General features: G+C 49.2%; 37 protein-coding genes and 1 tRNA gene. 5 read left to right on the forward strand and 33 right to left on the reverse strand.

Annotation, left to right across the window (positions count from 1 at the left end; genetic code table 11):
* Nucleotides 1-425 (reverse strand): hypothetical protein (locus tag GF404_06600; GenBank protein MBD3381849.1); only part of this gene is annotated, 425 nt, incomplete at its 3' end.
* Nucleotides 426-848: 423 nt separating this feature from the next.
* On the opposite strand from GF404_06600, the gene GF404_06605 reads away from it, so the two are divergent.
* Nucleotides 849-1,355, forward strand: a complete 507-nt coding sequence (locus tag GF404_06605; protein MBD3381850.1) for a hypothetical protein — start codon at nt 849-851, stop codon at nt 1,353-1,355.
* A gap of 59 nt (nt 1,356-1,414) precedes the next feature.
* On the opposite strand, the gene nifU is transcribed toward GF404_06605, so the two are convergent.
* A complete protein-coding gene (gene nifU / locus GF404_06610) occupies nt 1,415-1,819 on the reverse strand; it encodes a Fe-S cluster assembly scaffold protein NifU (GenBank protein ID MBD3381851.1) in 405 nt (134 codons plus the stop codon).
* A gap of 144 nt (nt 1,820-1,963) precedes the next feature.
* Nucleotides 1,964-3,187: an aminotransferase class V-fold PLP-dependent enzyme gene (locus GF404_06615; GenBank protein ID MBD3381852.1), complete on the reverse strand. Its 1,224-nt coding sequence runs from the start codon at nt 3,185-3,187 to the stop codon at nt 1,964-1,966.
* Between the two features lie 147 nt (nt 3,188-3,334).
* Between GF404_06615 and GF404_06620 the strand changes: the two genes are divergently transcribed.
* Together GF404_06620 and GF404_06625 are read left to right on the forward strand one after the other, a co-directional pair.
* Entirely contained in the window at nt 3,335-4,690 is a 1,356-nt protein-coding gene (locus tag GF404_06620) for a hypothetical protein (protein MBD3381853.1), read from the forward strand.
* A gap of 123 nt (nt 4,691-4,813) precedes the next feature.
* Complete coding sequence (locus GF404_06625; GenBank protein MBD3381854.1) at nt 4,814-6,214, forward strand: hypothetical protein; 1,401 nt, start codon at nt 4,814-4,816, stop codon at nt 6,212-6,214.
* A gap of 11 nt (nt 6,215-6,225) precedes the next feature.
* Here GF404_06625 and pdxT read toward each other — a convergent pair whose 3' ends face one another.
* The 5 genes from pdxT to GF404_06650 form a co-directional block, all read right to left on the reverse strand.
* On the reverse strand, nt 6,226-6,846 hold the full coding sequence (gene pdxT, locus GF404_06630; GenBank protein MBD3381855.1) for a pyridoxal 5'-phosphate synthase glutaminase subunit PdxT: 621 nt from the start codon (nt 6,844-6,846) through the stop codon (nt 6,226-6,228).
* Between the two features lie 72 nt (nt 6,847-6,918).
* Nucleotides 6,919-7,803: a pyridoxal 5'-phosphate synthase lyase subunit PdxS gene (pdxS, locus tag GF404_06635; GenBank protein ID MBD3381856.1), complete on the reverse strand. Its 885-nt coding sequence runs from the start codon at nt 7,801-7,803 to the stop codon at nt 6,919-6,921.
* 139 nt (nt 7,804-7,942) lie between these two features.
* The gene (locus tag GF404_06640) at nt 7,943-8,428 is read right to left on the reverse strand and encodes a redoxin domain-containing protein (GenBank protein MBD3381857.1); all 486 of its coding nucleotides are present in this window, start codon (nt 8,426-8,428) and stop codon (nt 7,943-7,945) included.
* 5 nt (nt 8,429-8,433) lie between these two features.
* On the reverse strand, nt 8,434-9,762 hold the full coding sequence (locus tag GF404_06645) for an ABC transporter permease subunit (protein MBD3381858.1): 1,329 nt from the start codon (nt 9,760-9,762) through the stop codon (nt 8,434-8,436).
* Complete coding sequence (locus GF404_06650) at nt 9,701-10,624, reverse strand: ATP-binding cassette domain-containing protein (GenBank protein MBD3381859.1); 924 nt, start codon at nt 10,622-10,624, stop codon at nt 9,701-9,703. Before GF404_06650 ends, GF404_06645 begins: the two co-directional genes overlap by 62 nt.
* Nucleotides 10,625-10,912: 288 nt before the next feature.
* Between GF404_06650 and GF404_06655 the strand changes: the two genes are divergently transcribed.
* On the forward strand, nt 10,913-11,644 hold the full coding sequence (locus tag GF404_06655) for a hypothetical protein (protein MBD3381860.1): 732 nt from the start codon (nt 10,913-10,915) through the stop codon (nt 11,642-11,644).
* Here the strand turns inward: GF404_06655 and GF404_06660 are convergent.
* The 5 genes from GF404_06660 to GF404_06680 all read right to left on the reverse strand — a co-directional run bounded on the left by GF404_06660 (nt 11,641) and on the right by GF404_06680 (nt 18,907).
* Nucleotides 11,641-13,935: a hypothetical protein gene (locus GF404_06660; GenBank protein ID MBD3381861.1), complete on the reverse strand. Its 2,295-nt coding sequence runs from the start codon at nt 13,933-13,935 to the stop codon at nt 11,641-11,643. The genes GF404_06655 and GF404_06660 overlap by 4 nt on opposite strands.
* Entirely contained in the window at nt 13,907-15,502 is a 1,596-nt protein-coding gene (locus GF404_06665) for an amidohydrolase family protein (GenBank protein ID MBD3381862.1), read from the reverse strand. The genes GF404_06660 and GF404_06665 overlap by 29 nt, the downstream gene beginning before the upstream one ends.
* Before the next feature lie 6 nt (nt 15,503-15,508).
* Nucleotides 15,509-17,380: a selenocysteine-specific translation elongation factor gene (gene selB / locus GF404_06670; GenBank protein MBD3381863.1), complete on the reverse strand. Its 1,872-nt coding sequence runs from the start codon at nt 17,378-17,380 to the stop codon at nt 15,509-15,511.
* A 1-nt stretch (nt 17,381) separates the two neighbouring features.
* Nucleotides 17,382-18,758 carry an L-seryl-tRNA(Sec) selenium transferase gene (locus GF404_06675; GenBank protein ID MBD3381864.1) on the reverse strand — a complete coding sequence of 459 codons (1,377 nt, stop codon included), beginning with the start codon at nt 18,756-18,758 and terminating at the stop codon, nt 17,382-17,384.
* Nucleotides 18,759-18,817: 59 nt separating this feature from the next.
* Nucleotides 18,818-18,907 (reverse strand) — tRNA-Sec (locus tag GF404_06680).
* 281 nt (nt 18,908-19,188) lie between these two features.
* Here GF404_06680 and GF404_06685 point away from each other — a divergent pair.
* On the forward strand, nt 19,189-19,557 hold the full coding sequence (locus GF404_06685) for a VOC family protein (protein ID MBD3381865.1): 369 nt from the start codon (nt 19,189-19,191) through the stop codon (nt 19,555-19,557).
* Between the two features lie 115 nt (nt 19,558-19,672).
* On the opposite strand, the gene bshB1 is transcribed toward GF404_06685, so the two are convergent.
* The 20 genes from bshB1 to GF404_06785 form a co-directional block, all read right to left on the reverse strand.
* Entirely contained in the window at nt 19,673-20,392 is a 720-nt protein-coding gene (gene bshB1, locus GF404_06690; protein ID MBD3381866.1) for a bacillithiol biosynthesis deacetylase BshB1, read from the reverse strand.
* Nucleotides 20,392-21,510: an N-acetyl-alpha-D-glucosaminyl L-malate synthase BshA gene (bshA, locus tag GF404_06695; protein ID MBD3381867.1), complete on the reverse strand. Its 1,119-nt coding sequence runs from the start codon at nt 21,508-21,510 to the stop codon at nt 20,392-20,394. The genes bshB1 and bshA overlap by 1 nt, the downstream gene beginning before the upstream one ends.
* 1 nt (nt 21,511) lies before the next feature.
* Nucleotides 21,512-23,206, reverse strand: a complete 1,695-nt coding sequence (gene bshC / locus GF404_06700) for a bacillithiol biosynthesis cysteine-adding enzyme BshC (GenBank protein ID MBD3381868.1) — start codon at nt 23,204-23,206, stop codon at nt 21,512-21,514.
* The gene (locus GF404_06705; protein MBD3381869.1) at nt 23,142-26,318 is read right to left on the reverse strand and encodes an MMPL family transporter; all 3,177 of its coding nucleotides are present in this window, start codon (nt 26,316-26,318) and stop codon (nt 23,142-23,144) included. Before GF404_06705 ends, bshC begins: the two co-directional genes overlap by 65 nt.
* Nucleotides 26,315-27,358 carry an efflux RND transporter periplasmic adaptor subunit gene (locus GF404_06710; protein ID MBD3381870.1) on the reverse strand — a complete coding sequence of 348 codons (1,044 nt, stop codon included), beginning with the start codon at nt 27,356-27,358 and terminating at the stop codon, nt 26,315-26,317. The genes GF404_06705 and GF404_06710 overlap by 4 nt, the downstream gene beginning before the upstream one ends.
* The gene (locus GF404_06715; protein ID MBD3381871.1) at nt 27,355-28,692 is read right to left on the reverse strand and encodes a hypothetical protein; all 1,338 of its coding nucleotides are present in this window, start codon (nt 28,690-28,692) and stop codon (nt 27,355-27,357) included. Before GF404_06715 ends, GF404_06710 begins: the two co-directional genes overlap by 4 nt.
* Entirely contained in the window at nt 28,689-29,279 is a 591-nt protein-coding gene (locus tag GF404_06720) for a TetR family transcriptional regulator (protein ID MBD3381872.1), read from the reverse strand. The genes GF404_06715 and GF404_06720 overlap by 4 nt, the downstream gene beginning before the upstream one ends.
* Nucleotides 29,280-29,411: 132 nt before the next feature.
* A complete protein-coding gene (corA, locus tag GF404_06725; GenBank protein MBD3381873.1) occupies nt 29,412-30,380 on the reverse strand; it encodes a magnesium/cobalt transporter CorA in 969 nt (322 codons plus the stop codon).
* Nucleotides 30,373-31,050, reverse strand: a complete 678-nt coding sequence (locus GF404_06730; GenBank protein MBD3381874.1) for an endonuclease III — start codon at nt 31,048-31,050, stop codon at nt 30,373-30,375. Before GF404_06730 ends, corA begins: the two co-directional genes overlap by 8 nt.
* Nucleotides 31,010-32,119, reverse strand: a complete 1,110-nt coding sequence (locus GF404_06735) for a flippase-like domain-containing protein (GenBank protein MBD3381875.1) — start codon at nt 32,117-32,119, stop codon at nt 31,010-31,012. The genes GF404_06730 and GF404_06735 overlap by 41 nt, the downstream gene beginning before the upstream one ends.
* 83 nt (nt 32,120-32,202) lie before the next feature.
* On the reverse strand, nt 32,203-32,955 hold the full coding sequence (locus GF404_06740) for a hypothetical protein (protein ID MBD3381876.1): 753 nt from the start codon (nt 32,953-32,955) through the stop codon (nt 32,203-32,205).
* A complete protein-coding gene (locus GF404_06745; GenBank protein ID MBD3381877.1) occupies nt 32,952-34,766 on the reverse strand; it encodes a hypothetical protein in 1,815 nt (604 codons plus the stop codon). Before GF404_06745 ends, GF404_06740 begins: the two co-directional genes overlap by 4 nt.
* An 8-nt stretch (nt 34,767-34,774) precedes the next feature.
* Complete coding sequence (locus GF404_06750; protein MBD3381878.1) at nt 34,775-35,707, reverse strand: tetratricopeptide repeat protein; 933 nt, start codon at nt 35,705-35,707, stop codon at nt 34,775-34,777.
* On the reverse strand, nt 35,704-36,741 hold the full coding sequence (locus GF404_06755) for a VWA domain-containing protein (protein ID MBD3381879.1): 1,038 nt from the start codon (nt 36,739-36,741) through the stop codon (nt 35,704-35,706). The genes GF404_06750 and GF404_06755 overlap by 4 nt, the downstream gene beginning before the upstream one ends.
* A 54-nt stretch (nt 36,742-36,795) precedes the next feature.
* Complete coding sequence (locus tag GF404_06760) at nt 36,796-37,791, reverse strand: VWA domain-containing protein (protein MBD3381880.1); 996 nt, start codon at nt 37,789-37,791, stop codon at nt 36,796-36,798.
* Nucleotides 37,788-38,675, reverse strand: a complete 888-nt coding sequence (locus tag GF404_06765; GenBank protein MBD3381881.1) for a hypothetical protein — start codon at nt 38,673-38,675, stop codon at nt 37,788-37,790. Before GF404_06765 ends, GF404_06760 begins: the two co-directional genes overlap by 4 nt.
* Nucleotides 38,676-38,718: 43 nt before the next feature.
* The gene (locus tag GF404_06770) at nt 38,719-40,209 is read right to left on the reverse strand and encodes a hypothetical protein (GenBank protein ID MBD3381882.1); all 1,491 of its coding nucleotides are present in this window, start codon (nt 40,207-40,209) and stop codon (nt 38,719-38,721) included.
* Nucleotides 40,210-40,228: 19 nt separating this feature from the next.
* On the reverse strand, nt 40,229-41,113 hold the full coding sequence (locus GF404_06775; GenBank protein MBD3381883.1) for a DUF58 domain-containing protein: 885 nt from the start codon (nt 41,111-41,113) through the stop codon (nt 40,229-40,231).
* Nucleotides 41,114-42,100 (reverse strand): AAA domain-containing protein, encoded by a 987-nt coding sequence (locus GF404_06780; protein ID MBD3381884.1) that lies wholly within the window; start codon nt 42,098-42,100, stop codon nt 41,114-41,116. It abuts the gene before it with no gap.
* Nucleotides 42,101-42,102: 2 nt separating this feature from the next.
* On the reverse strand, nt 42,103-42,916 hold an 814-nt coding region (locus GF404_06785), incomplete at its 5' end, for a hypothetical protein (protein ID MBD3381885.1).

Raw genomic sequence — 42,916 nt, forward strand, 5'->3', positions numbered from 1 at the left:
ATCGGTATAAACTGCTCCGGCGTACCCGCAGGCACAGTGAACCAGAGCGTACTTAAAAGGCTATCGCCAGGAATCACACCCTGCGGTTCCATCAGCTTGACAAAGCCTATCACACCCAGATTACTATCTGGCTCTGCAAAACTGTTGTAAATGTTGATATGAGCACAGGAAGCGCCTACCTTGGATACCGAGTCGATCGTGATGTCATCGGAACCATAGTAGAAGCCCAGAGAAGCACCCACTACTTCAAATGTGTTTACCAGCCTGATTTTGACAGGAATGAGCGTGTCCACAGACGGCGGACCATCCAGTACGACAGTTTCCACAAAGACAGTGTCGTTTTCACCGGATTGCGCATAGGCCTGTACAAAAGACAGCGTAAACAGCATGAGTAATGCAGTGATCAGGAAGCGTTTTTTCAACATGCTACCTCCCTAATGGAATTAATGGTTTGTTAGTAGTTATCTTCAATTCAGGAAAAATGAATGTAATTACCTCTAGTAAACAGCTAAAAAAGAAGAAAGTTAGTATACTGCCCTTTGCCAAAAGTAATAAGCCGTAAGCAGACTCACCCCACCAAATTGATCTGCAGGTAAATCGATAGAAATATAAAGAATTACCTATGGATGTCAAGTTAAATTCACGTAAGGCATACATATTGTAAATACATCTCCTAAATATTTTTCCGAGCTATTTTTTGCAAATATCAGACCGGAAATGCGAGTTTTTCATAAAAACCTCTAACCTATTAAAAAAACACGGCTTAGCGATTATTTTCTTTGACAAACAAACGTACAGAGGTTAAATTAGACAGCAAAAATGCGTAAACTTTTGCATACTGAAACAAAATGAACATTTCACGCTACCTCGATGTCGACCTGATCAAACTCGAGATGGAATCGGAAGTTGATCCCCCTGAAGAGGGCGAATACTCTCAACGCCAACTACTTGAGGTCAAAGAAACGATCCTTTCGGAACTTGTCGATCTGATGGAGAAGTCTGGCAAGGTATCCAACAAGAACAAGCTCTTTATCGACCTGATGAACCGCGAAAAAAAGGCTTCGACAGGGATCGGGGAAGGTATAGCCATACCCCATGTGCGTACCATGCAGGCCCGCGAATTCATCGTCGTAATCGGAAGAAACCTTAAGGGTTACGAGTTTGATTCAATGGACGGTGAACCAGTCAGGCTGTTTTTCTGCATGGCTGCGCCACCCTACGATGACAACCTGTATCTAAAAGTCTTCAAAGAACTTGCCGAGAGATTCGAATACCCCGGGTTTATCGATAACCTGCTGTCCGCCAGCGATGGACATGAGATTATCAGGGCATTTAAAATTACTGAGCAGGGTTAAACAAAAAAAGCCGGCTGTCGAAACCGGCTTGAATTTTCTCTATTAAGTTGAAACAGGGCTCAGGAACCACCGTTTCCACTGTTATTGCGTTTATCGTAATCCTTCAAAGCCGCCGCCAGGGCCTCCTCGGCCATAACCGAACAGTGAATCTTGACTGCCGGAAGTCCGTCTAAAGCTTCGGCCACCGCCTTGTTGGAAATCTTTTTGGCCTCATCCAGTGAGATCCCCTTGATCAACTCGGTCAGCATGGAGGAGGTGGCAATCGCCGCCCCGCATCCGAAGGTCTTGAACTTGGCATCGACTATCTTCTCATCCTGAATTTTCAAATACAGACGCATCATATCCCCGCAGGCCGGGTTGCCGACATCACCGATCGCGTTGGCATCCTCGATCTCGCCCATGTTGCGAGGATTCATGAAATGGTCCATGACCTTATCCGAATATGGAAATACCTTTTCGCTCATCTCAACTCCAGATGTTTAACCTATCACTAAAGTTTAACCGGCCATTATATAAACCTGACATAATATAAAAAGTTTCCCGGAAAACAAGACTTTTTTGAAGCTGTTTTATAATTTTTACATCTAACGAGTACTCAGGAGCACCGCTTATTGCGAATAGGGATCATTTCCACGCAGCTTATCTGCGTACAATGGCGACATCATGAGCAATTTCTCGACGATCTCCGGCATCTCCCCGAGCAGGTAATCGACCTCCTCAACGGTGTTGTCCTTGCCCAGCGAGAGCGTGAGCGAGCCGCTACAGTATTCGACCGGCACCCCTATCGCGGTAAGCACATGCGAGGCCGCCAGATCCTCCTCATCATGACCTCGTAAGTTGGAAGAGCAGGCTGAACCTGAGGCGGACATAATCCCCTTGATGTTGAGCATCAGCAAAAGCGATTCCCCCTCCACATATTTGATCCAGAAAGAGACATGACCCGGCAAACGATGCTGTGGATCGCCGGTGAAACTGAGATATTCTACTTTTTCCCGGAGGCCCTCGCGAAGACGTTGGGTCAGAAAATTGAGATGCTCGATCCGTTGCGACATCTCTTTCTGCGCCAGAACTGAAGCCTCGCCCATCCCGACTATCCCGGGCAGGTTTTCGGTTCCGGAACGGTATCCGCTTTCCTGGAAACCGCCCTCGAAGAGTTGCCTGAGATTTACTCCGGACCTGCGGTAAAGGACACCTACCCCCTTGGGACCATAGTAGTTATGAGCTGAGATGGTCAGTAAATCGACGCCCAGTTGAGTGACATCAACAGGGATATTGCCGACAGCCGCGGCACCGTCGACATGGAAACAGACACCTTTTTCGCGCGCGACTTTGGCTATTTCAGCAATCGGCTGAATGGTTCCGATCTCCGAACTTGCCAGGTTGATCGAAATCAACGCCGTATCCTCCCGGACAGCCCCGTCCACATGGGTGGGATCGACACGGCCATTCTGGTCGACTTTCAAAATCGTAACCTCATAGCCTTGATTTTTTAACTCGTACATCTGGTTCAGTATCGAATAATGCTCGACCTCGGAGATAATCAGATGCTTTCCGCGCGCTTCTCCAGATCTCAAAAATCCCTTAACAGCCAGGTTGTTGGCTTCGGTTGCGCCGGAAGTAAAAATAATCTCATCCGGTTTAGCTCCAATCAGGTCAGCCACCTGGCTACGTGCCAGATCGAGCGCCTGGTTGGCGGTTACTCCTTGTTTGTGAATATGCGATGACGGGTTGCCGAACTTCTCACAAAAATACGGTTTCATCGCCTCGAATACGCGCTTATCGAGTGGTGTGGTGGCCTGGTGATCAAAATATATGTTTTTTTCTGACTGCATCTCAATACCTTTCCGAATTTGTCCTGAATTGGAATTTATAACTCTTAAACCGGAATAATTCAAGCGAAATTATTATAATTGCCGAATATACTAAAGACGAGAGTATATTTATTTTGATTTATTCACTCAAGATTTTATTATTATCCCATGAGTAACTTATACGAAAGAGCCAGAGGCTTTATTTTCCGCTTTCTGCCTTTACCCTGGTACTACGGCAGGGAGTTCAGCCAGATCAGGTCATTTCTCGAAAGCTCCCGCCATTGGTCTCGTGAGCAGATGCAGTCATACAAGCTCAGTAAACTGCGTGAACTTGTCAGGTTCGCAGGAAAACATGTTCCTTACTACCGCGAACTGTTTAAAAGCGAAGATATTGATTATCGCGACCTTAAGTCTTTAGAGGAATTTGACCAGATACCGCCCCTAACCAAGGACATTCTTTTCGATCGGCAGGATGATTTGAAAGCTGATGATTTCGAGCGCCACAGACCGATTTCAACTAAAACCTCCGGTACAACCGGCCGGGTGACACACCTCTACCGCAGTCACTACCAGGAAGCTTTCCGCAATGCGGTTGTCTGGCGCATCTACAATAACTGGGGTGTCGGTTTTCGCGACCGGATCGCTCAGATTACAAATCCCACAGCTTATTCGCTGGATTCACCATTGTTTGAAATTGATCGACTGGAGAACCGTCTGGTAGTCAATTCTTATCATATTATCCATGAGCAAATCACTGAAATAATGCATGAGCTGATACGTTTCAAGCCTAAAATGATCTGGACTCATCCAAGTATTCTTGGTATGCTGGCCGAGCATGCCCAGATAGAAAACTTCGCTCCGCTCGAAATACCGGTGGTGGCAACATACGCCGCCAAAGCCTTTGAAAATGTAAAAAGAATCATCAACAAGTCATTTCCAACCACATTTAAAGAGTATTACGGCAACCGCGAAAATACGATCTCCGCCTGGGGTGACAGCGACGCTACCTTCTACGAAGTCTCGGAATACTGTCACCTTGAAGTCGATGCCAGAGCAGAGGCCGAAAGCGGAGAAATCGTCTCCACCAGCCTGCACAATTACGCCATGCCCATGATTCGCTACTGTCCCGGCGATATCGGACGTAATCTCGGCTTCGAGAATGAGGACAGCCCATATCCGAAAATCGAGTTGATCGGCGGACGGGGTAAAAACCTGCTGATGGGTACGGAGGGCATTATTTCGCCGGCTTACTTCTATATCTACCTGGAAAAGATCAATTTCAACGGCTTGCTCAAGTACCAGATGGTGCAGGAAGAACTTGACCGGGTGGTGATCAAAATCGTCCCCAAAATAAATTATATCCCTGAAACTGATGAGCCCATTCTTTTGGAAGCGGCAAAAAAAACAATCTCAGAAAATATTCACTTTCGTATCGAATACGTAAGCGACATCCCGTTTACCAAAAGCGGCAAATTCAGGCAGGTGATATCACCGTTTGTCGAACCGCATCTTAATCGCGACTGATACAGTAAGGTATAATAATATACTTGACAATCTCGTTTTTTTTGATATTGATACCTGTATGAGACCGGTTTAATACACAAACCGATTTAGTTACGTCATGGTTCTGACCGATAGTCATACTGTATGGGGAATCTTACATCTAAATTCAAAAACATCATGTATCGTTTTCTGCCGTTACCGTACTTTTACGGCAGAGATTTCAGGGAAATATTCGGTTTTTTACTGGAAAGCCAGAACTGGAGTTTTGAACGCCTGCTGGACTATAAACTTGCCAGATTGCGTGCCCTGGTTAAGCATGCTCAGCACAATGTCCCTTACTATCGCCGTCTGTTCAAGAAAATGAATATAGACTACCGTGATATTGACAATTTTCAGGCTTTCGAACAATTACCGATTCTCGAAAAAGAGACGATTCAAAACTGTTTTGAAGACTTTAAAGCGGATGATTTTGAAAGCTATCAGCCGATTAAAACTGTGACGTCCGGCACCAGTGGTAGCCGGACTACCATCTTTCGAAGCAGTTACCAGGAAGCATTTCGCCAGGCGGTATACTGGAGGTTTCTGCATTCACGGGGGATCGCTTTTCGTGATCCGACTGCAACTTTGACCCGCCCGTTAGGCTTCGATCTTAACTCACCCGCGTGTGAACTGGACCGCATTGACAATACCCTGGTATTGAACACTTATTACATCAGCAAACACAAATTTGACAGGATATTGAATCCATTGCGCGAATTTAAACCCAGGCTGATCTGGGGCCATCCCAACACCCTGTTTGTTCTTGCTGAACATATCCTCGTAAATGATCTGCCCCCGATAGAAACCGGCCTGGTAGCCACTTTTGGTGAAAAGATGTATTCCCCTATCCGGGAGACCCTGAAACGCGCTCTCATAGGCGAATATGTAGAATACTATGGAAACCGTGAGAACACCATTGCCGCCTTTAGTCCCGGCAACGATCATTTCAATGAAGTCAGCGAATACTGCCACCTCGAGTTACAGCCCACAACTGACTCCAATCTGATCCGCAATCATTGCGGTGCGGGTAACCTGCTGACGACCAGCCTGCATAATTACGCCTTTCCCCTGATACGGTATCAATCAGAGGACCTGGTGGAGTACTGCAATGATCCTGACTGCCGGCAAAGGTCTCCCTATTTCCGTATCCTGGGAGGCAAAAACAGGGATCTGCTTCTGACCCGCAAGGGACTGATTCTGCCATTTTTTTTGACAAATCTGGAAAAGCGGGGATTCAACAAGATCAGGCAATATCAACTCGAGCAGTTAGACCTGAACAATGTAATCCTGCGTGTAGTCGTCAGCCCGGATTTCAAGATCGATAGCGATGAAAAAATGCTTCTCGATTATACTTCTGAAGCGCTGGCAAACAGCTTCAAAATCAAGGTTGAATATCACGATAAAATCGAGTTTACCGAAGCGGGAAAATTTCGCCCGGTTATTTCAGATCTGGCTTCAGCCTTTATGGAGAAACGTCTCAGAAGCGGTGTACAGCAAGCCGGCTAAAATCTTTCCCGCTATCTTTTGGGGGGTTCCATTTTCAAGAAGTATTCATGGATACGCAGATCGTCGGTGAGTTCAGGATGAAACGAGGTCACCAGCAGATGTCCCTGGCGAGCCATGACGGTATCACCTTTCATCTTACCCAGGCTTTCAACCTTATCGCCCAGCCTGGTTATCTTTGGCGCCCTGATAAAAACCATTTTGAATCGATCAGTTTTGCCGTCCAGCTGGATATCACCCACCTCGGAAAAGGAGTCGATCTGCCGGCCATAGGCATTACGGGCGGAATCGATATCGACCAGCTTGAGCGGATTGATCCGCTCGTCACCTGAATCGCGTGAGAGCATAATCAGTCCGGCACAGGTTCCCCAGACAGGCTTGGCCCGGCCGAAATCGATCAGAGGCTGGCGGAGGTCATACTGGTCAATCAGCTTGTTGATCGTGGTCGATTCCCCGCCGGGAATAACCAGTCGGTCGATCTGATTTAAATCGGAGACATTTTTCACCAGGCAGACGGAACATCCCAGTTTCTCGAAGGCTTTGCGATGCAGGTCGAAATCTCCCTGGAGAGCGAGAATACCGACCTGGTATGCCTTTTCCTCGTTTTTTTTCAGGTGAATTCTGCTTTCAGCCATAGAAACTGACCCAATTAAAGAACGCCGAATCTTTCAATCCGGCGTTAAATACATCTCTACCTGTATCGAAATCTATCGAACCTGCAATAGTTCATCCTCGGGGATATCATTCAGGTCGAGACCTTTCATAGCGATACCGATATTGCGTGAGACCTCGATCAAAACTTTCGGGTCCTGGTAATTCGTCGTCGCTTTTACGATTGCCTTGGCACGCACTTCCGGGTTATCCGACTTGAAAATACCTGAGCCGACAAAAACGGCTTCAGCGCCGAGCTGCATCATCAGCGATGAATCAGCCGGTGTGGCAATACCGCCGGCGGCGAAATTCGGCACCGGAATTTTGCCCAGCTGAGCAACTTTGGCTACCAGCTCGGGAGCGACTTTCATCTCCTGAGCTTCGCTGTGCAGTTCCTCCGGTGACATACCCTGCAGGCGTCGAATATGGCTCATGACCATTCTCATGTGGCGGACTGCCTCGATGATGTTACCGGAGCCGGCTTCGCCCTTGGTACGGATCATAGCCGCGCCCTCGGAAATACGCCGGAGAGCTTCGCCCAGGTTCCGACATCCACATACGAACGGCACCTTGTACTGCCATTTGTCGATATGGTACTTCTCATCGGCCGGAGTAAGCACCTCGGATTCATCGATAAAATCGACTTCCAGTGCCTCAAGTATCTGAGCCTCGGCGAAATGGCCGATACGAACCTTGGCCATAACCGGGATAGAGACCGCTTCTTTGATTTTTTCTATAACCTCGATCGCGGCCATTCGCGCTACCCCGCCCTCGGCGCGGATATCGGCCGGAACCTTCTCCAGGGCCATAACCGCGGCCGCGCCGGCATCCTCGGCTATTTTGGCCTGCTCGACGGTGGTCACATCCATAATCACGCCACCTTTGAGCATCTCGGCCAGGCCGACTTTAATTTTGTAGTTTTCAGTTTCGTATCTGTGCATATTTTACCTCGCTTCTTATACTAACCTGACCGCGACAATATAATAAAACCTTCATAAAAAAGAAACACTGCTGTTATAAATATTGATTCAATTTTTTACCAAAAATCAGCGGTTTAAACTAAACCTGGTGACGGGATATTCACCCCGGTTTGACATTCGGAACATCATCATCTACGGCGAACAGCGGCAGTTCTTTAGCGCTCAGGCCGGGCAGGATGTAATTCAGTTTTTCCAGCTCCCCCTTTTGAAATCCCATGAAACGTGAAATCTCGGCACCGTCAGAATTGATCAGGATTACCGTCGGTACGGAGCCCAATTCGTAGCGGCGACTGACATCATAGGGTGGCGGTTCCATTACGATTTTGAAATCGAGGTCGAGTTCCGAAACCATGTTCACGGTGTCCTGTCGATTATCCTGCGCAATTCCGAGAAAACAGGCGTAATCATCAGAATAGCGGTCATACAACCTTTGGATAAACGGCAATGTAAAACGACAGGTCGGACAGTCGTGCTTGAAAAAGACCAGCAACACCGGTTTTTCCGCCAGCAGTTCAGAGAGTTTGACGGTTACATTTTCCATGTCCCGCAGTTCAAAATCATAAATGTCGAAAACATAATTTGTCATACATACTATTTATAGCGCAACCACTTGATAAGTTCCGAAACCGAGGGCCGTTTTCCATACATCAGAATTCCAATCCTGAATATTTTTGCGGTCAGCCATCCCAGCACCGCAATCGAAACTACCAGAACAGCCATGCCGATAATGATTTGCGCGGGTGGCACAAACCCGAACGAGGCCCGTAATATCATCATGGTCGGAGTAAAAAACGGCACCATCGAGATCGCCACAACCCAGGGAGCATCCGGATTCTGCACAATTGCCATGGCAACCATGATCGGCAATATCAGGGTAATCGTGATCGGCCCGATAACCTGCTGAGCATCGCGCTCGGAGTTTATAATCGATCCCAACAGGGCGAATATCGTGGCGTAGAAAAAGTATCCCAGCACGAAAAAGATGGCGAAACTTACGAAGAAGTTTACTGACAATGATTTGGCATTGTCAATCAGGTCGCTGATGAAGCCCGTGTTGGAACCCAAAAAGAATACCGCCGCCCCCATCAGTCCCCACAGGATCATCTGCGTCACCGAAGCGGCCCCGAGACCGAGAATCTTGCCCATCATCAGGTCATAAGGTTTGAGCGATGAGATCAACACTTCTATGATGCGGTTAGATTTTTCCTCGCGCACTGCACGCAAAAGATGCTGGCCATAGCCCATGATCGAACCGAACAGAATCATTACGAAAGCAATACCTGAAAGATACTGGGTTAAAAACTCCGCCCGGCTCTCCTGTCCTTCCGGCCCGACCTGCTTGAACTCCAGGTTTACATCGCGAGTCAGCTCATGGACCTGTTCGACCGGAACGTCGTAATCGGCCAGCTTTTCACGCACTACAACCTGGCTCATGACCTGTTCGATCATCGCCATATCCGCGAATTTTCCGTACTTGCGGGCGTAGCGCTCCACCTGCTTGGTTTTCAGAACATCCTCTGGAACGACCACGTAGGCTTCGATCTCTCCGGCTTCAATTTTGTTATTCAGCTCCTCTTTGAGGGCATCGAACTCTTCCGGCCTGGTTTGCATATATTCGATTACGAAAATCGAGCGCCCGTCGGGTAGCTGACCGACAAAGGCCGATTTGAACTCATCCATCAGTCCGGAACCGAGATCAACCAGGGTAAATTCGATCGGATCTTTGGTTTCCCTGTCGATCAATAGTGACGGCAAAAATATGATAGCGAACATAAACAGCGGGGTCAAAAGCGTCCCGATCAGAAACGATTTCTTTTTTACCACTTCGCCGTACTCATGCCTGATGACAATCCCCAGCTTACCCATTGCCGACCTCCTTTTCATCCTCCTTATCGCGAACCATCTCGACAAAGATATCATGCAGGGAGGGTTCCATGTATTCGAAACGGTTGATCGAAACCTGCGGCACAAGCGCGGAAAGGATTTTCTGCGGTTCAGTATCCCGCATCAGTTTCAACTCGACATACTTGTTGAAATCGTAGATTTTTTCGATTCCTTCGAGCTTCTTTAATACGGCATTGTCGCCTTCGAATTCCAAAACGACCGTATTTTTTCCGAAACGCTTTTTCACTTCGAACAGGGGACCGTCCAGGATTTTTCGCCCTTTGTTTATAAGGCAGATCGAATCGCACATCTTTTCGGCCTGCTCCATAATATGAGTCGAGAAGATAATCGTTTTGCCGCGACGCTTTTCCTCCAGAACTATACCCTTGATTAACTCCAGGTTGACTGGATCCAGCCCGGAAAACGGTTCATCCAGAATAATCAGCTGAGGATCGTGGATCAGGGTTGTAACAAACTGCAATTTCTGCTGCATTCCCTTGGAAAGCTCCTCCACCTTGCTATCGGCGTAATCCTCGAGCTTCACCCGCTTCAGCCAGTTCGAAATAGCCTCTTTGAGGCTGGATTTGTCCATCCCCTTAATCTGTCCCAGGTATAGCATAACGTCCGCGATCGTCATTTTCTGGTAGAGACCGCGCTCTTCCGGCAGAAATCCGATCTTGTCCTTGAGCTCGTCGGTGAGCTGATCTCCCATAATCCTGATTTCACCGCTGTCGGGCGCGATGATATTCATAATCATCCGGATCGTGGTAGTTTTTCCGGCCCCGTTGGGCCCCAGAAGGCCGTAGATTGCCCCCTCCGGTACAGCCAGCGAGAAATCATCGACCGCTGTTTTCTGACCAAATGTTTTGGTTACATTTTCGAGCTTGAGCATGTCCATATATTTATCCCATTCAGTTTATGATGTTCTCACAGCTTACCACTGAACTTGCAATTTATTCTTATAAAAATCAACAACTTATCTACGCATCCGGCTATTTGAAAGTTCGCATAAAATGTGGGAAAAATCCCATAATATAAGCGCGCGATCAATTATTCAAAACTGGACAGGCAGTGCTATTCCATTGTACAGCAACACCTTACATGAAACGCCAGAGTTCCATAAACATGGCATGGATTTTGTATTTTATAGCTCTCAGAAAGGGATTTTTTGGCAGGGAGGATAAAAATGAGTTTAGATGTTCAGGGAAGTCATCAGGTATCCAGCCATAAGCCTCTGATGCCCCAGAAGTCTCAGGTAGCGGTCAAGTTGAAACAGAACCCGTTACCTGACTCCGAAGAGGACCTCAGAAATCCGTTCGAGGCTGACAAGCTGGAACTCTCCTTGAATTCATTCAAGGAAGAACGAGCGCTCCTGAAATCCAAAGAACAGAACCATGTTCAAACCAGGTCCTCGCTCGACATCATACGCACCAACCTGCTTCGGGCGGAGTCGCTTCTGTACCAGGTGATGGCGACCGGGGCTTTCGACCAGGATTCTCTGGAGGCTGTACAGAGGCGCATCGCGCGGGAGCTTTCAGGTGTCGACGTACATTTTAAAAAGGTTGATCTGCCCGGCCTGACAGCTCGGGATGTACCACAACAACTTCGCGAACCGGAGAAGATCGAGCTCGAGAGTTACAGCGATGTAAAACAGCTTTCGGAAGATATAAAGTCTGCCTCTGAGAAGGTCGACAAAGCTGAAAGCGAGTTGCAGAATTCCTCTGAAGATGATGTCCGGGTCGGCAAACTTCTGGAGGTAGCGGAGCAGAATACGGCCGCCGCGATCTCGAATTACGATCCGACAGACATTTTTAAGCGGGCGGAGAATGTCTCCCAGGCTCTCAAGCAACAGCATCCGGCCATGCTGGACGCGCATCTGCCGATCAACCAGCAGGCCGTGGTCGATCTGCTGGCCTAATCGAATTTAAGTATACCCAGCATACGGTAGTCGCGGTCGCCCTCGATTGAACTGGCGGGGGCGACCCAGCCCATGATCTTGACCGGGTTACCGGTCTGGTCATTATCGACATCCCACAATTCCAGACCATAGCCGATCGTTTCGCGCTGTTTCGGATCGAAGTTATTGAGATAAACCAGGGGAATCTGAACTTCTAACGAATACCCGGTTTCGGTTTTGCGAGCCGCAAAAATCGGACTTACACCCTCGGGACTGCTAAACGAAAAAGTGCTGTCCTCGCCCTCGGGCGGTATTATTTCAAACACAAACAGGTTGTCTCCCGCCAGCCTCTCGCGGTTGATAAATTCACCTGATCTGTCGCGCAGATCGAGATACAACCGCAGTTGATCGCGTTTTTTATCGGTATCCGCGAAAAGCATATTGTCATAAACAATCGCCCCCAGGTAGAGATTATCGCGGTCGAAAGCTACCCGTGTGTCGATCGACAGGTCGCGTTCATCAGCCCAGCGCATCTCGTTGACCAGCAGGTTCTCGCGGCGGTCCAAATATAGCGAGGTTTTATCATCCCACTCGGACAATTTACCATCGATCAGCGGAGATTTCTTCAGCTTCCTGGCCTTGGCCACCACCCGGCTGTTTTCGCTCAACAAATCGATCTTGTTTTTCAGCTGGTTATAGCGCGAGCGGTCGGTGAAATGGATCAATTGCCGTTCCGCTTCATCGAGGGCGCGCCGGGAGGCCCGGGTTTCGCCCTGTTTTTTGAGGTAATATGCCAGCAGAAAATACATTTCTGCCAGCTGGTAACCGGATTGTGAAAGAGCTTCCATCTCGGAAAAAACTTTCTCCAGATGATCCTGCTTCAATTCCAGAGAAACCCGTCCCAGGTTGTCCATTGACTCACGCAGGAGGCCCATCGGAATCGAATCCGGATCTCCGGATCGATTCAGGTACGAGGCGTAGGCCTTGAAACCACGTGTATAAAAATCTGCGCTGTTGGCATATAACAGGTCATGATAGCATAGATCACCCAGCCTCAGCCATGACAGGATTTCGGTTTTGGTGCCCGAGAAAGCCTCGGCCAGATCGGTGTAGATTTTGACCTCGGAGTTTTTGTCTCCACGGCATCGATATAAATAAGCTTTCTCAAAATACGCCTGCCGGGCTGATTCACCTTCCGGATTCTGATCGATAATCGAATCACGGGCCGCGATCTGACTGGCAAAATCGACCGACACGAGCGCAATCTGTCCCATGCTTTTATGCCCCAGCTTTTCGAACTTCCCGACTTCTCCGAAACCGACCAGGTCGATTTTTCGTACCGTCCCCGTCTCCGCATCAGTCGCCAGCAGGAACTGCCTGTTCGGTGTTACCGTCAGGTGAGTTACCTTGCCGGCCAGCGGGATCTTACGTACAAGAGCCAGGCGGGCGCTGTTTTTATCCGCGATCAGGTCATAAATCAGGGCACTGTATCCCGGTTCGTCATTTATCAGACAAATCAGCCGGTTATCGGCCACAGTCAGTAACTGCATGATATCGCCATCGGTCCGGACCAGTTCCGAAACCGATTCGGTTCCCAGATTCACGAGCGCGATTCCACCTCCCGTTTTATCCTGCCCGTTCAAAGAGGCAGAAGCGGTGATGAGGTAGCGCCCGTCCCAGGAAAGCTCCAGGTCGGTTGGATTCACACCGGCGTAAAATGAGCGCAGTACCTGATAATTAACGACATCGATCACATTGACCACGCCGGCAAACCGATCAGCGACATACAGAAGTTTACCATCCGGCGAGACTTCAACAGCAACCGGATTGCGTCCTACTGTCAACGAGTACAGCTGGGCACCATCGGCCATAGAAATCAACTGTACACTGTTATCATAATCGTCGTCATAACTGCCGTTAGCGACATACATTGTCCTGCCGGAAGGGGAAAAAGCGATATCGGCCACTCTACCGCCGGTACTGAAATCGTACAGTTTCCTGTCGACCACCGGATCGTAAACTTCACAAATCCCCTGCGAGCTCGAAATCACAAACAAACGCTTCAATTTTTCATGATATCGTAGAAGATCACACCCGGGGTTTGTATAAAGCAGGTCGACCAGCAAACTGCTGTCGAAATTCATCACACTCACCGACGCCTTGTTGTCGCGGAAGTATTCCGGATGGCTGACATACAGTTTGTAGCCTTCCTCAGCAACAAGCGATCCGCATAACAGCGGCACAAACATGACAATCGCAAGCACGCTGGCGACCGTGCGAATTTTACCATATTTCAAAATTTTCATCTCCATAGACAAACTCCCCCTCGGCCAGAGTCGCGATTACTTTTACAAATGGAATCTTCTCCGGCTCGATTTGATAAGGATCTTCTTCCAGTATAACAATATCGGCATATTTTCCCACGGATATACTCCCCAGCTCATCTTCTCTGCCCACGGCATAGGCGGAATCGATAGTTGTGGCCCGAATCGCTTCCGCGACATTCAATCTCTCGATCGGATATAACTTACATCCATCAGCGGGACGCTTACGGGTAACCGCGCAATAAATGTTCCAGAGCGGATCGATACGATCGATGGGGCCATCCGAACCGAAAGCCAGCACCGCGCCACTTTTCAGCAAAGAGCTGTACGGGTACGAGTAGCGCGCGCGCCTGCCCCAGTATTTGACCACCAGGTCGAGATCGGAAACCAGGTGGCAGGGTTGCACCGAGGCGATGACATTGTGCCGGGCGAAGAGTTCGATATCCCGCTTTCTAAGTAACTGGCAATGTTCCACCCGATGACGGTAACCATGTTTGCGGCGTCCCATAGCGGAAGCGATCGCTTTCAGGGCATTGTAGTTGGCTTTATCGCCTATGGCGTGTACAGCGACGCTGAGGCCTCCCCGGATGGCCCGCCTGATTTCAGTTTCGAGCTGTTCGTACTCCATCTGTGCGATTCCGCGATTTGTCCTGCTGTCGGAATAGGGAGCAAACATCAGGGCGGTCTTGGAACCGAGGGCGCCATCGGCAAAAAACTTGACCCCGCATATCTTTAAAAACCGATCGCCGTAGCGATCCTTAATATGCAAATCAAGGAGTGAATCCAGATGCTCTGAGCGCACATAGTGATGCACTCGAATTTTGAGGCCATGCTTCCTGTGGTACTCCTGCAACACACCGAATCCGTCAGCGCCGTCAAAACTGCAGACGGAAGTTATTCCCAGGCTGTGAGCGTTTTTCTGGGCGGATGATACCGCTTTAAGTGACTGACCGAGACGGGGAATCGGTATCTGTGAGTAAACTTCAAAAGCCGCCTTCTCGAGCAGAACCCCGGTTGGATCGCCACTTCTATCACGCACGATCTCACCTCCCTGGGGATCAGGAGTATCTCTGTCGATATCCAGCTTTTTCAAAGTCAGGCTGTTGACCCAGGCCGAGTGTTCGTCGCGGGAAAACATGACAACCGGATTGCGGGGGACGATTTTGTCCAGATCCGATGCATGCGGTTCGACCGGATCTCGCCAGTTATCAGACTGCCAGCCATGTCCCACCAGCCAGTCATTTTTTTTCAGTTTTTTGGCCTGCTTTTTTATAAGTTCGAGGACTTCGGAATAGCTTTTACATTTCTCGATATCGAGCATCGCCAGGCTCCAGGCCCAGAAGACAAAATGCAGGTGTGAATCCCAGAAACCGGGCAAAACAGTCTTGCCCTCCAGATCGACTATCTGGTATTCATCGGAAGGTATGGCGTACAAATCGGAGTTCTGCCCCATCCATTCGATTTTCCCACCGGCGATAATCACAGCCTGGCAATACGGCACGCGGTCGTCCTGGGTGTAAATACGACCGGAATGAAACAGCAGTTTTCTTGTCATCCTGACTTATTCGGCCAGAACCCGTCGATCTCCCTCGCGCCGGGTAACTCCCTGACGATCGAGATATTCCAGAATAGGAATCGTATATTTGCGGGTCAGCCCCAGCTTCTCCTTGAGCTGTTTGACCTCGAGATTTCCCTGCGATTTTATAGTGTCTATTACCGTATCCTTGATTTTATCAAAATCTTCCGCTTTGAAGAGGATTCCGCCGGAGAGCTCGATAACTTCACCAGAGCGAACCAGGAAGTTCAGCACCTGTCTTGTAACATGATGACCGCGTTCGATCTCGCGACGAGTCGGAGTCAACAGGTCGGGTGCTGTCAGTCTTGACAGTATATCCTTTCTAACATCGCGGTGTTCCGGTTTGAGACCCGCGCGGTAGCCGGCCAGGCGGATAAATTTCCTGTCCGCTTCGACCTGTTTTTCGGATTCCAGAATACTGAGCGCGAATTCGAGTTCCTCTTCAGACAGTTTCAATTTAGACATCAACTCAGCTTTGCCTACACCCGGAAGCATCGGATTACGTCCGTGAAAATCCTCCAGATGCGATAACACTTTTTTTATAAGCCGATCCTTGTATTCGGCACCGACCAGCAAATTGCCATAACGAATCACCCGGCCGTCGTCAATCAGAGTATTTAAATTCCGTTCGACATCCTCCCGATTGAAATTGGACGCCCTCAGAAGCTCGCCTGAGGCGCGGGTTTTATACTTCCGCAGTTCAGTCAAAATAAGACTGTCGATATGAGCGAGGTCCCGCTCGAGATAAAACTTGCGCAGGCTCTTGTCGTTTCTGCGAAAACCGGTCAGGTCAACATCGACTATTTCACCGCCTGCCGCCAAAAGATCGGGGGTTGGGTAACGCAGAATCACACGATCACCCAGACGAGCCATGATCCGCTCTTGTGCATGGCAGACAATCACACCCTCATCACCCGCTAAAAATCTGTCATCCTTAAACATTTTTATGCGCACATCGAATTCACTGGTACCGACTTTGAGGCTCAGGATTCGGTTGTGGTTGAGCGGGATACGTGCAAATGAAGACATCTCAACCCGCACAGCCAGAGACGATGATCCATCGTAATCATCAGGACCGACCAGGCAGTCACCGCGTGAAATCTCTTCTTTCGAAACACCGGTCAGGGACAGGGCTGTTCGTGCCCCCTGGAAAGCTTCATCCCGTTTCTGTTTGAACGTCTGAATCGATTTGACGCGTGCAGTTTTTCGGCTGGAAACGATCCGGAGTTCATCTCCCGACATAATACTGCCGTCACGCATCGTACCGGTCACAACTGTACCGATCCCGGGCAGGCTGAAAGCGCGGTCGATATAAAGCCTCGGCTTGTGAGGATTGTATCTCTCGGGAAGTTTGCTCAATGATTCAGCCAGGTGTTTCTGAATCAGGTCTAAACCCCGGTTGCCTTTCGCAGAAAAAGGTAGAATCGGTGCATTATATAAAAATGTATGTTTGACTTTCTCACGGATATCCTCTTCTACAAGCAGAAGCCAATCCTCCTCAACCAGGTCTGTTTTAGTTAAAACAATTGCGCCGTGCCTATGGTTGAGAAACTGCAGAATCTCGAGATGTTCCTGCGACTGGGGCATCCAGCCGTCATCGGCCGCCACCACAAACAGGACATAATCGATTCCACCCACACCGGCGATCATATTGCGGATAAAGCGTTCATGACCGGGAACATCGACAATCCCGACCTCGTCGCCGGATTTTAGCGCGAACCAGGCGAACCCGAGATCGATCGTCATCTCCCGTGACAGTTCCTCGGGCAGACGGTCCGGGTTGATACCGGTCAGAGCCCGGATCAGAGTCGATTTGCCGTGGTCGATATGGCCTGCTGTGGCGAGAGTGTAAATCATTTTATTTTATAAATGCCTGCCTGACAGCCGAAATCAGGAGCGCATCTTCATCGGCGAAAACGGTGCGCAAATCCAGAACCAGGTTGTCATCCTTGATACGCCCGATAAGCGGTGGGTCATGCTGTCGAAGACGGGCTGAAAACTTCTGCGGACTGCCTTCGATTGCGAGTTTGAGCCCCAGCGATGGGAAAGACTCTTCGGGTAGTGATCCGCCCCCGCAGAAAGCCTCGGTGTCCAAGATTTCGGATTCGATTTGTAAAGCAGACAGCTCCTGCTGAATTCTTTCCGCACGGTTTCTAAGTTCCGAATTTGATGTTGAAAGCAGTTGGAAAAGGGGAATGTCGTTTAAATCAGCGCGCATATACTTCAGCACCAGTTCTTCCAGCATCGCGATAATTATTTTGTCAAGCCGGCAGGCACGATAGAGCGGATTTTTCTTGACCGCCTGGACCTTTTCTTTTTTTCCAAGAATTATACCGGCCTGCGGACCGCCCAGGAGTTTATCGCCTGAGAAACATACCAGGTCGACTCCGGCTGAGAGCGAATCATGGATGGTCGGTTCACGGGTCAGGCCGAATTCGGAAGTATCCACATATGCGCCTGATCCGAGGTCGTGAACAACAGTCAGGTTTTTACGCTTGCCAAGTTCGACCAGCTCCCTGACCGGGGTTTCCTCGGTAAAACCGATCTGTTTGAAATTGGAAAGATGCACTTTAAACAGCACGGTCGTAAGATCATCAATTGCGTTTTCATAATCTGAAATCACCGTCCGGTTGGTAGCGCCGACTTCTTCAAGTTTAACACCGCTCCTGGTAGCGACCTCATGCATCCTGAAGCCACCGCCGATCTGCACCTGTTCGCCTCTGGATACGATCACTTTTTTGTTGAGCCCGAAGGTATTTAAGATCAACATCACAGAGGAAGCATTATTATTGACGGCGATCCCTGCTTCAGCGCCGGTCAGGGCGGACAGCAGTTCAAACAGAAAAGACCCCCGGCTTCCGCGCGAACCCCTTAGGAGATCGAATTCCAGGGAGGAATATCCGCCGATTTTTGATTTCAAGCGGTCGAACATATCTTTTCCCAGTGGTGTTCGTCCAAGGTTGGTATGAACTACAATACCGGTGGCATTGATCACTCGGCTGGTCAGCTCATAGCGCAGATTATTGAGATCGGATATGATTTTACTAAAAAACGCTGACCGCATCTCGGATCGCCCGGATTTAATCTTTTCACGCAGTCTTTCAATATGCTTGCGAACATAGCGGCCTACCAGCGGACGGGAATATCTCTCGATAAATTCACGAAGAGAATCATCAGCAAGGATTTTCTCTACCTGCGGTATATCACGGAACTGTTTTATCTCGATATCATTCATTTTGATGAATATAGTTTTTTGGATAAAATCCTACAAGCATAAACAACGTGCAATAAAAACGGAAGGGGAAGGAATCGAACCCTCCGCCGCCTTGTGGGGCGGCCAACGGGTTTGAAGCCCGCGGGGGCCACCAGGCCCCATCCTCTTCCGACCGGAATATAAACATTCACCCGCTTTTGTCAATTCGGATGTAAACGGTCAGGAAAATTGCATTCCTTCAACCTGACTTTATATTAAAACTAATTCTACTAAAACTCATAAAATACTTGCTTTTTTACGAAACAGGACTATATTTATCTCGTATACAGAAATAAACCTCACGATTTGTCAATGAGTCAAAAAACAGGCTGATGATAAAAGGCGACTACAACTATTTCAGGCAAGTGCCTTATTGAGTTTACAACATTAGATCTCTGAAAGGAGAAACGGAATGCCCCGACCCGTTCATTTCGAGATTCCGGCCGATGATCCCGAACGTGCCGGTAAGTTTTATGAGGATGTATTTGGCTGGCAGATATCCAAGTGGGATGGCCCGGAGGATTACTGGCTGATCAAATCCGGCGACAAGGAACAGCCGGGTATCGATGGTGGCATCGCCCGTAAAAACGATATGCTGTCATCGGTGACAAATACTATCGACGTTCCCGACGTGGATCAGTTCACTGACAAGATCAAATCCAAAGGTGGTACTGTTCTGATGCCGAAGATGGCTGTGCCCGAGGTAGGCTGGATGGCTTACTGCAAGGACACGGAGGGGAACATCTTTGGTTTGATGCAGATGGATCCAACCGCCAAATAACACAAATTGCGACTGGCTGGTAACCCTCCCCGGATATCAGCCGTTCCATACCCCATCATTCGACACGCGGCGGGTTGTCATACGACAATACCCACGAGGCAGCCCCCGCGTTTTTTTATATCGATTTTACGGGAAGTTTCATCGGGTCGTCGATCGCGATCGGTTCCTTGATGAAGTACGGTTCGGCATACTCGGACTTTATATTCAATCCCAGATTGCGGTCGCGGGTTTTGATATATTCAATTATATCCGCTCCCGGATGAAATATCTGTTTCGAACCGGGGGTACCGTCGAATTGAGACTTATAGGCTCGTACCGCTTCCAGCTTGCGCTTATGCTGATTCGAGACATCTACTAAAAATGAAGGTCTGATTTCGCGATAGTAGGTCGAAAACAGGATCTTGAAGGGCCGATGCGGTTCGCCCTGTAAATCTATTTTTTTCAGTCCGGCGAAATAGCATGCATCCTGAAGAAGCAAAGAACATACGCGATGGTCGGGGTGACGCTGTTCCCAGTAAGGCAGAATCGCCAGGCGGGGCTGATAGTCACGGATGATCTGAGCCAGGCGCAGGATATTGTCGCGATTGAACTCGAGTGCCCCATCGGGCATACCCAGGTTGATACGATTGGCCAGGCCCATAATCCGACCGGCTTCACTCGCTTCCGCCAGGCGATCTTCCGAGGCCCCTTTGGTTCCCATCTCACCGGCGGTCAGATCGCAGGCTCCTGTTTTATAGCCCATTTCAGCCAGCTTGATCATCAGCCCGCCGGAGGTGATCTCGATATCATCGCAATGTGCCGCAAAAGCCATTACATCGAGTTTTTCCGAGCCCATCAACCCACCGTCCTTTCATACAGATTCTCATATTGACCCACGATTTTATCGTAGTGAAATTTTTCGATTACCGACTGACGGGCATATTTCGAGAAACTCTGCCATTTTTCGTTATCTGTCAGGATTTCGACCGCTTTTTGTGCCATCGTATCGGTATCCCCCAGATCGCAGACATAGCCTGATTTGCCATCGCTTATTAACTCCTTCAGGCCGGTCGTATGAGTTCCGATCGAGGGCACCCCGCAACAGAGCGCTTCCATCGCCGCCAATCCGAAAGATTCATGTTCCGACGGCAAAAGGAACAGGTCGCCGGCAGGAAGGATATCTTCGATATTATGGCGACTTCCCATAAAGAAGACATCACCAGAAAGATTGTGCTCATTGACGAATTTTGTGGCGGTAGCAATCTCCGGACCTTCGCCGATCAGGATCAGCTTGCTTTTCACTTTCTCATTTAACTTCAGGAAGACTTCCATTACGTCACCGATCCGCTTGAGGGGACGGAAATTGGACATATGGATCACCAATTTCTCGCCGGCGGGCGCGTACTTGCACTTGAGGTTGTATGGATCACCCGGTTTATATCTTTCCGGATCGATAAAATTATAAATCACCTCGATATCGTCACAGATATTGAAGGTCCGGCAGACCTCGTCCTTGAGATGACTGCTGACCGCGGTGACCGCATCAGATACCTCGATCGAAAAGCGTGTGATATCCACAAATGATTTATCCGAACCCACCAGGGTAACATCGGTGCCATGCACTGTAGTAATCAGCTTCAAATCACATTCAGTGACCATCTGTTTGGCCAGATGACCACAGATAGCGTGCGGGATGGCATAATGGGCATGGATAAGATCGAGTTTATGCTTGCAGGCTACTTCCGCGATTCGCGCCGCCAGGGTCAGGGTGTAGGGCGGGTATTTGAAAAGCGGATAATTCGAAGTTTCGACCTGGTGATAGAAAAGGTTGCGTCCATTGGGATCCAGACGAAACGGCATGGCATACGAGAAGAAATGTACCTGGTGGCCCCTGTGAGCGAGGCATTTTCCTATCTCGGTGGCGACCACTCCGGATCCGCCGATGACCGGGTAGCAGGCGATGCCGATGTTCATCTCAGTATCCCATGTCCTCCAGGTAGATCACCTGGTGATCGTAGCAGTCGAGTTTCAGGTGCTGATCGATTTTATCCATGAATTCAGGACCGTACCTGACAATGAAATTGAAGATATTAAAATGCCGTTCCTGGAGGGACTGCTCCGGATATAAAAACTCCGATGCACGCTCGATACCATCGACAATCCCTTTGTTACGTTTCTTATAGGCCTTGATAATTTTTTCACGCAGTTGCTTGATCTCATATTCGACTTTGCCCTTGGTTTTCCGGACAGTGCGCTGTACCCCCTCGTCGAAGTCGGCCAGGTATTTTTCCAGGCTGAGAATTCTCTGGTTGATTTCGTCGCAATCCTGCTCAATTTTTTGATCGAGTTCAGCAGGTATCTTTTCCTCGACTATATCCTTGATTTTGGCCTGCAGGTGTTTTTCATCGATGAAGTCGGTCATTGTAAGTTCGTGCTTCTCCATCACCCGGCAGGCGAATTTGTCCATAACAGTGGCGGATATCCGCGGATAGACTATTGGGCACTGCACCTTGAAATGATTGTGCAGATCCTTGATCTGCGCGAAATACGCGACTTCTGCCGGACCACCGATATAGGCCAGAGTCGGGAAAAGGTGGTCCTGCATGACCGGCCTCAGAAGCACATTGGGTGAGAAATGATTAGGAAACTGATCCAGTTTATCGAGCAACTCCTCACGGCTGAACTTCTGATCCTCGCCGTCAATAAAGTACGAGTCGCCGTCGTAACCAATTCGAGACCTTTCACCATTACAATAGAACAGGTTGGTGTAGTTCTCCAGATGATGCACCTGGAGATGATAACCCAGTTGCTTCAATTCTGTATTGGCCAGATTGATTATCTGGTTGGAGGATTCGAACTCGGCGATCTCTTTTTCGAAGACCGGCTTGGCCATCCTCTTGATACGGTCATCGGCCGGATTGACCAGCACTAAACCGGAATCGGTAAACAGCTTTGCCAGGAGCCGTCCGAAGGCTTCACCAATCGGCTGGCCGGGTTGATACGAATCGGAAATCATCTCGCGGATATCGGAATGATAATCCGAGGGAGGCAGGCTGTTTAACACTTCCTGGTTGAACAGGTCTATATTGTCATCCAGATTAAAAAACGCCATCGGCCTGTCACCGGGAGGCTCATTTGGCTCATAGTCGATTTTGTGCAGGTTGTAAAGTTTGTCGAGGATATGCACATGACGAACTTCCTCGAAATCATGATCGTCGGTGGCCATCCAGAAAATCGGCACGACCGGAACATCCAGTTTATCTTCCATCTCCTGCGCCAGTTTCAGCGCTGTCAGCGTTTTATAGACCGTGTACATCGGACCGGTCAGCAGGCCAACCTGCTGGCCTGTGAAGACTACGCAGGATTTCGTGTCCCTCAGTTTTTCAATATTATCAAAAGTCTTCCCGGCAAACCCGTAAGACTTGTTCTGCTCGGTTAAAATTGCAACCAGCTCTTCGCGTTTATAGTCGCGTTTGGCCATATTGGAGGCGTTTTTCTCGAAACGATCGATTCGTCGGAAATTTGCGCAGTAATATGGCGCCACTTTCTCAAAATCATTGAGAAAATCCCAGAACAGCTTGCTGGTGGACTTGAGGTCCTTATAGCTAAGCTTCATGCGGTTGTCCATCTCTCCCCGCTTGATCTTGTGCATCTCGGTCGTCAGACTCATAACCAATTATCTTTTTGAAAATCCTCTTTATCCAGTTTAATATGTCTTCAATAACAGTATAAACAACAGGAACGACGATAAGTGTCAGAAAAGTTGAAGAAAGCATACCGCCTATCACCGCCTGGGCGATCGGAGCGCGCAACTCGGCACCCGGGCCGATCGCCAGAGCCAGGGGAAGCATTCCGAAGATAAGAGACAACGCGGTCATCATGATCGGACGCAACCTGATCGGGCCGGCTTCCAGGATCGCCTCGGTACGATCAGAGCCCTTGTCACGTCTCTGTTTGACGAAATCGATCAAAAGAATCGCGTTTTTTGTAACCAGCCCCATTAACATGATGACACCGATCAGCGACATGATAGAAATCGCCGAATTGAAGATCAGAAGTCCCAGAAACGCGCCGATCATGGATAACGGCAGGGTGGTCATGATCGTGACCGGATCGAAGAAACTGTTCAACTGCGACGCCAGCACGAGATAAATGAACACGATTGCCAGAATCAGCGCTTCTGTCAAATATTCAAAAGATTCTTTTTGCCACTCTGCTTCACCGATTGCACCGATCGAATAGCCGGGCGCCACCTTGACTGAATCGAGTTTGGCCTGAATTTCAGACCGTACTGTACCGGTAAACCTTCCAGCCGTATTCCCGGTCACTGTGTAGATTCGCTGGCGATCATAGCGATTGATCTCAGGCGGGGCACCGCCCTGGTCGAAACTGGCCACCCGTGAAAGCGGAAAGGCCGGATTATCCTCGCCCGCAACATCTTTATATGAAGGGATCATGAAGCGCTCTAAATCGTCGACCTCATCGCGTTGATCAGGTCTCAGCCTGAGCAGGATATTGTATTCTTCATCTTCATCGCGCAGTCGTGAGACTTCCTCGCCCTCGACAAACATCCTGACAGCTGAAGCCAGGTTTTGCAAATTCACACCAAGATCGGCCGCCTTTTCACGGTCGACATGGATCTGCACCTCCGGCTTGACCTTTGTCAGCGAGTTATCAATATCTACCGCGCCGGGTACCGAACGTACGATCGAGTCGGTGATCATGGTATAGTATTCGAGCAGTTCTTCCCGTTCACCACGGACAGCATATTCGATCGGAGCCTGTCCGCCCTCGGACTGCTCAGAGGCCACAGCCAGCTTAATTCCGGCGATATCTTTCATATTTTCTCGAACAGCCATCATCACGTCTGAGACCGATCTCTCGCGCTCGTCCATGGGTACCAGCTGGACATAGATATATCCCTCATTGATGCCCCGCTCACCTGAACCGATTACCGTGTACATATTGATAATTTCAGGATATGTTTTCAGTCTTTTCTCTACTATGTTTGCCAGAGACTCAGTCTTTTCTAAACTGCTTGATGGCGCGGTCTGGAAACTGAGATAGAACTCGCTTTCGTCTGTCTGAGGAATGAATTCACTACCGAGCTGAGTGGCAATAAAAATTGCCAGTACAAAAGATACTGTCGCGACTAAAAGAACTAAAAAGCGATGATGAAGCGACCAGGTTAGCATCCGTTTGTACAGGTTTCCAAAGCGAGTGAAGAGATTATTCCAGGCATTGGTCAGCATCAGGAATGGATTTTTGGTACCTTTATGGGATTTCTCTTTAGTCAGAAAGCGCGATGACAGCATCGGCGTAAGTGTAAAGGCCACAAAAAGCGACACCAGAACAGAAAACGCCACAGTCATGCCAAAGGAGAAGAAGAATCGTCCGACGATCCCCTTCATGAACGCCACCGGCAGAAACACTACCATAATAGCAAAAGTGGTGGCGGTCACCGCCAGCCCGATTTCAGCAGTTCCGTCCGAGGCCGCCTGGTCACCCTTTTTGCCCATATCCAGGTGGCGATAGATATTTTCAATCACCACAATTGCATCGTCGATTAACAACCCCACCGCCAGGGAAAGTCCCAGAAGAGTCATGAAGTTCAGGGTAAATCCCAAAAAGTTCATGAACGTGAATGTGGAAATAATTGAAACCGGGATAGCGATTGCGGTGATCAATGTCGAACGCCAGTTCGCTAAAAAGAGAAAGACCACAATCACTGCCAGAGTACCACCGTAGATCAGGTTAACCACGACGTCATGGACAGCATTGCGGGTAAAATCGGATTGATCCTCGACAATGGTATAAGTAATATCCGGCGGAAGCTCCGACTTGAGCTTATGAAGTTCCTCTCCGACACGGTCAGCGACATCGACAACATTGGCACCGGACTGCGTAATCACGGCCAGCGATATCGCGCGACTGATTTCGAAATCATTGACCTCCTTCTGGCCCAGCCGAGCAAGGGAAGTCTGCTCCTTGACACCGTCATAAACATGGGCGACATCGGTGAGCTTGACGAAATGCCCTTTGGGGGTGGCGATAATCAATTTTTTGAGTTCATCTATCGTTTCGACCTTGCCCATAGTACGAACCAGCATCTCGGTACGGCCTTTTTTGAGACGGCCTCCGGGAAGTTCGAAGTTCGATGAGGCTATCGCATCGGAGACGTCGAACGGTGTCAGATCATAAGAACTGAGCAAGTCCAGATCGAGTTCGACCTGGATTTCCCGCTCGAACCCGCCGATCAGGTCGACCGAGCCGACACCCTGTATATTTTCAAGTCTTTTCTTTACCTGCTCTTTAACGATATATGTCAGATCCTTTGCGGAACGATCGCCTGAAACAACCACTGAAAGAACCGGTTGTGATGACGGATCAAATCGCTGAACGATCGGATCCTCAATATCGAGGGGCAGTTCGCCCCGGATCGCGGAGACTTTGTCACGCACCTCGCTGGCCGCATCGAGGGCGTCAACCTCCAGCTCGAACTGCACCATCACCCGTGAATACCCTTCCATTGAGACTGATTCGATCCTGTCCACACCCGAGATCGGGTTGACCGCGTCTTCGATCTCCCGCGTCACCTCGATTTCGACTGATTCCGCGCTGGCTCCGGGATATACTGTCGTTACCACCACGAAGGGAAAGTCGATCTCCGGAAAAAGTTCCATTGAAAGACGATTGAATGACGTATAGCCCAGAACCAGGAGGGCTACGATCATCATGGTCGCGAAGACCGGCCTTTTGATGGATACATCTGCTAAAATCACTTGTTATCCGACCTCCTGTTGACCACGTTCACGAGACTGCCGTCATTGAGAAATGACTGCCCCAAAACCACCACGCTCCAGCCGGATTCAACCCCGGAGAGAATCTGCACGTTTTCCTCGTCCTCGTTGCCCAGCTCGACTTCGACCGACTGGGCGGTGTCGCCTTCGAGAAAGAACAGACGCGGGATCCCTTTCTGGATACGTACAGCTTCACGCGGGACCAGAAGCGCATCCGTAATAGTGCGAAGTTCGAGTTCGGCAGTCGCCAGCGACCCCACCTTGAGCCTGCTATCTCGGTTTGCGGCTATAACTTCTACTGCAAACGCGCGCGTTTCCGGATCGGCCGATGCCGAAACCCGTTCGACGACACCGATTACAGGATTGTGTTTATCCTGGCCACGCATCCCCATCGTCACCGTGTCGCCAACCTGGACATAATCCACATCATCCGGATCGACTCCGATGGTCACCCGGACGCTGTCGGTACGGCTGACCGTGGCCAGCTTCTCTCCCTGCAATACCTGATCACCATAGTTGACATCCAGGGCGGTTATCCGTCCATCAAAAGGAGCAACGATTTTGACCATCTCGCGGGCGGCATTGAAATCCGCCCGTGAAACCTTGTACTGGGTGCGAATATTATCCAGTTCGTTTTCAGACACAGCTCCTTCTTCGTACAGGTTTTTGTATTTATTGAGCAACCTGCGGTTGTTTTCATAGACAGCTTCAGCCTGATGATAACTCGAACCGGGACCGCCCGGATCGAGCGTAAGGAGCACCTGGCCGTTTTCGACCTGGTCACCAAGTCGGACATTTATGGATTCAACGGTTTCGGACAATTTGGCCGACAGGTTAGCATGCTCGATACCTTCCACAGTGCCGGAATAAGTCTTGGTAATGGTCAGTTCACCATGCTGGGCGGTAGTGACTTCAACAGCAATCCGCTCCGGTTCAGTAACAGTTTCGGGAGCGTTTTGTCCACCGCACCCGGCCAGTAAAATCATTGCAACAAGCAGTGTGAGTATTACGATGCGACTCATTTTCTACTCCTTTTACCCCAGCGATCAAAACCGACCGCTTTCTCATATTTTGCCAGTGCGATTTCATAGTCGTATATTGCTTCAATGTGATTTGTTCGTGCCGTGGTCAGGGCTTCCTGAGCCGAGAGGATCTCCAGCTGTGTGCCGATCCCGTTTTTGAAACGCAGATTGGCTACCCTGAGCCCCTCTTCGGCCAGAGCGATCGTTTTCTGGCTGGTCACGAGACGAAGCTTGGACTCCTCAATTGAGCTGATCGCTTCTTCAACTTCCAGCCGGATAGCATCCTCGATCTGACTTTTGGCCAACTTCGATTTAACATAGTCAGCCTTGGACTGCTTGACTTTTCCTGATGATTCAAGACCGTCGAAGATCGGAAAGTTCAGAGACAATGAAGCGGAGGTACTGCGATTCCAGTCACCATCCCCCGGAAAAGTTTCGTCGACCGTCGCGGCCCATTCCAGTGCGGCCGAAAAATACAGTGACGGCATCCGCCCCGAACGTGATATACCGATCGCTTTTTTGTAAGCTTTGATCAAATAATCCTGCTGAACATAGTCAGGTCTCTGACGGAAAGCGGTGTCAAGGGCGGCTTCGAGCTCCGGCGTTGTAATCGTGTCAACCAGGTCAAAATCGAAATTGAGTTCGACTTCGCGCCTGCTCTCATAGCCGATAAAATAGCGCAGGTTGCTCAGGGCAATACTGGCTATATTCTTGGATTTGGTTAATTGAGGTTTCAGATTAGCCAGCTCAACCTCGGCCCTGAGCCTGTCGAATTCCGAGATCAAGCCCTGGTCGTATAAACTCGTGACCACATCGAGATTTTCCCTGGCCCGTTCGACCGCATCCTGCGAAACCTGGACATAATCATGCGCCAGAATCGCGCTGTAAAAGAGGTTGCGGGTATTGAAAATCAAAGCCTGACGGGCGGCCTGGACCGCCTGGCCAGCGGCTTTGTTATAAAGTCTGGCAATTGCCAGGGCGTTAAAAACCCTTCCTCCTCCGAACAAGGTCTGTTGCAGGTCGAAACGCAGGGAGTAATCGTTTTTTCCGCCGATCTGGATTTGATCGCCACCGAACACGAATGTCTGCAGTTCGAAATTGCGAGTGTATCCGCCATTGAAGGTCAGCGAGGGCAAAGCGCCCGCCCAGGCTTCTTTGATCTGTCCCTCGGCCTTGCGTTTATCCTGCAGAGCTGAGAGATAAGCCTCGTTGTTTTTAAGAGCCATCCTGATCGCTTCATCGATAGTCAGTTCATCCGCGTGCGCAATACCGGTCAGAAGCAGTAACCCGCACACCCACATGAGAAAAAGCCTGATTAGTTTGGACCGTCTCAATTCAGTATGCCCTCCAGATAGATTGTGTTTATCTGTTCAACTATATGATCGATAGAGATTTCCTTGCCCTCCGCCAATGACCTGAAAAAGACATGATCCACCATCCCGATCATACAGGTCGAGGCGATGTAAGAATCAATTGGCTTGATGTTTCCCGTTTTAATAGCTGTCTCCAGTTTATCTTCCAGGTGATACATACGTTGAAAAACTTTCTTGTGGATTCGATCCTTAAACTCCAACCTGATTTCGACCTGATTCGAGGAAACAATTTTAAAAATCGGTTTGTGATTTTCAAGAAACTTACAGTATATTTCAAGCCCCGACTTTATCTGTTCAAGCGGGTTTTCAGATTGCACGATACCGGATTTCATCATCTCATCGAGCTCATCCAATCCCTCCTCAATCACCGAAACCAGAATTTCCTCCTTGGTATCGAAATGGTTATACACGGTTCCTTTGGCAACCCCGGCTAATCTGGCTATCTCCGATACTTCTGTGCCATGAAAACCGCCCTTTGCGAACAGCTTCTCGGCCGCTTTCAGGATCTTCCGGCGACCCGCTTCTTTTTTGTCAGTTTGCTCAGCCATAAGTTCATCCTCATTTCATGACTGACCAGTCAGTCACAGTAATCAGTATCTAACGGCTGAGGCTGGATTTTGTTTCGTCTTTTATTGGAAATCCCTGATTATTTTAACAAGACATATAAGACGATAATGGTGTTATATCCATTTTTTGCGCTTAAAGAACAACAGCAAGCCTACAACTATCAGTATAATTACAATCCAGGTAAAGGTGTAACCGTATTTCCATTCGATCCAGGGCATATACTTGAAATTCATTCCAAACAGCCCTGCGATAAACGACGGAGGCAATAATATTGCTGTAAAAATTGTCAGAAACTTGATTATCTGGTTGGTTCGATCTGAAACGGAGGAGAAATAAACTTCCAGCGCTGAATTGAGAATATCGCGATTGGAATCCGCCTCGTCCATCATGCGGGAGAGATGATCGTGGATATCGGAGAAATAGACCTCCGCTTTTTTCGGAATCAAAGACAGCTTGCCGGTAGTCATCTGGTAAACCACCTCGCGCAGGGGCGCCATAATTCGCTTAAAATCCAGCGTATCTCGACGAATATTAAAAATCCTCTTGACGATTTCCGCCTGGGGATCCTCGAATACATCATCTTCGATTTTATCGGTTTCGGCCTCGATAATATCCAGTGGCCGGTCATAGGTATCGACCAGGTAGTCCAGTAAGGCGTGAAACAAAAAACTGGTCCCGCGTGCCACAATACGATCATCGCGTAGAAACTTCTGAAAAAGCGAATCGAGGATATCGATCTGATGCCTGTGGACGGTTACCACCGCGTTATGAGTAAGGAACAGTCCGATATCGTGGACCGCCAGTTCATCCTCACCACCCGGACGACCGACCGACTGGAAAATCACGAACAGGTAGTCCTCGTATTCGTCGACTTTTGGACGGGATTCCTCGGAGAGAACGTCTTCGATAGAAAGGGGGTGAAACTTGAAATCATGGGTCAGGATGTAGGACTCCTCGTCGGTCGGATTGAACAGGTCAATCCACAGGATCGAACGCGGGACCTGCATCATCTCCCGAAAATCAAGAATTCCTGTCCTGTCGCGTCCCCCTCCATCGGGGGTCCAGTAAAATGATCTAACCATTTGTTACATTTTCAGTATAAAATTCACACCAGCTCCGGATAATACAACGATCGCATAATGGACGACCCGCTTTACAGACTCGTCGTCCGTGGTGAATCAGGTTCAGGTGAAAAGTATAATAATTATCAATGTTTTGACCAAACCAAAACTGAAAAGATTTGGATCTGTCGTTTGTGTTCTGAACTAACCCGAGTCTCAGGGTAATCCGGTGGATATGCGTATCGACCGGCATTACATTCCTGCCGAGTGCGAACAGAAGCACGCAGGCGGCTGTTTTCTCTCCCACCCCGGGAAGTGATAGCAGATACTTCAGCGCTTCTTTATCGGACATATTTTTCAGATTCGACAATGTATGACGACCTTGATCCGACTTGATTTGTTTTAATGCTGTGGAGATAGATTTGGACTTGCGATCCGCCAATCCCCCGGATTTTATCGCCTTGGCGATATCATTCATGTCAGCATTACCGAGAGCCTTGTATGAGGAAAATTTCTTTTTAAGATTTTTATGGGCACGTGAAGAGTTGGCATCGGAGGTGTTCTGCGACAGAATCGTGCCGATCAGCACATCCATTGCCGAGCCATGAGGGGTAAACTCGCGGGTTCCATATTCTTGTGCGAGGCTGTTTTCAATCTTTGTGATGAGTTTTGAAATCCGGCGCGGACTCATTCTCGACCTCCACAGCAGAACCCAATTGAGCCTCCTCCTTTTCTCGTTTGATATCTTCTTCAAGCGATTCTTTGCTGATCTCTTTGACACCTATCCCGAAATGATCCTTGAACAGGAAAAACAATCCGGTAATCCAGATCGGCAGGAGGTTCATAAAATGGAAGATTATCGAGAATCCAACCGCCACTTCTTTGGGTATAACGCCATATGTCTGCTTTATGATACCGATCACTATCCACTGAAATGTACCAAGGTTGCCGGGAGTGATCGGAACAACTGTAAAGAAGGTGGTGACAGCCACGAAGATCATGGCCATCCAGTATGGCACCTGCAAGCCAAACGCCTCCCGAAACGCTGCGATCAAAAGCATCACGATAATAATATTGCAGGCCCACATCAGAACCGAGTAGGCAAATACCAGAAGCGTATGCTTAAACGAGGTCAAAGCGCTCAATCCCTGTGTAAACGAGCGTGAGACACCCTCGATCCTGCGATAGAAACGCGGAAACCTCCGGCGCAGTTTTTTCTTACCATAATAGCGCAGACCGCGTTGATTCGCGAGAATCAATATATAGACCGAGATCAGGCCTGCCATGATGATACCCAGAATCAGCGAATTACGCGTCATCCAGCTCGGAAAGACGATGAAAAACGACGATATCAACAGCATCAGGATCAGGCACAGGCCGTCAAAAGTTGCTTCTACGAGGACTGTTGTAGCGCCGAACGTTTTCGGCAGATTCTCGGTCTTGTTCAAAAAGACGACGCGAGCCGCCTGTCCGGTCAAAGCCGGAAGCGAGATATTCATTAACTGGCTGACTGCGAATAACGAATAAATGCGACGGATCGAGATAACTTTGCGCTGATCGATGATTATCTTCCATCTCAAAGACAGCACAAAGACTTTCACCATACCAAGAAACAAGGCTATAAATATATAGGTAAAGCGAACCTGCTTGATCGTCTTCCAGAGAAGCCCGAAATCGAGGTCGTAAAAGCAGAGCACCAGAAGCACTGCCGCCAGCAACACTCCAAAGATCCATTTATGGCGGAAATTCTTAAAAGACATAAACCTGAAAATACAGCCGCAGGCAACGGGTGTCAAACATTAACTCGGATCCAGGTGTCAGACTTATCTGGAGAATGAGCAGATTAAAATTCGTAGACATCCGCGATCGGAACCCAGCCCTTGAGGTTGTTGGCAAACAGTCCCTCGTAATATCCGGATTCCTGATCGAGGATTTTGAACGTGAGTCCCTCATGAGCGCTGAAGCGGACTTCTCCGATCGCCCCTGGTCCTGCCAGGACCTGAACTTCCGGTGAAGTTATTACTCCACGCGGGGTTTCGTAATTCAGCTTAATATTGATTCCCACGATAGTTGCGCTGGTAACTATAAAGAACGAGAGAACGATTACAATGCCAATAAACAGCATCTTCTTCTCACGGTAATATATCCAGACAATCAAAATCAGGATCAGGAGAAGAAAACATGCGAACGCAAACCATGTCAGTTCAGATGACCTGAAATACAGTGCGGATCCTTTGACGAAATTCCAGATCGGATTCTGGAGGCTATCGGTCGGCTTATCGCGCAAAAGGCTCCTGACAAACCGGAGATTGGCTTTTATGTCCTCATCACGCGGATTAAGTCTCTCGGCCTGCATATACATGGCAACTGCCAGACCACGCTGATCGGTTTTGAAGTAACAGTTGCCGAGGTTGTAATAGAGTTCGGCTGACACGAGGCCAGAATCCCGGATCGCCTGGAAAACTGTCAGGGCCGAATCGTATTCTCCACGGTTGTAGATCTCGACTGCCTGCTCGAAATCCTCTGTCGGCGTCGCTGACAGTGCAGTCGATAAAGCGATAATCAGGATCAGGATATACGCGATCAGCTCTTTCATTTCTGCTTTTTACCCTCCTGCTCAGCCGATACGATCCATCTTTCGCCGTTTTCCAGAAGATCCCGGGCCGTATCGGCACTGCTTTCGGCAGGAGCGAAACGGCCGAAATCCGCGGAACGTATAAGCTCTCGAAACTGCTCGAAGAGGTTGTCATCGTAATTGTGCCGGCGCAGAGTCTTTTGAACCTCGGGTTCGGTCAATCCGGCCGCCGACAGGTTGAATTTATCGCCAATATACTCGTACAGCGCCCTCGAGATTTCAGCATAGTATGCATCCATATTCCCCTGCTCGAGAAGTTTGCGCGAGGCGGACAGTCTTTTGCGGGCCAGGCTGTGGGCGCGTTTCAGGCGACGATAGCGCACATCACCTGACAGCCTCTCCTGCCTGCGACGCCAGATTAGTATCCCTGCCAGGGCAAAAACCGGCAGCGCGGGCATAATCCAGAAGCTTGCGTTGTAAATTAAAGGCTGTATGGGCTCATGCAGTTTTCCATTCAGTTTTTTAGCTCCCAGGATATCGCGCACTTTTATATCGGACGGGAGGTTCATCATGCCGGCGAAATTATCCCCCGAGGAACCTTTGCCGGGAGCAATTTTTAGCGTATAGGGATCCGACTTGAGCGTCTTATAGGTTCCTTCAATCGGATCGAAGTAACTCCAGTGCAATCGAGACAGATCGTAGATTCCCTCCTGTTCGGGTATAATCGAAAACTCAAACTCTTTTGTGCCGATCACTGAACCTCCAGCCCGGTTAATGATCGTGGTGTCACCCGAAGCACGGATATCCAGGCCGTCAATCTCTGGCAGGCGGGGCGCGGAGACGGTTTTGATATTGCCCTTACCCGAGATACGGATCTTCATCAGTATGGTCTCATCGACAGAGACATCGGTTCCTGAAAGGTCTACCCGCATGGAAAATGACCCCACCGCGCCTTTGAAATCCGGCGGACGATTCGCTCTCGGAAGCGGTTTGACATAGATCTTCTGGGGGGTGGTGAAAAGAGTTTCAGGTTCGGAACGACCCAGGCTTCTCGAACGCAAACCGCGCATACTGAACGGATCGGTTTTGAACATGCTCGAAAACGGGTCAGGAGTAATCACCACACGAGCAGGTTCGATCTCAGTTTCGCCCGGAGTAACCGGAAACAGGTAATAATCATGTGCATTTATGGTATAGACATTGCCCTTTATCAGCCGGGTCGCACGATTCCAGCCAAATTCCTCATGCCAGAACCCCGAGAAAGACGGCGCCAGGTATACCGGATCGGAAAAAAATGCTGAACCACGTCTCTGGTATGCCCTGAAGGAATAAACTACCTGCTGGCCTTCATATACAGTGTCGCGGTCGATTTCACACTCAACTAAAAAGTCATCGCGATCTTTATTGTCAGATGGTTGCGTCCTGGTCCCCGGTCTTTTGACCTGTCCCTGGCGGTTCTGAGTGACCGTGATTTTAAGCGGTTGGGTTGAATACTCCCGTCCTTTGATTTTGACCGTGATCGGTCCAACCATGAAATTGCCAGCTTTCTGGGCGACCATAGTATAATCGTATTTTATCGAGCTGGTCGTTTTGCCATTAATGATAGTCTGCTCGAATGTGTGTCCCGACGAATACACTTTGAAAGCGGGAATACTTGGCAGTCGTGGTTCGGCTGAGGCCTGGCTGTCCAGAATCTTTACCGAAAGGATAACACGATCACCGACCGCCACACGGTTTGAGCTCAAAGTCGAGACCACATCCACAGCCGCCGCGGTACTGGCAAATGCCATCAGCGCAAGAAACAATGCTATTTTAAATCTATTTAGTATCATAGCAGTACTTACCAGCTCTTACCTTTATAACCGGAAGCATCGATCATATCCTTGATCCTGCCTTTCAGGACTTCCTTTTCCTCCTGGCTGAGACCTTCCAAAAGAGCACGAGCTCGCTGCTGATCGAGCTGGGCCGGCATCTGCTTCTGGTTTTCTCCTCCCTGAGGCTGGGGCTGGTCCTGCTGTTCCTGCTGGTCTCCCTCAGATTCCTGATTTTCTTGACTTTGATTTTGCTCCTGATCCTGTTTTTGTTTATCGTCAGATTCAGACTGGTTTTTGTCTTTCTGCTGATCCTTTTCTTGTTCGTCCTGTTGCTTTTGATCCTGTTGTTGATCTCTCTGATTTTTATTGCTCTGATCCTGTTTATCCTGCTTGTCGTCTTTTTGCTCGTCCTGGTTCTGGTTTTCTTTATCCTGATTATTCTGATCCTGCTTATCTTTTTGATCCTGCTGGTCTTCTTTGTCTTTGTTTTCGTCCTGATCCTGGTTTTGCTGCTGTTGTTGTTTTTGATGTTCTTCCAGCTTTTTTAACGCCAGTTCGAGATTGAACTTGGCATCCTCGTCTTCGGGGTTGTATTCGAGCGATTTTTTATATGCTTCGATCGCTTTTTCAAGCTGGCCGGAACGGTAATGTGTGTTGCCGATATTATAAAATGATTCCGCCGCCAACAAGCTGTCCGAGCCGGTCGCGGCGTTTTCATAATAAGCCAGCGCCTGGTCGTACTTGCCCTGCTGATGAAATGAATTACCAAGATTGAAATTGATTACCTTTTCATCGGGTCGGGCTTCGAGGGCTTTCTCGAACAGTTGCAATGAGGAATCATATTGATTCTGAGAATATGCGCGCACACCTTCTTCATTGAGATCTTTATACGACTGCGCGGAGAGCGAAACTGATGCGATCGTCAAAATCATCAGTATTTTTGCCAAACTCCTTATCATGCGAAAGCCCTCCAGAAAGGTTTTGCCCTGAGGTCGGAAAGTATGAATTCAAACACAAAAAACAAGAAACATATTAGAAGTGGAATCTGAAAACGGTCTTCGTAACTCGTAATCAGCTTCCCCTCAAGTTCGGCTTTTTGCAGGCCGGTGATATCTTCTACCAGGTTTCTGAGGACTTTTCCGCCCGATGATGCCAGGTAGAATTTACCCCCTGTCCTGGAAGCCAGCATTTCAAGTGTGGTCGGGTTCAAGCGCGAGAGAGCGTCAGTCCCGCTCTCGTCCTTGACATAGTCGACAATCCGACCGGACTTGTTGCGAATCGGAATCAGTCCTCCCCGGGTGCTTCCGACACCTACAGCATAAATCTTCACTTCGAGATCATTGGCTTTTTCGATTTCTTCGGACAGCTCTTCATCGAAAGTTTCGCCGTCGGAAAACAAGACGATCAGACGTGACTGTTCCGACTCGGGATCGAAAGCTGACAAGGCGGTAGCAATCGCCCTGGAAATACGCGTCCCCTGTCCCTCGGCCGGCATCAAATCCGGCTGGACCACATCCAGATACATATCGAAAGCGGAGTGGTCGAGAGTGAGCGGGCAATGAATAAAGGCGTCGCGATCGAACAACACCAGCCCAAGCCTGTCTCCGGGCAGACGTTTTTTGAGGCGACCAACCTCCAGCTTGGCTTTATCGAGCCGTGAGAGGTTACCCAGAGATTCATCCTCGACATCCATCGAACGTGATACGTCCAATGCCACCATCACATCCATGCCCTGGCGTTTGATCAATTCCTGGTGCGTACCCCACTGCGGACGGGCCAGGGCGATCGTGGCGAACACCAGCGCTGCCAGGATAAAAGCGGCTTTGAGTGTCACCCGGCCGGTCGAGAGATCATCGGACAGACGCTCGAGGTTCATACCCCGCAGAAATATCTCGCGGTCGCGAATCCTCTGTCGCCAGGACCAGATAAAAAACAGCCCCAACAGCGGTATCAGCGCCAGGAGAAACCAGTATTCAGGTTGAAAAAATTTCATATTCGATCACTCTTACAGTCAGTTATACTCCAAAAACCGGCAACTGTTTACAGATCATGGTATTTTCCGGAAACGCGTGCGGGAGGCCACCGTTTCAAACAATGCCAGTCCCAGCCCGCTCAGAACAAATAATGTGAACAACTCGCGGTACTGTATATATCCTTTGGTTTTGATCTCGGTCGTCTCCAGGTCGGAGATCTCGCGATAAACCTCAGTCAAACGTTCGCTCGATTCAGCCCGAAAATAGATTCCCCCGGTCAGGTCGGCCACCTTGCGCAGAGTTTCCTCATCGAGAGTATTGGGCAAATATTTATAAATCCGTCCCCGGAAGGGATCGTCGACCGGAAACGGTGCCTTGCCCGGCTTGCCGATCCCGATCGTATAGATCTTGATTTCGAGCGATGCGGCAATTTCGGCCGCCGTAACAGGGTCGATCTTGCCATAGTTGGAGACACCATCGGTCAGCAGTACAATCACTTTGCTTTTCGAGGGTGAATCCTTGAGACGGTTGCAACTGTTGGCGATAGCGGTGCCGATCGCGGTACCGTCATCGACCATACCGAAATCGACATGCTCAAGAAACCTTATCAACACGCTGTGGTCGAGTGTCAACGGGCACTGGGTAAATGACTGCGCGGCGAAGACCACCAGCCCGATGCGATCCTCGGTGCGTTCCTCCACAAACTCCCTGATAACATCCTTGGCGACATACAAGCGGTTCTGCGGTTTAAAATCCTCCGCTTTCATCGAGCCGGAGATATCCAGTGTCAGGATGATGTCGATGCCCTGGGTTTTGACCTCCTCGAATGTCCGCGCCAGACGGGGTCGCGCGAGCGCCAGGATTACAGCGGTCAGAACCAGCACCTTGAGTGCCGGAGAAACGTACCTGTACCAGATTCCGCCCCGATGGCTGACCGACTTGATCAGGCCGGTGTCAGAATATCGGATCGGCGCATATTTCTTTTTGCGCCGCAGATAGCGGTACCAGATCAAAACCGGCAACAACAATAACAGATACAGGTAAACAGGAGACCCGAACTCAAAATTCATGATGCCACCTCCTGTTTGTCCTCAACCGGAGTGGTCCTGTCCACAAAATCGACTGCCTTGTTGAAATCATCCGTTCGCTTTTCGGAGGTAGGCTCCAGTTTGGCAAATTTAACCAGGTCGGCATAGTCCAGTAGTTCGATCAGGAGACCGGATATCTCCTCGGACAGATCAAGACCGGGAAGCCTGAGTTTGATTTCATAGGTGGTCATATCCGGGGCGGATAGCCCCCAGCGACGTTCAATATATTCGCGAATTATTTCGCTTATCTCGAAGTAGAACAGCTTTGCTTCAAGGTTGCTGGATTTCAATTTTTTCAGTTTCTCACGGGCCGCTTCCCAGGGAGACATCAGAAGTTCCGGTGCTACCGTTTCGGATTCTGGTTGTAATTTCCGACGCAGGATAAACCAGAGCGCAACCGCAATAACCACGACAGCCGAGATCAGTAGATACAGCCACTGCCTCGAAGCCCGCAGGCTTTTAACATCCTTGAGCGAACGGATGTCCGCAGTGGAGTCATCCATGACCAGGCTGAGAATATATACGTTCAAAGAATCGGTGAAGATCGTATCGGTGATACCGCTTTTGGGATGATAGATCACCGGCAGTTCAGGAAATATCAGCTTGCCGGTTTCATAAGCCGTTAAAACAGCACGGTAGAGGATTTTTCTTTTCGTACCTTCGAGCTTATCTTCAACCAAACGCCAGTTTTTGAGGTCGAACTGCCCCAGATCTTTCGGTTGTTCAAGAGTGTCGACAGCTATCACCGAGTCGGCCGTAATTTTCAGTTCAAACTCAAGCGGATCACCGATATAACCCTTGTTCTGATCGAGAGTAGTCTCAACCGCTATATCAGCACCGGTCAATGCTGATGTGAGAAATAGCAATAAGACAACAGTTTTCGCTAAATACCTGATCATACCAGATTAGTTATTCCGACAGACGCTCAAAGATATAGGTCTGCCCAAGGCTATCCTTTAAATTGTAGTTATCGTTAAGCTCCTCTTCCCATTCGGGAATCACCCTATTATTAACTACCACTAAACGAGCCGTGCGTTCCCTGAGTATTGCATTAACGTGATCTTCGGTCATCAGGCGATACTTCCCGTGAGGTATCAGGGCGTTACCGAAATCATACTGAAAGCCTGTAAAATCCTCCGAGTTGACCTGTGGCCTCCGGGAAAAAACATTGTATCCGACCCATTCCGCCAGAAGCGTATCCGCCGGTTGGGAATATTCCCGGATTAAATCGCTGACCTGGCGCACGTGGTCAAAATGGTAAGTCTTGTGCTCATTTCTTATATCAAATATAAATTCCGCCGGATAGGGCAGAAATGTCAGAAGATAGACCGCCACCAGGATCGTGGCTGTCTTGCGCCCTCGTTCGAAGAGGTATATTACTGCCGGCAATGAGGCCATTATGAAATATATCAACGGTTGCTGGAAAAAACGGGTATTGATCGGATGAAAGATCATATAGATCAGGAAATAACCCACGCCCAGCGCGAAGCTGAGCTGGAAAAAGATCTTCTGCAGGCTGTTATAATCACGCCTGCGCCGAAAAGAATACAACAGAAACTGAGACCATACTGCCAGCGCTATCACGAACAGGTAATGAGGCTGGATCAGCACCATCGTCAGCACTTCGAGTTTGTTAAGCAATATCTGACCAATCCCCACGCTTCCGCCGCGCAAGAGATGAAACGCAAAATTATTGAATACAAATTTATCGGGTGATTGAACCAACAACTTGATCGAATACAATGAAGGTGCTGCCAGCCCGGTTAAGACGGAAGCCAGAAAATTGAGCAGGCTGTAACCGGGACGGGTGCGAAAAACGAAAAACGTGATAAAAAAGAACAGGGGGACAAACGCGATCGCGATCAGCCTGACATTGACCGCCGCCGCCAGAAAGAAAAATATGGCGAACACCATCAGATAATTGACCCTGGGCTTGCCGAGTGAATCGAACAGCAGAACAAAAGCTATAAAGAAAAACAGGTTCGAAAAAATATACTGTACAGCCAGAACATTGAAAGCCATCAACGGCCCCGACATGGCGACCATGAACATACCTGCCAGCGCGAGCTTAAAATTTTCTAACTGGCGCTTTAGAAAAAAGTAAGCAATTATGGCTAAAAGCAAATGGCATAACAACGCCAGCCCCCGTGCGGCCCACAGCCCCCCCAGACCCGTCTCTGAAAAAGGCGCAAGCAATACAGGTAAAATCGGCATCTGCGGGAAGAAAAAGTCAATGTAGGGTGAGGCCCCATTCGCCACCAGCGAGGCGGCCGAGAGATAGAACCCTTCGTCGACATCGATCACACGAAAAAAAACAAAGGCTAATCCGCTGACCAGGCTAAGACCGAGAAACAAAATGAAATACCTGAAAACGCCCCCGTTTTCATTTTTATCAGCCATGTTGTGCAAAGTCAGCTCCTCAATGGATTCGTTTTTCTCTCATCTTGAAGAATTTTATCAAAGGTTCGATATAAGATCGGGATGTGTCCAGGTTAATGAAATCTACATTGTTTTGCTTGAACAGCTTCTCCATTTGTGCCTGACGTTCATAATTACGTTTTTTGAATTCCGCACGAAATCTCGGATCGGTGCTGTCCAGCCAGAGTGTCTGCCCGCTTTCGGCGTCCTCGAATAGAATCATCCCGCAGGAGGGAATCTCCATCTCGCGCGGATCGGTCAGCTTCAGAGCTACAAGGTCATGTTTCTTACCAGCCAGAAGGAGCTGGCGGCTGTAATCATCGGCCTGGAAATCACTGATCAGAAACGCGACCGAACGGCGCTTGATCAGGCGCAGATAAAATTCCAGCGCTCCGGCAATATCGGTTCCGCGTCCCTCTGGTTTAAAATACAGCACTTCTCGAATCAAGCGAAGCACATGCTTGCGGCCTTTGGCCGGCGGTACGAATTTTTCGATTCGATCGGTGAAGATAATCATGCCGACCTTGTCGTTGTTTTTAATTGCCGCAAGTGACAGCAACGCTGTCAGCTCGGCCGCCAGCTCGCTTTTGAGGTTCTTACCGCTGCCGAACTTCTGCGACCCGGAAGCATCGATTAAAAACACTACCGACAGCTCCCGCTCTTCGGTAAATTTCTTGATATAGGGAACTCCCGACCGGGCGGTCACATTCCAGTCGATCTGGCGCACATCGTCACCGATCTGGTACTCCCGGACCTCATCGAACTCCATACCGCGTCCCTTGAAACTGGAATGATACTCCCCTGAAAACATATCGTTTACCAGCCTGCGGGTACGTATTTCGATCAGGCGTACCTTTTTAAGAATGTCACGCGATACGACAGCCATCTACGGAACCTCGATTTCGTTAAAAATCTTCTGGACGATATCCTCTGAAGTCAACTCTTCGGCTTCGGCTTCATAGGTCAAAATTATCCGGTGCCGGAGAACATCCATACCGATCTGCTTGACATCTTCGGGCGTTATATATCCGCGTCCCCGTAAAAAGGCATGCGCCTTGGAAGCGAGGTTGAGACAGATCGAGGCCCGTGGCGATGCGCCGTAGGCGATATACTGCGATAGGGGAAGATCAAAGGCTTCCGGTTGACGGGTGGCCATGACGATATTGACGATATAATCCTTGACCTTTTCATCGACATAGATCTCATTTATAACCTTGCGAGCCTCAAGGATATCGGTCGGTTGAATGACCTTGTCAGCCTTCAGCTCCTGCCCTACAGTCATCCGGTTCATTATCTCCAGTTCTTCCTCGCGCTGGGGATATGTGATCTTAATTTTGAGCATGAAACGGTCGACCTGGGCCTCGGGCAAAGGATAAGTGCCCTCCTGTTCAATCGGGTTTTGGGTGGCCAGCACCATAAAAGGTCTATCGAGCGGGTAAGTCGCCTCACCGATCGTCACCTGCCGTTCCTGCATCGCCTCCAGCAGAGCCGACTGCACTTTGGCCGGAGCACGGTTGATCTCGTCCGCCAGGATCAGGTGAGCAAAAATCGGCCCCTTCTTGGCATAAAACTTTCCCTCCTGAGGGGAAAACACCATTGTTCCGATCAGGTCGGCCGGGAGCAGATCGGGGGTAAATTGAATCCGTTGAAAAGAGGCCGCGATCGAATCCGCGAGGGTACGGATCGAAAGCGTCTTGGCCAGACCGGGTACCCCCTCGATAAGGATATGACCGTCGGCCAGTAGCCCGATCAAGAGCCGGTCAACCAGATAGTCCTGCCCGACTATTACCCTGCGAATCTGCGCGGTGAGTTCGCTTAGAAATTTCGATTTCTGTTCGACCTCTGCCTGAATCGCTTCTATATCCTGGTTCATATTCACTCTCCTGTATGGCTTGGTTTTACGCGCGAATTGAAATCCTGTTTTATCTCGCGAATCCTATGCAATAATGCCTGCAGTTCCTCAGAGGAACGGACTATCCCGCCGAACTTCATCTCCTCCAGGTGTTGATAAGCCTGTCTTAAAAGCTCGACCAGCGCTTGATCGACCTGCTTTTGTTCAATTAACTCGATCCTCTTTTCGAACTTGCGGCCCTTCAGGCCGAGATGATAATTGTCCTCGATAAACTCGTTTATGAAATTATAGGCCTGTTCGGTAAATGTGTCTTTTGCGCCCGAGGCCAGATGCCTGCTCAGTTCATTCATCCAGCCGGCAAATTTTTCATCTATATTGTGCTTTTCATCCTCGGCAAACCTGCGCGACCTGACATGCCTGAGCCAGATAAAAAATCCCCCCACGGACAGTAAAACCACCAGAATAAATACAAGGACGATGTAGATACCATGTTGCGCGCTGATGGAATCCATGGACTGCAAAACAGTCAACTCCACCTCTGAAGATTCCAGCTCACCCTCATCCTGACTGCTGAGGTCGGTATAGGGTATCACAAATGAAGGGATGGTATAACTGCCCTCTTCTTCGGCAACCAGCTTAAAGGTGGTGATTCGCTCTTCGAAAGCGAGGCTGTCGCGGGTGCCCTTGCGATGGCGGGGTGAGGTCGCGATAGTCGAGAAACCGGGAAGCTCGAGCTTCGACAATGGTTCGGCATCGTAGTTCTCGGGATTACCTGTGACCGAGACAGTCATAGTCAACGTCAACGTATCACCGACATGAAGAATCTGTGTCGAGGGC

The sequence above is a fragment of the Candidatus Zixiibacteriota bacterium genome (assembly GCA_014728145.1).
Lineage (GTDB): Bacteria > Zixibacteria > MSB-5A5 > JAABVY01 > JAABVY01 > WJMC01.

Bases quoted from the DNA above. Each gene is read 5' to 3' on its own strand.
- GF404_06615 (MBD3381852.1), bottom strand. From the start codon at position 3,187: ATGCAGTCAGAAAAAAACATATATTTTGATCACCAGGCCACCACACCA.
- bshC (MBD3381868.1), bottom strand. From the start codon at position 23,206: ATGAGTCTGACGACCGAGATGCACAAGATCAAGCGGGGAGAGATGGAC.
- pdxS (MBD3381856.1), bottom strand. From the start codon at position 7,803: ATGCACAGATACGAAACTGAAAACTACAAAATTAAAGTCGGCCTGGCC.
- GF404_06710 (MBD3381870.1), bottom strand. From the start codon at position 27,358: ATGAGTCGCATCGTAATACTCACACTGCTTGTTGCAATGATTTTACTG.
- GF404_06720 (MBD3381872.1), bottom strand. From the start codon at position 29,279: ATGGCTGAGCAAACTGACAAAAAAGAAGCGGGTCGCCGGAAGATCCTG.
- GF404_06730 (MBD3381874.1), bottom strand. From the start codon at position 31,050: ATGAGTCCGCGCCGGATTTCAAAACTCATCACAAAGATTGAAAACAGC.
- bshA (MBD3381867.1), bottom strand. From the start codon at position 21,510: ATGAACATCGGCATCGCCTGCTACCCGGTCATCGGCGGATCCGGAGTG.
- selB (MBD3381863.1), bottom strand. From the start codon at position 17,380: ATGATTTACACTCTCGCCACAGCAGGCCATATCGACCACGGCAAATCG.
- GF404_06750 (MBD3381878.1), bottom strand. From the start codon at position 35,707: ATGATAAGGAGTTTGGCAAAAATACTGATGATTTTGACGATCGCATCA.
- bshB1 (MBD3381866.1), bottom strand. From the start codon at position 20,392: ATGGGCTCGGAAAAACTCGATGTAATGGCTTTTGCGGCACATTGCGAT.
- GF404_06770 (MBD3381882.1), bottom strand. From the start codon at position 40,209: ATGGCTGATAAAAATGAAAACGGGGGCGTTTTCAGGTATTTCATTTTG.
- GF404_06660 (MBD3381861.1), bottom strand. From the start codon at position 13,935: ATGGAGATGAAAATTTTGAAATATGGTAAAATTCGCACGGTCGCCAGC.
- pdxT (MBD3381855.1), bottom strand. From the start codon at position 6,846: ATGGCTGAAAGCAGAATTCACCTGAAAAAAAACGAGGAAAAGGCATAC.
- GF404_06645 (MBD3381858.1), bottom strand. From the start codon at position 9,762: ATGATATCTTTGTCGAGATGGTTCGCGATAAGGAGGATGAAAAGGAGG.
- GF404_06620 (MBD3381853.1), top strand. From the start codon at position 3,335: ATGAGTAACTTATACGAAAGAGCCAGAGGCTTTATTTTCCGCTTTCTG.
- GF404_06665 (MBD3381862.1), bottom strand. From the start codon at position 15,502: ATGACAAGAAAACTGCTGTTTCATTCCGGTCGTATTTACACCCAGGAC.
- GF404_06735 (MBD3381875.1), bottom strand. From the start codon at position 32,119: ATGTCTTTTAAGAATTTCCGCCATAAATGGATCTTTGGAGTGTTGCTG.
- GF404_06650 (MBD3381859.1), bottom strand. From the start codon at position 10,624: ATGGACATGCTCAAGCTCGAAAATGTAACCAAAACATTTGGTCAGAAA.
- GF404_06685 (MBD3381865.1), top strand. From the start codon at position 19,189: ATGCCCCGACCCGTTCATTTCGAGATTCCGGCCGATGATCCCGAACGT.
- GF404_06780 (MBD3381884.1), bottom strand. From the start codon at position 42,100: ATGAACCAGGATATAGAAGCGATTCAGGCAGAGGTCGAACAGAAATCG.
- GF404_06755 (MBD3381879.1), bottom strand. From the start codon at position 36,741: ATGAAATTTTTTCAACCTGAATACTGGTTTCTCCTGGCGCTGATACCG.
- GF404_06625 (MBD3381854.1), top strand. From the start codon at position 4,814: ATGGGGAATCTTACATCTAAATTCAAAAACATCATGTATCGTTTTCTG.
- GF404_06655 (MBD3381860.1), top strand. From the start codon at position 10,913: ATGAGTTTAGATGTTCAGGGAAGTCATCAGGTATCCAGCCATAAGCCT.
- corA (MBD3381873.1), bottom strand. From the start codon at position 30,380: ATGGTTAGATCATTTTACTGGACCCCCGATGGAGGGGGACGCGACAGG.
- GF404_06605 (MBD3381850.1), top strand. From the start codon at position 849: ATGAACATTTCACGCTACCTCGATGTCGACCTGATCAAACTCGAGATG.
- GF404_06760 (MBD3381880.1), bottom strand. From the start codon at position 37,791: ATGAATTTTGAGTTCGGGTCTCCTGTTTACCTGTATCTGTTATTGTTG.
- GF404_06640 (MBD3381857.1), bottom strand. From the start codon at position 8,428: ATGACAAATTATGTTTTCGACATTTATGATTTTGAACTGCGGGACATG.
- GF404_06740 (MBD3381876.1), bottom strand. From the start codon at position 32,955: ATGAAAGAGCTGATCGCGTATATCCTGATCCTGATTATCGCTTTATCG.
- GF404_06675 (MBD3381864.1), bottom strand. From the start codon at position 18,758: ATGAATGATATCGAGATAAAACAGTTCCGTGATATACCGCAGGTAGAG.
- nifU (MBD3381851.1), bottom strand. From the start codon at position 1,819: ATGAGCGAAAAGGTATTTCCATATTCGGATAAGGTCATGGACCATTTC.
- GF404_06775 (MBD3381883.1), bottom strand. From the start codon at position 41,113: ATGGCTGTCGTATCGCGTGACATTCTTAAAAAGGTACGCCTGATCGAA.
- GF404_06745 (MBD3381877.1), bottom strand. From the start codon at position 34,766: ATGATACTAAATAGATTTAAAATAGCATTGTTTCTTGCGCTGATGGCA.